Raw genomic sequence first — 57,281 nt, forward strand, 5'->3', positions numbered from 1 at the left:
CCGCGTTCGTTTACGTGGGAACGTAGGCTGTCAGCTCTCCGCCTGTGACTCAAGGACGCGGTTCATTGACCGCATACCATCAGTTGAACGGGTACTAGAGTGAATGTAGTCAGCCTCTGACGTAACCCCTGAAGCCGGACAGCTCAGAACTGTCAAGCGACATCAGGAACTGACCCCCGCATTGACTCATCCGGACTGCTACCGGGTGAGCCTGAGCCCAAGCCTCACGTAACGTGCCACCTGCTGGATCGGCCAGCCGGAGCGCACGAATGTAACGAGGCAAGTGAGCATGTCAACACGCAGGGAGTTGATCGACGCCGTCGGCGCGCGGGACCGGTTGGGTTCTAAGACCGAGCGGAGCTCGATCCTGGACGGGTTTGTGGCGATCACCGGCTATCACCGCAAGCACTGCATCCGTTTATTGTCCAGGCCGCAGACGCCACCGAACGAGCGCCGGCCCAACGTTCGATACGGCCCTGCCGTGTGCGAGGCTCTGGGAGCACTCTGGGAGGTATACGACCGCGTTTGCTCCAAACGCCTGAAGGTCATGATTCCGGCCTTGCTGCCCGCGATGCTTCGACACGGCCGGATCAGAGACGACCCGAGCTTGCATGCCCAGCTGGTCGCGGTCAGTCCGGCCACCATCGACCGGCTCCTTGCTCCGCTGCGGCTCGCTGCCAGCAAGGGCACGCGTCGGTCCGCCGGGCAAAGTTCGGCAGTCCGCCGTGCGGTACCGATCCGCACCTTCGGTGACTGGAACGATCCCGCACCGGGTTACCTGGAAGTCGACTTCGTCGCGCATTGTGGACCTCAGCTCGCGGGCACGTTCGTTCAAACACTGGTGCTGACCGACGTTGCCATTGGCTGGACGGAGTGCGTGCCGGTGCTGACGCGCGACAGCACCCTCGTCATCGACGCGATCGACAGGGCTCGGGTCCTGTCCCCGTTCCCGATGCGCGGCGTGGACTTCGACAACGACAGCGTCTTCATGAACGAGCGGGTCGTCGATTGGTGTCGTGCCCAAGGTCTTGAGGCAACGAGAGCGCGCGCCTGCCGCAAGAACGATCGTAATAGTCCGCTCGAGGCCGTCGTTGACTTTCGAGAGGGTCAGGGCGTTACGTCGACGATGTGCTGGAGCAGAGCGAACGCCACTCGCCAGGCGCGGCCGTCGCAATGAACGGTCACTGTGCGTTGGTTGATGCGAACGATCTCTCCGACGTGCCGCTTCAGATTCTGGTCCGCGAAGCTGACGCGTTGTCCCACGTGGAAGTCCTCTTTGCGGTGAACCTCAGGCGGCGGCTTCAGTGACGTCGAGTTCGCCTGCGCACTTTGAGCGGCCACTGGAGCGGCCGCCTGCTCATCGTTGAGCACGATCGCCGCATAGGACACGTTGATGCGGTGCTGGCTCGGTTCATCGAGCAGCGTGACCTGCCGGTCCTTCATCGACACGATGCGCGCTTGCCTTCTGCCCATTCCCAGTACTGCACCAACTGGCCCATGTGCAACTGAGAACGAGCTTGCACGATGCGCCGCGGATCGGCAATCAGTTGTTCGATGACCCAGCTGAGCTAGTACAGCTCGGAACTGGTCGCCATAGGGAGATCTTCAATCAGCTTGACGCGCATGGGGGCAAATTGTGCCCGCCGCGATTGGGCGCGACGCTCAGGCCGCAAGCTTCAGTGCCCGCTCACTGTGGGTCATCGTCGCGGCCACCGCCCAGGGCAACAGGTCGTCGATGCGCGTTATCGGGTGGTCGGCGATGCGCTCGAGCACATGGCGCAGGTAGGCCTGCGGATCCATGCCGTTGAGCCGGGCCGTGGCAATGAGTGTGTAGATCACCGCAGCGCTGTGCCCGCCGGTGTCGCAGCCCAGATGCAGGAAGTTCTTGCGCCCGATCGCAACGCCTCGCAGCGCGCGCTCTGCTGCATTGTTGTGTGCCTCGATCCGGCCGTCGTCCACGAAGCGCGTGAGCGCCGTCCAGTTGCCCAGCGAGTAGCCGATCGCCAGTGCCATGGGCGACTTCGCCGAGACCTGCGACAGCGTTGCGCTCAACCACGCCTTCAGATCGTCCAGCATTGGACCTGTTCGCTACTGACGAACACGCATTCGTTCGTGCGGTGGCTTGCCTCGGATCTCGGCTTCGACCTTGAAGACCTTGCCGATGCGCTGCAGTGCCTCATGAGCCAGCGTCCCGCCGAGCTTGTGTTGGCGCTCGTGGATGTCCCACACCTTGCGTCGGGCATGGCTCCATGCATGCCGCCTCCACGATCTGCCTGTCTTCATACAGCGGGTGGTAGCCAGCGAAGGCGTCTGCTTGCAGGATGCCCTTGAAGTGCCGCAGGTGGCGTACTGGATGCTCGCCCTTGCGATCGGCCGAGTACTGGAACCACACCGCCGCTGGCGCCGTGTCGCCGCTGGAGCGATCGTCTCTGACGTAAACCCATAAGCGTCCCGTGCGAGCCTTGGCCCCCGCGCCGCCGAGAACGCGGATCGGTGTGTCGTCTGCGTGGATCTTGTCGGCCGCCAACACGTAGCGTCCGATGGCGTCGGCCAGTGGGCTCAGCAGGCGTGCCGCCTGACCCACCCAGTCCGCCAGGGTCGAACGCTGCAGTTCTATGCCTTCACAGGCATAGATCTGGCACAACCGGTATAGGTGCGTGTGGTCGCAATACTTGCTCACCAGCACGTGCGCAAGCAGGCCAGTGCCGGCCATGCCCCGATCGATGGGGCGGCTCGGCGCTGGCGCCTGCGTGATCGTGCTGCAGGTCGCGCAGGCGAGCTTGGGGCGAACGTGGCGCACGACATGGAAGCTGCCGGGCTCGTAGTCGAGAACTTCCGAGACGTCCTGGCCGATCTCGCGAAGACCGCGGCCACAGGCGTTGCAGTTGCAACCGCGCTGCGGCACGTGCATCACGGTGCGCCGCGGCAGGTGGTCTGGCAGATCCCGCACGCCGGTGCGCTGTCGCGCCTGGCGCTTCTTGCGACCCTGCTCGATCGACGTGACATTAGAGTCCTGTTGCTCGCCATCGGCGGCGTTCCCCACCGGCGTCGTTGCCGACTGTGCGAGCTGACCGCCCACGAGCTCAAGCTGGGCGTGTTCAAGCTGCTCGCTGGAGGCCGTACTTCATTCGCCGCAGATACGCCACCTCGACCTTGAGCTTCTCGACAGTGAGCAGCGCGATCTTCAGAGCCTCCTTCGAACGCTCCACTTCGCCACTGAGCATGGCGTTGGTGGCGAGCGATTCTTGCGAGGTCATCGAGGTGACTGTGCTCGCTGCCGTCGCCTCTCACAACGGTAGTTGCTCTGTCAACGACGGGCAATGCCGGCTACGCTGCTGCGCGCGGCTGCCAGGTGCGCTCGGGTCGGCGCCAGTCGATCCCTTCGAGCAGCATCGATAGCTGTGCGGCGCTCAGCGAGATGGCACCGCCCTCGGCCTGAGGCCACACGAATCGCCCACGCTCCAAACGCTTTGCAAACAGGCACATGCCGTCGCCGTCACTCCACAAGAGTTTGACCAGATCGCCCCGGCGGCCACGGAAGACGAAGACATGGCCAGAGTGCGGGTCCTCGGCGAGAGCTGTCTGCACCTTCGCAGCCAGCGTGTCCATGCCGCAGCGCATGTCCGTCACACCGGCAGCCAGCCAGACCCGTGGACGCCTATGAAGACCAGGTACGCAACTGGCTCCAACGGCAACCGGGAATGACGGCCGTCGAAATCCTCAAGCGGCTGCGAGAACTGGCGCCAGCAGGAACGTTCACGGACAAACACCTGAGAACGGTGCAGCGTGCTCTCTCAGCATGGCGTGCAGACGCAATTCGTCGGTGGATCGATCAATGCCGCCTTGAAACCGAAGTAAGTGTGCCTCCGCGGATTGAGGCTGCTGCGCTCTGAAGGGGGGCCAGGCGCTGCGCGCCTGGAACAGATCATTAAAAAAAACCAACTCGGCATGACCGGCCGTGGACAACGCTTCGCGTTGCCCACCGCCTGCGCCTGTGCTGAACACATGATCGCTGAAGGAAGCAACGACACCGCGCTTCATGCGCTCGGTAACATTGCGCCGTGAGGCAACATGGGAGTCAGTTTCTCGTGTCGCCTGACAAGAACTACAGGCAGGCCGCTTCTTCAAGTTGCACTGACCTCCTCTTGACGATCTCGCTCGGGGTCAGGTGGCCGAGTGAGCTGTGCGGATGATGTGGTTGTAATCGTCCTGCCAAGCCTTCAATTTCTCGCAGGCATCGTGCAGCGTGACAAGCTCATTGACGTTCAGGAATTCGTCGCGCAGCCGCCCGTTGAATGATTCGATCAGGCCATTGTCGGTGGGTTTGCCAGGTCGCGTGTAGTCGAGCTTGACTCCCCCGCGGTATGCCCAATCGTCCAAGGCTTTGGACGTGAACTCGGTGCCGTTGTCGACTGCGATCGCACGCGGCAACCCACGGGTTGCCGCGGCCGCGTCCAGGGCCTTGCCAACGCACCGGCCGGTGAGGCGGAAGTTGGCCTCCAGGCACGCACTCTAGCGACTCCACTAATCGATCACGGCGAGGATGCGAAAGGCCCGTCCGTCGGCCATCTGGTCGTGAACAAAATCCATGCTCCAGTGCTGGTTCGGGCCGGTCGGCGTCTGCGGTTTGCCGCGCAACTGTGCGATCCGCTTGCGACGCTTGACCTTGATTCGCAACTGCAGTCCTTCGAGGCGATACAGCTGGTATACGCACTTCTTGCCCACCTACCAGCCCTCGCGCTTGAGCATCACCAGCACGCGCAAATATCCGAACCGAGGCCGACTCATTGAAATGTTCCGGATGCGCTGCCGCAGGACGCTCTGGTCGCGTGCGGTGCTCTTGGCGTACCGGGACGAGCGTTGCAGCAACGCCAGGCCGCACGAGCGCTGCACGCTCACCTTGAAGCGCTCCTGCATCAAGGCTGCCAGCTCGCGCCGCTTGGAAGCCTTCAGAGCATTTTTCGTACGACCGCGTGCAGCATCTGCTTGTCCAGCGTCGATGCGCCGGAGTCGAGCGTTCTTGTCCTCGAGTTGCTTGAGCTTGCGCAGCTCGCTCACGCCGAGGTCCGCGTACTTCTTCTTCCAGGTGTAGAACGTGGCTTCCGAGATGCCTATCTGCCGACACACAGCCACCACCGGCGTGCCGCTGTCGGCCAGCCGCAGCGCGTAGGTGATTTGCTCCTCGGTGAATCTGGACTTCTTCATCGCTTCTCCTTGCCCTCGCAGGGGCGATGAGAAGCGACCGTACCTCCACTTTTGACCTGTATGGGTTCTTTCGGGGGAACGTCAGGGCTATATGGACCTCTACAACGACACAATCATAGTGTGATGGAGATAGTTCGGAGTTCAGATTAGTTGAAGCCGTACGTTTGAACAAGGCGATCGAATCTACTGGCAACGTTTTTAATGATGGCTTCTGCTTCCCGCGGACCGGCCCACATAGGCTCAGCGCCGGCCGTGTCAATCGCTTGCAGTACAGCCGGACGCTGGGCAGCCTGACGCAGGGCCGAGGAGATGCCTGCAACAATTGCTGACGGTGTGTCCTTCGCCACGAGCAAGAACCACCAAACTTGGTACTCGTAATCGGTCAGCCCCACCTCACTAGTGGTCGGCACATTTGGGAACTGTTTCACGCGTCGCGGACCGGCAATCGCCATCATCTTCAGGTTCGCTGTTTGCGTTGCAGCAGTTGGGAGCGCCAAAAACCCGAATGAAAGATTCCCGCCGACCAAGTCGACAGTTACCTGCGGAGAAGCACGGTAATTTACCGTGATCAGATTTGGTAGATTCGCTGCCGCGGCAAAATGGCGACTACCAAGCTTGGTTAAGTTTCCGGCGCCACCCATGGAGCAAGGCTGGGAAGATCGTTTGCACGTTTCGATCATTTCCTGCAACGAGGCGCCTGCCTGTGTTTTGGAAGCGACGACAACTACTGGGGATTGTGCGAACGCGCCCACCGGAGTCAGCTTAGTGGCAGGGTCAGCTCCTTTAAGGCCAGGAATGTGCTTAGTAAGCACCATGGAGGTTACCTGCAGCAGGACGGTACGGCCATTTGGCTCGGACTGTGCCACCCGATTCATGCCAATGAGTCCCTCCGCGCCGCCGACGTTCTCCACAATCACTGGCTGACCCCAAGCTTGTGACAACTCTAGAGCGAGCGGGCGGCCGAGCGCATCCGCGCCTCCGCCTGCACCGTACGGAATCACGATCGTAACCGGACCGTTCGGCTGCCAGCTCTGCGCATGTGTACCTGAGGCGCTAATTAGCATCAGAGCATAAATAGCCCGGAATAATGCGGCTTGCAGATTCATAAAGGCTCCTTGAGGGAATATGGTGGTAACTTGATTCGCGCAACTTCTAGTCCATGGACAACCGGCGGCCTGTGTCTGCGGCCTGCTGGATCACGTCCAATCGCCGGTGCCAATCCAACGCGTGCGCAAAGTCATTCAAAGTAGGCTTGCTGTTCCGGACTGAATCAAGCAGATGCAAGTAACTGTGCGCCAAGTAGCGCGCCGGCCCTTCGATCTTTTCCAGTCCGGACGCGTACCGCTTTGGGATGGTCAATTCTCGCAATGAACTCTCACCGCGGCGCGCTGCGTGAATAGACAGTTGTGCGCGATGAATATTTGCGGGGCCTGGATTGGAAAGCATCAGATCTCCGTCTGTGCCGTTTATTTCCATACGGGAGCCTTCGGTTGCAGTGCTGACACCTCCTCGCATGGTGAAGGAGAAAACAGCGCCGTTTTTAAGGGTCCCGGCTAAGACAACGTGGTCCGGGGAGGTCTTTTGAATAGTTTCTCCGGTTTCCCGGATACGAGTCGTGGGATGCTGATTCGCAATTACAGCACTCACTTCACGGAGATCACCTACACAATGGAAAATTGCTTCTAGCGATTGTGCTGCTGCAATACGCAATATGGTTGCACCGTTTCGAACGTCAGTCGTGTAGATATTCTTTGCTTTTTCGTGATGGCCAAAAATATCCTGCGTGACCTTCACTGACACGGACACGGGGCGGCCTATCATGCCTTCAGCGATGAGGTCACGGGCGTAGGCCATAGCTTCGTTGAATCGGCCCTGCATCCCGATCATGTGCCTGACGCCGCACGAACGTGTCTCATCCAGGATTTGTGCGGCGGTAGCCGTTGAGCCACCTAACGGCCACTCGCAATACACATGCTTTCTCGCACCGAGTGCTGCAGTCACGAGCTCGCGGTGCAGCGGTGTTTTCACTGAGACCACCACAAGATCGACGTTTGGATCTTCCGCCATTTTTCGGGGATCGGAGTAAGCCCGCTCCACCCCGAAGTGCCGAGCCACTGCCGCTGCAGTCTCTGGCTGACTTGTACAGAGCGCAGTGAGTTCGAAATCATCGGATAGTTGGCGCAGCGCGGGAATGTGCGCGCGGCTGCCCCAACTTCGCGCGGGGTCCACGGCCGCGCCGATGAGGCCTACTCGGATTCGGCTTTTATTAAGAGCTGGAATGGAGCTCATTGGTACTGCCTTCGTGAAGAATATTCATCCGGTTGAGGGAAAGAGCCAGGCAAGCAACACCGCCTTCGAAGCTGCGTATGCCGGGCTGCCTGATTTGGGCTGTATCGACGGGCCCGAGAGGAGATGTTGACGATCCGGCCCGATCCGGGCGACGGCAATCCAAACCATACTTGGCCTCGTGCAGTTGAATTTCCGATCCGACGGAGCGATTCGTCAGAAGGCTTCCTCTGGCAGGCTGGCACAGGTTCCGTCGAGACGTTCCACAACGTTCAGCCAGGCTTCGAACTTTGGCAGTTCGTAATGAAAGAAATAGTCGGTCGCGCCCAGGCGGCCGATGCTGGATGGCAGTTTCCCAGAGGGATCTACACGTAACGAACGATCGGCAACATCCAGCCAGATCCAGGCAAGCACCACGTGTCCGAAGGCCTGCATGTACGGCACGGCATTGGCTAGGGCTTCCTTCGGGTTTCCTGTGGCCCACGCGGCGCGCGTGGCGCTGAGGACCCGTTGCAAGGCGTCAACCAGCGCGCTGGCGTGCCCGGCAAGTGTCGCCACGGACGCCGTTCGTGCGATGGTTGCGCCCATGCGCGTCGCCACGAGTTGCATCCCCCTACCGTCCTCCATCAGCACCTTGCGCCCCAGCAGGTCGGCCGCCTGAATGCCGTGCGTACCTTCGTGAATCATGTTCAGGCGGTTGTCCCGCCAGTACTGTTCCACCGGGAAGTCGCGGGTATAGCCATACCCGCCGTGCACCTGGATAGCGAGGGAGTTCGCCTCCAGACACCATTCGCTCGGCCAGCTCTTCGCGATGGGGGTGAGCACCTCGAGCAACAGGCGAGATTCGTCTGCCGCCTCGGGATCCCCGGTGTTCTGTTCGTCGACGAGACGTGCGCAATAGAGCTCGAGCGCCAAGGCGCCTTCGCAATAGGACTTCTGCGCCAACAGCATGCGGCGCACATCGGCGTGCTCGATGATGCGCACCTGCGGTTTCGCTGCGTCCTTGCCCCCGGGTCCCACGGGCCGCCCCTGGGGCCGGCTCTTTGCGTAGTCGAGCGAAGCGTAATAGCCGGCCATGCCGAGCATGGCCGCCGCGGTGCCGACGCCGATGCGAGCCTCGTTCATCATGTGGAACATGCAATGGAGGCCTTTTCCCGGCTCGCCGACCAGGTAACCCACCGCGCCGGGCTTGCCGTCGACCGGAAATCTGCCCTCGCCGAAATTGAGCAGGGCATTCGTGGTTCCGCGCCAACCCAGCTTGTGGTTCAAGCCCGCGAGAGAGATGTCGTTCCTGCCGGCCAGCGAAACGGTCACGTCGTCGGCCCCTTCCTCTGCGTGCGGCGAAGCACCGGGTAGAGGGTCCTTCACCGCCACCAGCCATTTGGGCACGATGAACAACGAGAGCCCGCGAGTACCGGGAACCAGCTTTCCGTGCTCGTCGGGAATTTTGGCCAGCACAATGTGGACGATGTTTTCCGTCAGCTCATGGTCGCCGGCAGAGATCCACATCTTATTGCCCGTCAGCCGGTACCGCGGGCCCAGGGGATCGAGCTGGAAGTCCGGGCCGTCCGGCACCGCGCGCGTCGCCACGTCGCTGAGGCTGGAGCCCGCCTGGGGCTCCGAGAGGCACATGGTGCCCGCCCAGCGACCGGAGAACTCGTTCCTCGCGAACACCGCCTGCTGCATGCGGGTTCCGTGCACCATCAGCAGGTTCGCGTTGCCGCTCGTCAGCATGTGCGCACCGATGCTGGCCGAGGCCATCAAGAAGAAGCTGTTAGCGGCGGTCTGGACCGTGTACGGCAGCTGCATGCCGCCGATCTCGTAATCCTGCGCGGCGCCGAGCATTCCTGATTCAACGAAGGCCCTGTGCGCGTCGTGCGTAGCCTGCGGCTGAATCACCTTCTCGCCATCGAACCGAGGCTCCTGCGTGTCGACGATGCGGTTGTTCGGTGCGTACTTGTCGCGCGCGATGCGCTCGCAGGTGTCGAGCACCGCGTCGAAGGTCTCGCGCGAATGGTCAGCAAAGCGGGAGCGTTGATTGAGCTGCTCGACCTGCAGCCAGCCATAGAGGAGAAAATCAAGCGTTTCGCGCAGGCTCATGAATGGAGTCTCTGGTGAAATTCAGGATGTGAAGGCGGAGCCGGACACTTCGCCTGCCTTCTCCAACTCAAGCCGGTACTGTTGCGCGCCCGATCCAGGAACGATTTCGCCGTCACGTTCGCCGATTTCCGCGAACCGCCGGCCGACCTCTTCCGCCGCACGCGCGGTGTCGGCGATGTGGATCCCTCTCGTCATCGTCACGTGTGCGCACTCGTAGCTTCCGGCGCCGGCCAGCAGGATGGCGCGGGTCGGCGCGTCATCCGCCACGAGCGCCACCAGACCCGGACTGACTTTCTCGGGCGCAAGCGCCGCGAGAGCGCTTGGAGACAGGATGCCCTCGGTCATTCCGGTCGCCGCGGTCGGAGCGAGGCAGTTGACCCGGATGTCATGCTTCTGCCCCTCCAGGGCGAGCGTCTGCATCAGGCCGACCAGCGCCATCTTCGCAGCCGCGTAGTTGGCCTGGCCGAAGCTCCCGTACAGGCCGGACGAGGAGGTCGTGAAGACGATGCGACCGTGGTTGCGCGCGCGCATCCGGTTCCACACGGCGTGGGTGCAGTGAACTGCTCCCATGACGTGGACCTCGAGGACGAGTCGGAAGTCCGCCAAGGCCATCTTCGCAAAACTCTTGTCGCGCAGGATCCCTGCGTTGTTGACGAGGATGTCGATGTGGCCCCACTCGGCCTCAGCCCGGGCGACCATGGCCTCGACCTGCTCGGGCTGTGTCACGTCGGCGCCGTTCGCAAGTGCCTCCCCGCCAAGTCGCACGATTTCGGCGGCGACTGCGGCACCTGGAGAGGCCGCCTGGTCGGCGCCTAGATCGTTCACCACCACACGAGCGCCGTGCCTGGCCAGTTCCAGCGCATGCGCGCGGCCCAATCCGCGGCCGGCGCCGGTGACGATGGCCACCTTGTCTTGGAGTATCTGATGCATGGCTACCAAGTCTTTGAGGGGAGACGTAGAAAAGGAATCGAGCGTTGGGGCGGGCCCATGGAGCCGCTCAGGAAATGAACATGACGCAGGCGACGCCAAGTTGTCAGAGAACCTCGAACACCCCCGCCGCCCCCATCCCGCCGCCGATGCACATGGTCACGACGACTTTCTTTGCGCCGCGCCGCCTCCCTTCGATCAGAGCGTGCCCGGTCAGCCGCTGACCGCTCACGCCGTACGGATGGCCTACTGCGATCGCACCGCCGTTCACGTTGAGGCGATCGCCCGGGATACCGAGCTTGTCGCGGCAGTAGATCACCTGCACGGCGAACGCCTCGTTGAGCTCCCAAAGGTCGATGTCGTCAATCTTCAGACCCAGCCGCTTGAGCACCTTCGGAATCGCGAACACCGGACCGATGCCCATTTCGTCGGGCTCGCAGCCGGCCACAGCGAAGCCGAGAAACCGCCCCAGCGGCTTCAGGCCTTTCTTCTCGGCATAGCCCTCCTCAACCACCACGCAGGCGCCGCCGCCGTCGGAGAACTGGCTGGCATTGCCGGCCGAGATCACGCCGCCGGGAATGGCCGGGCGGATGCCGGCAATGCCTTCCTTGGTGGTGCCGGGGCGGATTCCCTCGTCGTTCTCGATCGTCACTTCCTTGGTGCGCAGGCCCATCACTGCGTCGGCCACGCCGGCGAGCACGGTGATGGGGGCGATCTCATCCTTGAACAGGCCCTTCTCGAGGGCGGCGGCGGCCCTCTGCTGGCTGGCGGCGCCGTACTCGTCCATGGCATCGCGGCCAATGTCGTAGCGCTTGGCGACCTGTTCGGCGGTCTGCAGCATGTTCCAGTAGATCTCGGGCTTGTGCTTAACCAGCCAAGGGTCCGCCAGCATGTGCTTGTTCATCTCGTTCTGCACGCACGAGATGCTCTCCACACCACCCGCAACGTAGACCTCGCCCTCGCCGGCCTGGATGCGCTGGGCAGCGAGCGCGATGGTCTGGAGGCCGGTGGAGCAGAAGCGATTGATGGTCATGCCCGAGGTGCTGACAGGCAGGCCGGCGCGCAGCGCAATCTGGCGCGCAATGTTGTTGCCGGTCGCGCCCTCTGGGTTCGAGCAGCCCATGATGACATCTTCGACCTCCGCAGGCTCAATGCCCGCGCGGGCCACGGCGTGCTGCACGGCATGGCCGCCGAGGGTGGCGCCGTGCGTCATGTTGAAGGCGCCCTTCCAGCTCTTGGCAAGGGGGGTGCGGGCGGTGGAGACAATGACAGCACGGGTCATGGTGAGTCCTTTGGAACGAGAAAATAAAAGCCGGTTGGTCAGTCAACAGCCGCTATCAGGGCTGCTCGGTATCGCCGACCAACTGGAATAAAAACCGCTTCTCCTCGACGTCACCGGCCTCAGGAGCGGCGGCGACGTTTTGAGGATGGCGATCATTGGCGGCGTCCTCAGCCGAACTGCTCGCCTTCAGCGACGAGCTTGCGCAGGAGTGGCGCGGGCTGCCAGAACGAGGCATCGTCGCGCGGGTTCTTCGCGAAACGCTTCATCGCCTCGGCCAAGTTGAAGAGCCCGACCTGGTTGGCGTAGTGCATCGGCCCGCCGCGCCAGACCGGAAAGCCGTAGCCCGTGAGATACACCATGTCGATGTCGCCGGATTTGGAAGCGATGCCGTCTTCCAGGATATGCGCGCCCTCGTTCACCAGCGAATAGACCAGGCGCTGCACGATCTCGTCATCCGAAATCTTGCGCGGGGTGATGCCCAGTTCCTTGCGGTGGTCCTCGATCATCCGGTTGACCAGCTCGGACGGGATCGCATCGCGCTTGCCGGGCTGGTAGTCGTACCACCCTGCGCCGGTCTTCTGGCCGTAGCGTCCGAGCTCGCAGAGCTTGTCGGCCGTGCGGCTGTACTTCATGTCAGGATGTTCGACGGCGCGGCGTTTGCGAATAGCCCAGCCGATGTCGTTGCCCGCCAGGTCGCCCATGCGGAACGGGCCCATCGCAAAGCCGAATTTCTCGATGGCGCGGTCGACCTGCTGCGGCGTGGCGCCTTCGTCGAGCAGGAAGCCCGCCTGGCGCGAGTACTGCTCGATCATGCGATTGCCGATGAAGCCGTCGCACACGCCGGAGACCACCGCCGTCTTCTTGATCTTCTTCGCGAGAGCCATCACGGTGGCCAGCACGTCCTTGGCCGTTTCCTTGCCACGCACGACCTCCAGCAGCTTCATGACGTTGGCAGGGCTGAAGAAGTGCAGGCCAACCACGTCCTGCGGGCGCTTGGTAGCTGCCGCGATCTTGTCCACATCCAGCGTGGAGGTGTTGGAGGCCAGGATGGCACCGGGCTTGGCGACGCGGTCGAGCGCCTGGAACACTTTTTCCTTGACGCCGAGCTCTTCGAAGACGGCTTCGATGACCAGATCGGCGTCCTTCAGGTCGCCGTAGTCGAGCGTGGTCGACAGCAGGGCCATGCGCTGCTCGTACTTGTCGGCCTTGAGCTTGCCCTTCTTGACCTGTCCCTCGTAGTTCTTGCGGATGGTGGCGAGACCGCGGTCCAGTGCCTCCTGCTTCATCTCGAGGATCTTGACCGGGATGCCTGCATTGAGGAAGTTCATCGCGATGCCGCCGCCCATGGTGCCGGCGCCGATCACGCCCACCGACTTGACGGCTCGCTGCGGGGTGTCGTCCGGCACATCGGGAATGCGGGACGCTGCCCGCTCGGCCATGAAAAGATGGCGCAGCGCGATCGATTCCGGCGTCGACATCAGTCCGACGAAGGTGCGGCGCTCCTCGGCCATGCCCTCGTCGAACTTCAACTTCGTGGCGGCATGGACGGTTTCGACGCACTTGAGCGGCGCGGGGTAGTTCTTAGCCATGCCGCCGACCATATTGCGCGCGAACTGGAAGTAGGCGTCCCCTTGCGGATGCTTGCACGGCAGGTTGCGCACCAGCGGCAGGTCGCCCTCCTTGGCGGCGACCGACCTGGCAAGCTCGACTGCTTCCTCGAACAGCGACTCGGGCGACGCGGCCAGCTTGTCGAACAGCTTCTGGCCCGGCAGCGAAGCAAGCACCTCGCTCTTGACCGTCTCGCCGCTCACGATCATGTTGAGCGCGGTCTCCACGCCCAGCACGCGCGGCAGGCGCTGGGTGCCGCCGGCCCCCGGCACCAGGCCGAGCTTGACCTCCGGCAGCGCGATGCTGGTGCCCGGCGCGGCGATGCGGTGGTGGCAGCCCAGGGCCAGTTCGAGGCCGCCGCCCATGCAAACCGAATGGATGGCTGCGACGATGGGCTTGGTGGATGCCTCGAGCGCGAGGATCACGCTCAGCAGGTTGGGTTCCTGCAGCGCCTTGGGCGTGCCGAATTCCTTGATGTCGGCGCCGCCCGAAAAGGCCTTTCCTTCGCCGGCAATCACGATCGACTTGACGGCGGCATCGTCCAGCGCCTTGGACAGGCCATCCGTGATGCCGACGCGCGTCGCGTATCCAAGGGCATTCACCGGCGGATTGGCGAGGGTGATCACGGCGACGTCGCCAAGTACTTTGTATTCAGCGGTCATGCTGCGTCTCGTTGGCTAAGAGATGTTTGAGAAAAGATTTGGACGCCGCAGCGCTGCAGGTATTTAACTACCTTGGAGAGAGAGCTTCGATCAGCGGGATGCGGTGAGTCAGAACCAGCGCGAAACTTCGGATGCCCAGAACCGCGGAATGCTTCGGGCACGCGGAATTCGAACAAACCCGCTCGTGGCACGTTGCACCACATTCCACGCCAAGGCGAAGCACCACAAGCGCATCATGGGCTCACCGGATCAGTCACCGACGATCGTGACGCCTCCATCGACGACCAAATTGTGGCCCGTGACAAAGGAAGACTCATCCGCTGCCAAGAACACGGCGGCGCCAGCGATATCTGATGGCTCACCGATTCGGCCAAGCGCCGATCCTCGGCGGAACTTGTCTGCCAGCTCCGGCGTATCCCAAAGGGGCCGCGCAAAGTCGGTTTTGATCAAACCGGGAGAGATCGCATTCACGCGTATTCCATGCGGTCCGAGTTCCTGCGCCATGTTCCGGACGATCTGCAGATCCGCCGCCTTGGTGACGTTGTAGGCACCGATCAGTTTGGAACCTCTTTGGCCACCAATGGAAGACATGACAATGATGGAGCCACTCTTTTGCTCCACCATCTGGCCGGAGACCAACTGAATCAGTCGGTGGGTTGAAAGGATGTTGGCTTCGAACAGTTTCTGAAATTGCGCATCGTCAACTTGCGCCATGGGGCCATACGCAGGGTTGCTGGCTGCATTGCAAACGAGGACATCCACCCGACCCAGCAACTCAACGGTGCGTGAAACGAGGTTGTGCAGATCGTCTTTGGAGCTGATGTTTGCGCTGATGGGGACCGCAGCCTCCCTGCCCGCGACCGTATTGATCTGTGCGGCAACCGCGCTGCACTCCTCTGACTTCCTCGACGAGATGACCACCTTGCCGCCCTGCGATGCAAAGGCGGTCGCAACCGCCTTTCCAATTCCCCGGCTGGAGCCAGTAACAATGCAGACTTTATTGTTGAGCTTGAACATGCGAGCTTTCCCGTGGTGGCTCGCTTACTGGAAACTAAAGCTCGGATACTCTTCGCACTCGGCACGCATCATATCGACGTAGTTGTTGTAGCCGCCAAGAAACGCGACCGGCACGTGCTTCTTGCCAGGAATATTAGCCCCGAGAATCCATGAATTCGCACGAGCACCCTCCGAAATTAATGTAGCATCCACCGCTTCCTGCGTCTTTTTGACCCACTCGTCTTCTGCGAGTTCGCTGACCTCCATCGCTTCAAGCTTGTTGGATTTAAGAAAACTGATCGCGCCACAGATCCAACGAATGTTGCTTTCGATAGTGGACGGGACGTTCCCGAACGTGCTGAGTGGACCGGTAATCATAAAAAAGTTGGGGAAAGCATTGGTTGCGACTCCGAACAGTGTTCGGGGACCGTCTCGCCATTTGTCAGCCAGCGAGACGCCGGACTTCCCGCGAATATCCACATTTACCAAAGCGCCCGTGAACGCATCGAAGCCGGTGGCGATGACGATGTCATCCAGTTGACACTTCGTCCCATCCTTCAATTCGATGCCGTCGGGAAGAATTCGAGTAATCTCGTTCTTGGAGATGTCCACCAGCTCAACGTTATCTCTGTTGAAGGTCTCGTAGTAGCCATGTCCCGCGGGCGGCCGTTTGGATCCGTAAGGGTAGCCTCTTGGGCACAGAAGCTCCGCAGTCTCCTTGTCCTTTACGATGCTTCTGATCTTGCCACGTATAAACTCGCTCGCGGCCTCATTAGCCTCCTTATCCACAAGAAGGTCATCGAAAGTCTCGAATAGAAAGCGGAATCCGCCTCTGCGCCATCCTTCTTCAAAAATCTCGTTACGTTCCTCCGCGGTGAAGTCTCGGTGGACCCGGCCGGTCACCTCGAAAGGCATCGCGAACGCGTGGCGGTCCACTTGTCGCCATATTTCTGGATATTTGCTCTTGATGTCGGCGAGAAAATGATCCGTAAGCGCATGATTCTGAGCTTCAACTACATAGTTAGGGGTGCGCTGAAACACGGTCAAGCGTGCGCATTCTTCTGCAAGATGAGGGGTGATTTGCACACCCGTTGCACCGGTTCCGATCAGGCCGACTCGCCGTCCATTAAAGTCCGGGCGCGTTTCGGGCCATTGCGCAGTCAGATAGTGGCGGCCCTTGAAGTCGCCGAAACCGGGCCATGGGGGTACAAAGGCGGATGACAAGATTCCCATCGCAGAGATGAGGTATTTCGCCTTATATTCTTCTCCGCGGTCAGTGACGACGGTCCAGAGCTTCTCCGACTCATCGTAGGCAGCCTTGGTGACCCTTGTTCTGAAAGTTATATGTTCCTTGAGGCTAAATCGCTCAGCAACATGACTTAGATAGCTCCTCACCTCTTTCTGCGAGGGATATCTTTCCTTCCACTTCCACTCCTGATTGAGTTCGCCCGAAAAAGAGAAGCAATAGTACCAAGCCTCGCTGTCAGTTCTGGCCCCAGGGTACTTGTTCCAATACCACGTACCTCCCACATCGGTTCCCGCCTCGAAACAGTGTGCGGAGACGTTCATCTCCTTCAGCTGCCAAAGCATGCCAAGTCCGGCGAAGCCGGCGCCGATCACCAAGGCTTCGTAGGTGTTGCCCACGTGGGACGAAGAATCTGCTACTGAATTGGGTGTCATGTTCCGCTTCCTCAATGATCGACCGGTTGGGTTCAGGGGTGACGAACGCTAGCGCGTTCAATTGCTTGTCCGTACCAAGCGCGTGCTTAGAGCGTACAAGCTTTCGAACAGAAAGTCATCATTGGGAGAAACCCTCGCTCCCTCGCGCGAGTGTTGAAAATCAAGTTGCTTTCTCACTGGGTGAGCGGCGCACGGATGGGTTGGTTCACGACACCAACGTTGCCGATAGGACGGGCCAGGGCCAGTACCCCCGCGGGTTAATCCGTATGTCCTGCACGTTGACAACTCGGTCGATCCGGCGAACACTAAGCGATCGCTCAGGCCGTTCAAGCAAATGAATGCCTGCCGCGCACCAATGTCACGTGCAAAACGCCGGCAGCTCTTTGACGGCGCTCTTCAAGAGGCTCAGATATGTCCCGTCAACTTTCCCGGCGCAGTGCCATTCAGAACATCGGGTTCGGTTTGGCGACGGCGGCCGCTCCAGCTCTTTGGGCTCGCAACTCCGTAGCCCAGGAGGCGTACCCATCCGGGAGGGCGGTCACGATAATTTCACCCTTTGGCTCTTCCGTCGATATGTTCGGACGTCTGGTGGCCGAGCAACTCTCGAAGCGTTTGGGCGCCGCTTTCGTCGTGGAGCAAAAGCTCGGCGCCGGCGGCACGATTGCAACGAGCTACTTGAGTCGGCAAAAGCCCGACGGCCACACGCTCGGCATCGGCGTCAATTCGACACTCAGCATCGCCCCGCACATCTACAAGAACTTGAGCTATCGGCCGCAGGATCTGACCTTCCTGGGCGCGCTGATGTCTTCCCAGTCAGTGCTGATGGTGGCACCGGACAAAGGGACCAAAACCTTGCGGGACCTGGTTGAACTATCCAGGAAACGGTCCCTGAACTACGGCTCCCCCGGCGTGGGAAGCGGCATGCACCTCAGCATCGAGCGATTGAATGCCGCGGCGGGCATCTCGAACGCTGTCCACGTCCCATTCAAGAGCACCGAAGCACTCACCATGGCCCTCGTCGCCGGGGACATCGATTGCTACATGAGCGTTACCTCTGTCAGTACAGCGCTGATCAAGTCCGGAAGATTGGCCGCCGTAGCAGTCAGTGGCGATACCCGAAATCCGGACCTGCCGAACGTGCCCACATTCGCGGAAGTCGGACTGAGCGGTCTGGACCTCCCCAACTTCTACGGGCTGATCGCTCCACCCGGCTTGCCAAAAGAAATCGAGGCGCGTCTCGTCAGCACCCTCCAGGCGATCGGCGAAGACCCCGACTTCCGCGCTGCAGTCACACGCACCGGCAATCTCCCGATCTCGCTCATCGGCAATGGCTTCAAGGACGCTGTCTATGCGGACTTTGCACGACAAGCAGCCCTCACCAAGAAGCTCGGCATCGAGCCCCAGTAGCCGGCAGCGATACCCAACGCAGACGGCCCTTCGACGGCGCGTATCCGTCAGCCCGACGACATCCGCGGCCGAACAGCGTCCGAATTTCCACACTGAAGAGTTTTTGATGAAGATCACACCCCTTGCGTCTGCGCTCGGTGCCCAAGTGCACGGCCTCGACCTGTCGAGGCGACTCGAGAACGAACAGGTCGCGGAGATTCACGAAGCATGGCTGCGGCATCAGGTCCTGCTGTTTCGCGGACAGCAACTCACGCCGCAAGAGCTGATCGAATTCAGCGCAAGGTTCGCGCCACTGGCCACGCACGACAACTACCCGGGCGAACTGCGACACGCGGACCATTCGGAATTGCTTGTCGTGAAGTCGAGGAAAGTGCGCGGCGAGCGCGTGGTCTTCGGTCAGCAATGGCACTCGGACCTCTCCTACACGACCCGTCCATCACTGGGATCCAGCCTTTACTGCCTCAAGTTGCCGCCGGTTGGGGGCGACACGCTATTTGCGAACATGTACCTGGCATGGGAGACGTTGTCACCGACTCTCCAGCAAATTCTCGAACCGCTGGAGGCCGTTCATGATTTGACCAACGGCGGCGACTACCTGAAAGCGTCCCGAGACCGAGTGGAAGCCGCGCTGAAGCGGATTCCGCCCGTGCTGCAGCCGGTTTGCCGGGTTCACCCGGAAACGGGCCGCAAGGCATTGTTCGTGAGCGAATGGATGTGTCCGCGTTTCGATGGGATGAGCAGGGAAGAGAGCAAGGGATTACTTGAATATCTGTTCAAACATGCAACTCGCCCGGAGTTCTCCCTTCGGCAGAAGTGGCGCGTCGGTGATCTTCTGATGTGGGACAACCGCTGCACGGTTCACATGGCGCTTGCAGACTACCCCGCAGACGCCGAGCGGGAACTGCTCCGAACGTCCATGGTGGGCGCACCCTCGGGGCGCCTACTGGACGAGCCCCAGCTTGCCTGAGATCCTGGTCAGTTTGTGTCTGATTAACGCACGTCACCTAGTTGAAATGGAAGTAGCAGATGAACAGCGCAACCACGCCCCGCACCGCAGTTGTCACTGGGGGTGCAGGCTATCTTGGCCTCGGAATCGCGCGCCAGCTCTTGCGGCAAGGGAGGCGGGTGGTACTTGTCGATCTGCGCGAAGCGGCACTGAACGAGGCTGCAAGTGAGCTCGCGAATGAGGACGTGTTGCCACTGGTCGTGGACCTGCGGGAAAAGAACAGCGCGGACCTCATTGCCAGTGCCGTCCGTCATCACGGGTGGGCACCACCCACGATCCTCGTCAACAACGCAGGCGTCTCCCCCCGGCGCGACGGTGAGACCAGCGACGTCACGAAGGTCTCTCTTGAAGATTGGGACCTGTCTTTCTGGATCAACGTGACGATCCCCATGTTGTTGTCTCAGAAATTCGTCCCCGACATGGTCTCGCAAGGCTGGGGGCGGATCGTCAACATCTCCTCTCGGGCGGGCCGCTACAACCCCAATCAGGCGGGCCCGGCGTACGCAGCATCGAAGGCGGCGATGCTTGGGCTGACACGCTCCATTGCGAACGACTTTCCTCGCTCTGGGATCACCTGCAACACCATCGCACCCGGCATATTCAGATCGCTACTCACGCAGCAAATAAGTACCGAAGTCTTCGACTCGATCGTTGCGAAGACTCCCATGGGTCGCTCAGGTTCAGCAGACGAGCTTGGCGCCGCCGTAGCGTTCTTCACTTCGGACGATGCGAGTTTCGTGACGGGTGCGTGCCTGGACGTCAATGGCGGTCACACCATGAGCTGAAGCCAATTCCGCCGGTACTGCGCTGTGGGATTGCCGCTCGCAGCGACTACGTCGCCGATCCCCGCCTCCGGAAGAGGCCATCTTCGTCTCCACTTCTAGTCACTCACCTGCGAGATTTTCATGAGCCAACATCCCTCCAGACGTTCCGTCCTGTGCACTATTTCAGCGTTCGGCATCGGAGGCATCGCCCCCCTCCGCGCGGCCGCACAAGAAACCTATCCCGCGCGTCCAGTGACCATCGTCACTCCGTTCGGAGCCGTCGTTGACTCACATGCCCGATACCTTGCGCAGGAATTCAGCAAACGCCTCGGCGGAACATTCCTGGTTGAACAGAAGTTTGGCGCTGGCGGCACCATCGGGATCAATCACGTGGCAAAGGCCAAGCCTGACGGCTATACGCTTGGAGTGCCGGGATCCGGAACCCTAACATCCGGCGTCAACTTGCGACAACCACCATACGATCCCGCCGCCTTCACCTTTCTCGGCATCATCCAGACTTGGAATAACTTTCTGCTGACCGGTGCAAACAGCGGAATCAACTCGATCGCCGATCTTGTGTCCGCTGCACGCGAGAAGCCCGGACAGCTCGCCTTCGGCTCAAGCGGGCAAGGATCCACTTTGCATCTGACGGCAGAAATGTTCTGTCAGGCTACGGGCATCAAGATGATCCACGTCCCCTATAAGGACTATGCTCACGTATTCCCCGCCCTGATGAATGGAGATCTGACTTTCATCTTCAATTCGGTCCAAGGTGCTCAAGAACTCGTGAAGGCGGGGAAAATGAAAGCGCTTGCGTACACGGGAAGCCGGCGAGTGACTCACTTTCCGAATGTTCCGACACTAGCCGAGCAGGGCGTTGCCAACGTGTTTGCTCCGCCCAGCTTTTCGGCTCTTGTCGGCCCGCCTCAGATGCCACCCGCGATCACCAACCGACTCATTGACGCAATGCGGGACATTGCCGCCAGCCCGTCCTATCTGGCGAGCATCAGCGGAACTGGCATCGACCCAGAAGGCATATTTGGCGACGACCTCAAGAAATATCTGGCCGAAGAGCGCGGTGCTTGGGGCAACGTGATCAAGAAGCTTGGCATCAAGATCGAAAGCTAAGGGACACCGGCAAATCAGGCCCGCTGAGGCCATGAAGCAGCCTGGACTGACCTGAGCCCTTCGACGATGAAGGCGCGAAAGTGCGATTATTCTCGAAGAGATGGAGCGCGTGGTTGCGTCCTGTGCTTTGCCACCGCTGGAATGCCACAAACTTGGAGATTAAGCAGAGCAAGAAGGGCAACCACTCCCTGATTGAAACTTCAAACTCCCCCGCCTGTAGACGCTCAAATTCCTCCAGGCGAGACATGAGTTGCTTTATTGATCTGTCACGCTTGGGCGGCGATCGCCAGGCGTGCTGCGGCTTCCTTCAGCCGGTGGCTCTTGCCTTCGAACTCGAGCATGACGGCACGATGCATCAACCTGTCGAGGATGGTGGTTTCCATGGTCGCGTCGCCGAGGTATTTGCCCCAGTCCTGCACGATGCGGTTGGAGGTCACGACGATGCTGCCGCGGCGCTTGTTGCGCTGGTGTACGACGGTCCGGAGCAATTCGGCGGCGGCATCGGAGATGCGCCGTGCGAGGAAGAGGTCGTCGAGCACAAGCAGGTCGGATTCGACATAGTTGCGCATCAACGCCGTCTGCTCCTTGGGGCTCGCCAGTGGAAGCGGGCGAAGTCGGTGTCGGCCTCGACGTAGCGAACCTCATGGCCTTGCAGGGTGGCTTGGGTAGGCGACGGCCTTGACCACGTGCGACTTCCCGGTGCCGGGCTTGCCGATGATCAGCGCGTTGGCGCCGTCGGCGATGACCTCCGGCGTGTGCAACTCGAAGCAATGCCTGACGAGGCAGCTTCGGGTTGAAGCGCCAGTCGAAGTCGCTCAGCGTGGGTCGTTCATCGAGACATGACTGCTTGAAGCGTCGCTCGGTCAGGCGCGAGTGGCGCCGGTCGAGCTCGTCCTGCAGCAATCCTGCAAGCGTCTCCAGCAGCGGCTGCTGCGAGGACTGCGCCTGCATGACGCGGGCGTTCAGGGTTGCGGCGATGCCGGACAGGCGCAGTTCGCGCAGCGTGCGTTCGATCTCAGTGAGGGGCATGCGCAGTACCTCCAGGGCAAGACGATGCGTGAAGAGTACTCGGCGTTCTTGTATGCGCGAACGCCGGGCTTTCATCTCACGGAAGTCAAGACGGCAAGGCCCCGCAACTTGCATCACCAGGAGAATGCCCAGTCTCCCAGGCGCCTAGGTCGGTAGCAGTTCGCTCGGCGCGATGCGTAGCGGCGCCGGCTGCTTGGTCCCTACCACTCAAATCATCTGACGAGTAGCCACCATCTGCTCATGTGCCCAGTGCGCCGCATGTCGCCAACTGCCGAGCGAGTCACTACGCCCTCCTTCAGCCGCCTTGCCTCTTAGCGCAGCGCCCTGCTGCTTGCCGCCAGGTTGTTTGCGCATCTATTGCGTTGTTTTCGCATTTAATGACTTGTTTGCGCATTTATTTACCTAGAACAAAATGCAAGCGCTGGTAACGAGCAGGGGTATACCCGCACAGAAATATCCCCAAACCTTGCCTACATTGCTTGTATGCAAGATCTCCTTCGTCTTGCATGCAACCATCACGGAGACAAGGATGCCCCGTTTCGCCAAATCACTTTTCGGTCAGGTGGTCATCGCGCTGGTACTCGGCGTGGTGGCAGGCCTGTTTTTCCCCGACTTCGCCGTCAAGCTCAAGCCCTTGGGCGACGGCTTCATCAAACTGATCAAGATGATCATCCCCGTGCTGGTCTTCTGCGTGGTGGTGCATGGCATCGCCGGTGCAGGGGACCTCAAGCGCGTGGGGCGGGTCGGCGTCAAGGCGCTGATCTACTTCGAGGTGCTGACCACCATCGCACTCGCCATGGGCCTGGTGCTGGCCTTCGTGTTCAAGCCCGGCGTGGGCATGAACGTGGACCCCGGCACGCTGGACTCGGCGGCCATGAGCGCCTACGCCTCCAACGCCGACAAGCTCACCAGCGGCGGCACGGTCGATTTCCTCATGAAGCTGATACCGACCACGGTGGTCAACGCTTTCGCCACCGGCGACGTGCTGCAGGTGCTGCTGTTCGCAGTGCTGTTCGGCTGCGCGCTGGCGCTGCTGGGCGACCTCGGCAAGCCGGTGGCCACGGTGGTGGACTCGCTCTCGCTGGTGCTCTTCAAGATCATGGGCATCATCATCAAGCTGGCGCCGCTGGGCGTGCTGGGCGCCATCGCCTTCACGGTCGGCAAGTACGGTGTGGGCTCGCTCAAGCAGCTGGGCATGCTGGTGGTGCTGTTCTACGCCTCGGTGCTGGTCTTCGTGTTCGTGGTGCTGGGTTTCGTGATGAAGCTCTCGGGCTTCAGCCTGATCAAGCTGCTGCGCTACCTGCGCGAGGAGCTGACCATCGTCTTTGCGACCACCTCGTCGGACAGCGTGCTGCCGCAGATCATGGCCAAGCTGCGCCACATGGGCATCCGCGACTCGACGGTGGGGCTGGTAATCCCGACCGGCTATTCCTTCAACCTGGACGCCTTCTCGATCTACATCACGCTGGCGGCCGTGTTCATCGCGCAGGCGACCAACACGCCGATCTCGATGTCGGACCTGCTCACCATCCTCGCGATCGCGCTGGTGACCTCGAAGGGCGCGCACGGCGTGCCGGGCTCGGCGATCGTGGTGCTGGCCGCCACCCTGCATGCGATTCCCGCCATTCCCGCGATCGGGCTGGTGCTGGTGCTCTCGGTGGACTGGTTCATGGGCATCGCACGCGCGCTCGGCAACCTGATCGGCAACTGCGTGGCCACCGTCGCCATCGCGGCCTGGGAAGGCGACATCGACCGCGAACGCGCCCATGCGGTGCTCAATGGCACCCACTCGCCGGAAGACGAGCCGCTGGCCGAGCCTGGATCGCCGGTCGCTGCCGCCCACGTTGCGCAGGCCGCTCATCCGGCACACTGAGGATCTGTTAAACCCTGGCGCTATATGACCGACGTCACTCCCACCACCATCGCCGCGCGCGTGGTCGAGGCCATCCTCGCCCAGAAGCTCGCGCCCGGCGAGCGCCTCGGCGAGCAGCAGCTGGCAGAGAACTTCGGCGTCAGCCGCACCATGGTGCGAGAGGCGCTGATGCAGCTGCAGGCCCGCGGCTTCGTCGAGGTGCAGTCGCGCCGCGGCTGGTACGTGGTGGAGCCCTCGGCCGAGGAGGCGCGCGACGCCTTCGCGGCGCGCCGCATCATCGAGGCCGGCATCCTGGCCGAATCGGGGCGGCCGCTGTCGAAGGTGATCCGCAAGCTGCGCGAGCACATTGCCGACGAGAAGCGCGCCATCGCCGGCGCCGACGCCGCCACCCGCGCCTTCCTGCTGGCCGACTTCCATGTCTGCCTGGCCGACCAGATGGGCCACCGGCTGCTGTGCGACGTGCTGCGCGACCTCACGGCGCGCACCACGCTGGCGGCCACCCTCTTCCAGTCCACGCACGAAGCTGGGCAGTCCTGTTCCGAGCATGCGGCCATCGTGGCCGCGCTCGAGGCCGGCGAGATGAAGCGCGCGCGCCAGCTGATGCTGGACCACATCGGCAACGTCGAGGAGGCACTGGAGGCCGAGGTGGCCGACAGCCCCGGCGCCGACGAGCGCCTGCGCGCCACCTTGGCGCCCGTCGCGCTGCCTCGGGCTTCCCGCTGACAGCCCGATGCCACCGGGCTCGGCTACAGTCGCCGGGCCATGAATTCACCTGATCTGCAGCGCACGGTCTTCCTTTTGTTGCTGGCGGCCGTCACGGCTGCCTTCTTCTGGATCCTGATGCCCTTCTTCGGGGCGGTGCTCTGGGCTGTCGCGCTGGCCATCCTGTTCAATCCGCTCTACAAACGGCTGCTGAAGAAAATGCCGAAGCGGCGCAACCTCGCGGCGCTGGCCACGCTCGCGATCTGCCTGGTGATCGTGATCATCCCGGTGGCGATGGTGACGGTCTCGCTGGTGCAGGAAGCCTCGCTGGTGACGCAGCGCATCCGCACCGGCGAGATCAACTTCGGGCGCTACGTGCAGCAGATCATCGGGGTGATGCCGCGATGGCTGAGCGGCCTGCTGGACCGCTTCGGCCTCGGCAATGTGGAAGCGATGCTGGCGCGGATCGGCCAGAGCGCAGCCCAGACCGGCCAATTGATCGCCACGCAGGCGCTCAACATCGGGCAGAACACCTTCGATTTCCTGGTGAGCTTCGCGCTGATGCTCTACATGCTCTATTTCTTCGTGCGCGACGGCGCGGCGTTGTCGAAGAAAGTGCGCGAGGCGCTGCCGATCGCGCGGCCGCACACGCATTACCTCCTCAACAAATTCACGACCGTGATCCGCGCCACCATCAAGGGCAACGTGGCGGTGGCCGCCGTGCAGGGGGCGCTCGGCGGCCTCGCGTTCTGGGTGCTGGGCGTGCAGGGCGCGCTGCTGTGGGCGGTGCTGATGGCCTTCCTCTCGCTGCTGCCGGCGGTGGGCGCGGCGCTGATCTGGCTGCCGGTGGCGATCTACTTCCTGGCCACCGGCCACATCTGGGAAGGTGTCGCGCTGATCGTCTTCGGCGTGGTGGTGATCGGGCTGGTCGACAACGTCCTGCGCCCCATTCTGGTGGGCAAGGACACGCAGATGCCCGACTACATCGTGCTGATGTCCACCGTGGGCGGCATGGCGCTGTTCGGCGTGAACGGCTTCGTGATCGGGCCGGTGGTGGCGGCGCTGTTCATGGCCACATGGGATCTGTTCGCCTCGTCGAACGAGGAAGCCGAGCGGCCGCCGGGCTAGAAGGCAGGCATTTCCGCTGCGCTTCGCGCGCGCCGTTCGCATTTCGCGCGGCGATTTTGCATCTCGTCGCATCGCACTTGGCAGCACAGCCTGCCTGCGCGATCGTCGGGCCTCCACTTCACGAAGAGGCCCTCATGCACAAGCTTTCCCTCGCTGCCGCCGCCGCCCTGCTCGCCCCGCTGGGCGCTCTGGCGGCTGATCTTCATCTCAGCGTCGTCGACGGTCCCGCCGCGACGACACCGCTGTACGTCGCGCTCTTCGACAGCGCCCCGAACTACGACAGCAACAAGACGCTGGCCGCGCAGATCGTGCAGATGAACAACGGCACGGCCAGGCTCTCCTTCCCCGGCCTGGCACCCGGGCGCTACGCGCTGCGCGTGTTCGCCGACGAGAACGGCAACGGCAAGCTCGACACCAACCTGATGGGCATGCCCACCGAGCGCTACGGCTTTTCCAACGACGCCAAGGGCAACCGTGCGGCGCCCGGCTTCGACGCCGCGGCGCTCCAGGTCGATGCCAATGTGCAGACCGTGATCCACCTGCGCTGAGGAGCCCTCCATGCAACGACGCGAACTCCTGCGCCTGCTGGCCACGGCCGGCGCGACGCCCCTTCTCGCTCCCCTGCTCGCCCGGGCGAGCGAGGACGCCAGCTGGCAGGCCGAATTCGAGGCCTCCGACGCCCCCTGGAAGCTGGGCTTCGCCACGCCGCCCGGCGACCTCCCGCTCGCGCCCGCCCAGGTGCGCGGGCGCTTTCCCGACGCGGTGGCCGGCACGCTCTACCGCATCGGCCCGGCCGGCCATGACCTGGGCGGCGAGCGCTACCACCACTGGTTCGATGGCGACGGCATGGTGCAGCAACTGGTCATCGAGGGCCGGCAGGTGCACCACCAGGGCCGCTATGTCGCCACGTCCAAGCGCGTCGCTGAAGTGCGCGCCGGCCGGCGGCTGACCGAGGCCTTCGGCACCGTGCCGCCGGGCGTCGAGCCGCCCACCTCGGCCGACAGCATCAACGTCGCCAACACCAGCGTGCTGCCGCTGCAGGGCGAGGTGCTCGCGCTGTGGGAAGGCGGCTCGGCCACGCGCATCGACGCGCGCACGCTCGCCACGCTGGGCCTGAAGACCTGGCGCCCCGACCTCGCGGGCATGCCCTTCTCCGCCCATCCCAAGGTGGACCCGGACGGCACGGTGTGGAATTTCGGCGTGGGCGGCAGCCAGGGCCTGCTGGCGCTCTACGAGATCGCGCCCGAAGGCCAGCTGCGCCGCGCGGCCGTGGTGCCGGTGGCCGACCTGCCGATGGTCCACGACTTCGCCGTGACCGAGCGGCACCTGGTCTTCCTGATGCCGCCGCTGGTCTACGACGGCGCGCGCAAGCAGCAGCCCGGCACGAGCTTCCTCGACGCGCACGTGTGGCGGCCCGAGCTGGGCATGCGCGCCCTCGTCGTCGACAAGAAGGACTGGAACAAGCGCCAGCTGCTCACGCTGCCGGCCGGCTTCCTCTTCCATGTGGGCAACGCGTGGGAAGAGGCCACGCCGAAGGGCGCGCGCATCCATATCGACTACGTGCGCTCGGAGGATGCGAGCTCGGTCTTCACCACCAACCGCGAGCTGATGCGCGGGCGCCGCGTGACCAGCCCCGAACCCCACCTGACCGTGGCCACGCTGGACCTCGGCACCGGCCGCGCCACGCAGTACGCCCTGGACCTTGCCGCCGAGTTCCCGCGCATCGACCCGCGCCGCGTCGGCCTGCGCCACCGCAGCGTAGTGCATGCGACGCAGCTCATGAAGGAGCGCCCGGGCTTCGGCGCGATCGCGCGCACGGATGTCGAAACCGGCCGCTCGCAGCGTTTCGTCTATGGAGCGCAGGCGATGGTGGAGGAGCATGTGTTCGTGCCAGACGGGCGGCGGCCGGGGTGGATCCTGGGCACGGTGCTCGACCTGGCGCGGGGGAAGACGGTGCTGTCGTGCTTCGCGGCCGACGACCTGAAAGCCGGGCCGGTGGCGCAGGCCATCCTGCCGCGTGCCTTGCCGTCGGGATTGCACGGGGCGTTCGTGCCGGTCTAGCGAACTTATTTAGAGACTTTGAGGCCTGAAGTCTCCCGAAGATACGTTAAGCGTTACTCCTGAGCACTCGGATTGACATCGGTTGAACTTTCTCCTGTCTATGCTGCTGTGACTGGGCTGGCTACGATCCGCGCCACCAATGAAATGGATGCAGTGGCGGGATGTATTTGCCACCGCACTCCCTTTCATTGAATCGCGCCGCTGCGTGCCCAGGGCATGCAGCGAGAAGATCAATTCACCAGGATTTCCATGGCAAGCCGTCAACGGCGCGCACGCATGCGCGCTGCACTTTCAACCTCGTCCGCTCAGCGTCAGAGCAGCACCGCGCGTCCCAGGCGACCCGTAGCTTTCACCGTCATCTGGCGAGCCTGCGCTGTCCTTCAGGCATCCCTGGTGGCGTTCTCCGCTGCGCATGCGGAGACACGATGCATTCCTGTTGGGGAGGTTGATGGCGAGGGCGAAGGGGCATGTGAGTTCGCAATCGAGAGCGATCAGCTTGCGATGCTGGCGCGGTTTGGATTGCCACTTCGTTTCACGGTGAGCATCGGGCACGACTGATCGACGATCGCCGGGCCTGCCCAGCGCCTTTCGTTCCAGCCTAGGGGAAGTTCTTAGGTCTTTGGGCCTACCCATATTGGTAGACGACGCTTCGAAATGCGCGCTGTATAACTCCTAAGTTCTCCTTTCTAGGGATCGTTGGGAGGGATATGCCGAACACCTCGCCGCCATTTCCGCGTGCTTCGGGTTTCAGGTGGATCGCCCTGTGGGCCCCGCTGGTGATCACCGCGTGCGGCGGTGGAGGCGATGGCGGCACGGCTTCGGGGGTCACCGGCACTGGGGCCAGCGCGACCAGCACCGGCACCGACACCTCCGCCCCCGCCCCGGGGACGGCTGGAGGCGGGATGGCCCCCGCTGTCGCCACCACCGCCACCGGCACCGGCACCGCCGAAGCCTCGGCACCCGCTGCCGCCACCACCGACGCCGAAGCCAAGACCTCGCCCGTGATGTCACGCAAGGCCGTCAAGACGCCCGCGGACATCGCCCGGCAGCGCGAACTGGAACGGGACCGCCCGGCCCCGATCGACCGCGGCCCCGGGATCTCCGGCCAGCCCGCCGCCGCCGAGGCTGCGGCGGCCGCCGCGGTGGCAGTGAATACCGGCGGCGAGTGGGCGGCGCCCATCAGCTGGCCGATCAATGCCATCCATGCCGTGCTGACGCCCGACGGCAAGGTCATGAGCTACGGCACCGACCCGAGCGGCGCCCAGGGCGCCCAGCTCTACTACGACGTCTGGACCCCGACCACCAACGCCCACAGCCTGCTGCAGCACACCGTGCGCACCGACCTCTTCTGCACCGCCCAGACCGTGCTGCCGTCCGGGCAGGTGCTGCTGGCCGGGGGAGACACCCGCGGGATCACGCCGAACCAGGTCAACGGCGGCGTGGCCGACGTCAACTTCTACGACCCCGTCTCCTCCACCATCACGGCCGGGCCGCCGATGGCCTATGCGCGCTGGTACGGCAGCGCGGTGCCCCTGGCCGACGGCCGGGCGCTGATGCTGGCGGGCATCGACGGCGGCGGCGCCGGCTCCGGCGTGCCCGAGATCTACACACCGGGCCAGGGCTGGAATACGCTGGGGGCCATTCCCAACTGGCCGGGCGACTGGTTCTACCCTCGCGCGGTGCTGGCCCCCAACGGCCGGGTGGTGGTGGCCAGCAGCAACCAGCTGTTCAGCATCAACACCGAGGCGCCCACCCTCGGGCCGGTCGGCACGATGCCGAAGTTCCTCAACTGGGTGCTGCCCTGGGCCATGTTCGACCGCGGCAAGATGCTGATGGTGGCCGACGACGGCAGCGCGGTGGTGGTCGACATCAACGGCCGCACGCCGGTCGTGAACACCGTCGCGGGCCCCGGGCCCAATCGCGAATGGGGCACGGCCACCGTGCTGGCCGACGGCAAGGTGCTGGTCACCGGCGGCTCGGCCCAGGAGAACGAGCTGGTCGGCACCGCCTTCACGGCCCTCATCTGGAATCCCGCCACGGGGCAGTGGACCACCGGCAACGAGGCGCAGAAAGCGCGCCTGTACCACTCCACGGCCATGCTGCTGCCCGATGCCACGGTGCTGTCGGTCGGCGGCGGCTCGCCGGGACCGGTGGTCAACCTCAATGCCGAGATCTATTCGCCGCCTTACCTCTTCAACGCCAGCGGCCAGCGTGCGCCGCGTCCGATCATCAACACGGCGCCGGCCCAGCTCACCCTCGGCACCAACTTCCAGATCAGCGTGGCCTCGCCGCTGGCGATCCAGCGCATCACGCTGGTGCGTACCGGCTCGGTGACGCATTCGACCGACTTCGGGCAGCGCTTTCTCGACCTGCCTTTCACACAGGCCGGCTCGACGGTCAACGTCACCCTCAACGAGAGCCCGAACATCCTGCCCGCCGGCTACTACATGCTGTTCGCGATCGACAGTGCGGGTGTGCCTTCCATCGCGAAGATCCTGAAGGTGCAGGGCAGCTGGACGAAAGTAGGCGACCAGGGACACACCTTCACCCTGCCGGCCCCCACCGTCGTGCAGTTCGGTAACGGCGGGAACTGGACGCAGAAGACGGTCACCGGCAACGTGAGCTGCAGGAGCGAGTTCTTCGGCATGAATCCGGCGCCGAACGCCGCCAAGACCTGCCATGTGCTGGCGCCCAAGGCCGGTGGCGTGACGCCGGGAGGCCAGGTGACGAGCGCCGACCGCACCGTGGCCGCGCAGGGCGCCGCCTTCAACATGACGAGCGCAACGGTGGTGAGCTACGGCGTCGATTGGCGCTGGGTCGACAAGGTCGTGACCGGCGCCGGCACCTGCAACACGTCCTTCTTCGGCGGCACCGATCCTGCGCCGGGCGTGACCAAGTCCTGCGTGGCGGACACGGGGACGGCTGCACCTGCACCTGCGCCTGCGCCTGCGCCTGCGCCTGCACCCGCACCGGCACCGGCACCCGCGCCTGCGCCCGCGCCCGCGCCCGCGCCACCGCCGTCCGGAGCGACGCTGGCCACCGAAGGCGGCACCTTCACGGTGTCCAGCCCGACCCTGGTGGCTTACGGCGCCGACACGCGCTGGGTGCAGAAGACGGTCAACGGCACGGTGCCCTGCACCAACGCGTTCTTCGGCACTGACCCGGCGCCCTTCGTGGTGAAGTCCTGCAGGCTCGTGACCGCATCGCCACCTCCGCCACCACCGCCTGCGCCTGCACCTGCACCTGCACCTGCCCCTGCACCTGCACCTGCCCCCGCACCTGCACCTGCACCTGCCCCCGCACCTGCACCTGCACCTGCACCTGCACCTGCACCTGCACCTGCACCTGCACCTGCACCCGCACCTGCGCCCGCACCCGCACCCGCGCCCGCACCCGCGCCCGCACCTGCGCCCGCACCCGCGCCCGCGCCGTCCGGAGCGACGCTGGCCACCGAAGGCGGCACCTTCACGGTGTCGAGCCCGACCCTGGTGGCGTATGGCGCCGATACGCGCTGGGTGCAGAAGACGGTCAACGGCACGGTGCCCTGCACCAACGCGTTCTTCGGCACTGACCCGGCGCCCTTCGTGGTGAAGTCCTGCAGGCTCGTGACCGCATCGCCACCTCCGCCACCACCGCCTGCGCCTGCGCCTGCGCCTGCGCCTGCGCCTGCACCTGCACCTGCACCAGCACCTGCACCAGCACCAGCACCAGCACCAGCACCAGCACCAGCACCAGCACCAGCACCAGCACCAGCACCGGCACCAGCTCCAGCTCCAGCTCCCGCACCTGCGCCGCCCCCCTCCGGCGCATTCCTCGCCAACGAGGGCCAAAGCTTCACCGTGTCGGCACCGACCGTGGTGAGGTACGGCGCCGACACGCGCTGGGTGCAGAAGACGGTCAACGGCACGGTGCCCTGCACCAATGCCTTCTTCGGCACCGACCCGGCGCCTTTCGTCGTCAAGTCGTGCCGCGTCGCCTGAGGCAAGGCTTCAGACTCCGAAGCGCGCGCCCTGCGTCAGCCGCAGGGCGCGCTCTCCATCAGACATCCGGGACGGCACGCGGCACTGGGTCGAAGTAGATGAACTGGTTCGCCATCGGCAAAGCCAGGTTCGAGTAAGAGAAAGACAAGCTAATGTCCAGCGAGCGCACCTGGTGCCACCAGCCCAGCGGCAGGAACACCGTCTCGCCCGGCCAGACCACGACCTCGAGCACGCGCACGCCCTCGAACAGGGGAAACTGCCTCAGGTCGACCGCATCCAGGTCGATGGGGCTGAAGACGCCATTCGTGTTGTACAGGCGCTGCCCCTGCAGCGGCGAGATCAGGCGCCAGCGCTTGCGCCCGACGACCTGCGTGTGGAACAGCATCAGCGTGTCGTGGTGCAAGGGGGTCACGGTGCCTCCGGGCCCGAACCAGAACGAGGAACGCTCGGCCAGCTCCGCGCGAACGCAGCACGGCGGCAGGCTGCCGATGTCGTCGAGCAGAGGCGCGAAGTCGGGCCGCCGCAAGGCTTCGTTGTTGGCGGTGAGGTAGTAGTCGTTGGTGTCGCCGCCGGCCACCACCTGGTCGACGAAATCGCCCAGGCGGACGCTCCGCCGGTGCAAGGCCTTGTCTTCCTCGTAGCGAGGATTCGACTGGCGCTCGGCCTGGATCTCGACATCGAGATGGCCGAAGCGTTCTTTCAGATCGTCCGGCGACCAGCGCCGCATCGCCGGCCAGTCCCGTGTGTGGCCGGTGAGCACCAGGGGCCGGCAACCCCGCACGTAGCGTTCGATGAATTCGTCCTCGCTGACCGACACGCGCTTGTCCACGATGCCGTACATCGGGTCGATCTCCCACAGCAGCTGCAGGTTGGCCAGCGTGGACTCGAGCTTGCGCAGCTGCTGCGCCCGGCCTTCGGCGGCGATGTAGACCGCGTTGCCGGGCACCTGTTCGATCAACTCCGCGCTGACTTGCGCGTCGAGGCCGGCAGCGGTCATGGTCGCCAGCACCGATTCGGGCGTGCAGCCGCGCAGCAGCTGCTCGGTGACCCAGCGCAGCCACTCGGGCGTCAGTGCTGCGCCCGCAGGCGCCGGTGGTGCTTTTTCGGCCTGGCTCGCGGGCGGGCGTGGCGGAGCAGGCGGCTTGGGTGGCTTCATGCGGAGATCTCCTGCGTTCTCGGGCATGTGCATTGTGTGCCGAGCCAAGCCGTCTGCGCAGCGTGAACGACCCGCGGACGCGGGGTCATTCACACCCTGTGAGGCCCTGCCTCAGACGTCGAAGCGCACGCCCTGCGCCAGCGGCAGCGAGCGCGAGTAGTTGATGGTGTTGGTGGCGCGCCGCATGTAGTTGCGCCACGCGTCCGAGCCCGACTCGCGCCCGCCGCCGGTTTCCTTCTCGCCGCCGAAGGCGCCGCCGATCTCGGCGCCCGAGGTGCCGATGTTGACGTTGGCAATGCCGCAGTCCGACCCGGCCGCCGAGAGGAACTGTTCAGTCTCGCGCAGGTCGTTGCCGAACACCGCCGACGAAAGGCCCTGCGGCACGTCGTTGTGCATCGCGATCGCGTCCTCGAAGCGCTCGTAGCCCATCACGTAGAGGATGGGCGCGAAGGTCTCGTGCCGCACGGTGGCCGTCTGCGACGGCATCTCGACGATGGCCGGGCGCACGTAGTACGCATCGGGCCAGGCCTCGGCGAGGGCGCGCTCGCCGCCGTGGACCTCGCCGCCCTCTTGCGCCGCCGCGCCCAGCGCCGACTGCATGGCCTCGAAGGCCGCACGGTCGATCAGCGGGCCCACCAGCGTGCCGGGTTCGCGCGGATCGCCGATGGGGAGCTTCTCGTAGGCCTTGCGCAGGCGGGCCACAAGGGTCTCACGCACGCTCTCGTGCACGATCAGCCGGCGGGTGGTGGTGCAGCGCTGTCCCGCGGTGCCGGCAGCGGCGAACAGGATGCCGCGCACCGCGAGGTCGAGGTCGGCCGAGGGCGTGACCACCACCGCGTTGTTGCCGCCCAGCTCCAGCAGGCAGCGGCCGAAACGCTGCGCCACCCGCGGGCCCACCTCGCGCCCCATGCGCGTGCTGCCGGTGGCCGACACCAGCGCGACGCGCGCGTCGTCGACGATCGCCTCGCCGATGTCGCGCAGGCCGATCGCCACGCACGACAGCCCGGCCGGCGCCTCCGCGCCGAAGCGCCGCGCCGCACGCTCGAACAGGGCCTGGCAGGCCAGCGCGGTGAGCGGCGTCTTCTCCGACGGCTTCCACACCACCGAGTCGCCACAGACGATGGCCAGCGCGAAGTTCCACGACCACACCGCGGCCGGGAAGTTGAAGGCGCTGATGACGCCGACCACGCCCAGCGGATGCCAGCTCTCCATCATGCGATGGCCCGGGCGCTCCGAGGCGATGGTCAGGCCGTGCAGCTGGCGCGACAGGCCGACCGCGAAGTCGCAGATGTCGATCATCTCCTGCACCTCGCCCAGGCCTTCGGTGAGGATCTTGCCGGCCTCGAGCGAGACCAGCGCGCCGAGGGCCTCCTTCTCGGCGCGCAGCTCCTCGCCCAACAGGCGGATCAGCTCGCCGCGCCGCGGCGCGGGCACGCTGCGCCAGGCCAGGAAGGCGGATTGCGCCTCGCCGACCATGCGCGAGACGTCGTCGGCCGTGTGTACCGGGAGCTGGGCCAGCGCGCTGCCGTCGATGGGCGAGCGCACGGCCAGCGGACCGCCGCGCAGCGCCTCGGCGGGTACGCCCAGGCGTTCGAGCAGGCTCTGGGTCTGGGTGGCGGGAGGGGTCATGTCGGGTCCTTGTGTCTCAATCCGTTGTGCGTCATTTTTCGATCGTCTTGTTCCAGCGCGCGTTCCAGCCGGGGCGGTTCGCGTTGATGCTTTCCCAGTCGACCGTGACTGCATTCTTCATCCACTCGTTGACCTTCGCGACCTGTGCGCCGGCATCGCCGCTGGCCGGCGTCTTCGGATTGGTCGGCAGTTGGCTGCCGTACTGCAGCGCCGCGGCCTGCGCCTGCGGACTGAGCAGGAACTCGGCCAGCTTCTGCGCCAGCTCGGGCTCGCTGTTGTTGGCGATCACGCACTGGCCGACGGTGAGCACCACCGAGCCTTCCTTGGGCTGCGCGTACTCGACCGGGATGCCCTTCTCCTTGAGGGCCGCCACCGCGGTGGGCGTGAGCGGGAAGATCGCGGCCTCGCCGGTCTGCACCATCTCCGACAGCTTGGCCGAGCTCGGGATGTACTCGAGCACGTTGGGCCCGATGGTCTTGGCCCAGGCGTTGAAGCCGGGGTCGACGTTCTTGTCGTTGCCGCCCTGGATGCGGTTGAACATCAAAAAGCCGTGCAGGCCGAAGGAGGAAGAAGGCATCGACTGGAACACCACCTTGCCCTTGTACTTCGGGTCGGCCAGGTCCATCCACGAAGTGGGTGCGGCCCAGCCCTTGTCGGTGAACATCTTCTTGTTGTAGGCCAGCCCGGTCATGCCCAGGCTCACGCCGCTGGCCATGTCGCCCTTGAAGCGGGCCGCGGGATAGAGCGCGTCGAGCGCTGCGCTGGGGCGCTGCTTCTCGCACAGGCCCATGCCGATGGCGCGGTACATGATGCCGTCGTCGAGGAACATCACGTGCATCTGCGGCTTGTCCTTGTTGGCCTGCGCCTTGGCCAGGATGTCCGAGGAGGTGCCCGGCACCACCACCACCTTGGCGCCGGTCTGCTTCTCGAACTCGGGGAAGACGTACTGGGTGTACGTTTTCTCGAAGGTGCCACCGTTCATGCCGATGTAGAGCGTCTTGGACTGGGCGAAGGCGGTGCCTGCGGCGAGCAGGGCCGCGAGCGCGGCGGCGAGGGAGATGGGGCGGTTCATGGGAACTTCCTTTCAGCGTGCGACGGAGATGGGTTGGGGACGGGGTGAAGGGTTCGGCGCATTCGCGGGCACCGCTTCGGCTGCGCGCTCGAAGCGGTCGACCGCGAAGGCCTCGATCGGCGTGCTGCTGCGGCCGTGGCAGGCCAGCTCGGCCAGCACCTCGCCGGCGGCGGGGCCGATCTGGAAGCCGGCGCCGGCAAAGCCGAAGCCGTGGATCAGGCCCGGCCTGCGCGGGCTCTCGCCCAGCACCGGCTGGCGGTCGGGCAGGTAGCCCTCGGTGCCGCTCCAGGTGCGGATGATGTGGGCATGGCGCAGCGCGGGCAGCAGCTCGATGGCCTGGCGGCTGATGCCGTCGATGGAGTCGCGCTCCACGCGCGCGCGCTCGTCGTCGAGCGCGAAGCCGGCGCCGCCGCCCATCACGACGTTGCCGCGCGCCACCTGCCGGCAGTAGATGCCGCCGCCTTCGACGCCCAGGCTCCAGTCCATGAAGACCGGCAGCGGCTCGGTCACGGCCATCGCCGGATGGCCGGCGCGCAGCGGCAGCGCGTCGCCGAACTGCGCGGCCAGCGGGCCGGCCCAGGCGCCGGCGCAGTTGAGCAGCACCGGCGCGCGCACTTCCAGGCCCGCCGCGATGCTCCGCAGCACGAAGCGCTGGCCGTCGTGGGCCGCCTCGTCCAAACGCGTGCGCTCCAGCACCTGCGCGCCGGCGCGCTCTGCGGCGCGCGCGAAGGCCGGCGACACCAGGCGCGGGTTGGCCTGGCCGTCCTCCGGGCAGAAGGAGCCGCCCAGGGCCTTCGCGCCCAGCCACGAAGAGCGCTCGCGCAAGCGCGCGCCGCTGATCATCTCGAGGCCGAGGTCGAAGTCGCGTGTCTGCGCGCGGTAGTGCTCCAGCGCGGCGAGGTCGGCCTCGCTGCGCGCGATCTTGAAATGGCCCGAACGAACGTACTCGCCGTCGGTGCCGATGGTCCTCGCCAGCTCGCCCCAGATGCGGTGCGCGCGCTGCGCGAGCGGCAGCTGGCTGATCGGCCGCCCCTGCCGGCGCACGCCGCCGAAGTTCACGCCGCTGGAACGCGAGCCGCACAGGTCGCGCTCCAGCAGCACCACCTGCCGGCCCATGCGGCGCAGCGCCAGCGCCGCGGAGGCGCCGACGATGCCGCCGCCGACGATGGCCACGTCGCAGTCGATGCGCCGCGTCATGAAGGCAGGCCCTCCTGCGCGGCGGCCAGCTGCATCGGGATGGGCTTGATGGGTGCCTGGCCGCGCAGCCGCCCGACCTGCGGCAGTTGCTGGCCGCTGGCATGCGCCAACAGCTCGGCCGCTGCCACGCCGCACATGCGGCCCTGGCAGCGGCCCATGCCCACGCGGCACAGGGCCTTCAGGCGGTTGATCTCCTCGGCGCCCGCCTCGCGCACAGTCTGGCGCAAGGTCCCGGCCGTGACGTTCTCGCAGCGGCAGACCACCAGCTCGTCCGGCGCGTGCGCAGCCCAGTCCTGCGGGAAGGGAAAGGCCCGCTCCAGGCCCGCGCGAAAGTCCGCGATGCGCGCGAGCTTGCGCTCGAGCGCCTGCGCGCGCGAGGCATCGATCGGCATGCCGCGGTCCTGCAGCAGCGCCAGCGCGGCGCGCTCGCCGGCCCATTCGGCGGCATCGGCGCCCAGGATGCCGGCGCCGTCGCCCGCCAGGTAGACGCCGGCCACGCTGCTGCGCCCGGCGGCGTCGCGCTCGGGCAGGTGCGCGCGGTGCAGCGGCGCGTAGGCGAAGCGGCAGCCGAGCAGGTCCGCCAGCTGCGTCTCGGAGCGCAAGGCGTAGCCGAAGCCCACGGCGTCGGCCTCGAGCGTGTGTTCGGCGCGGCCGTCGTGCCAGGCCACGCCTTCGACCCGATCCGTGCCGAGCACGCGCAGCGGCCGCACGCCGCCGTGCAGCGCGACGCCATGGGCGCGCAGCCAGGCCACGTAGTAGAGGCCCTTGAGCAGCACGGCCGGCTGCGTGACCATGGCCGGCAATGCGGCGCACTGGTCTGCGAAGCGCGCGGTGTCGAGCACGGCCGCGACCCGCGCGCCGGCCTTGGCGTACTGGTAGCCGACCAGGTAGAGCAAGGGCCCGGTGCCCATGAACACCACGCGCTGGCCGATCGCACAGGCCTGGAACTTCAGCGCCACCTGCGCGCCGCCCAGCGTGTAGACGCCGGGCAGCGTCCAGCCCGGAACCGGCAGCACGCGGTCGGTCGCGCCGGTGGCGACGATCAACCCGTCGAAGGCCACGCGGCGGGTGCGCTGGGTGGGCCCGTGCAGCACGTCGAGCCGGTTGTCCTGCACGTTCCACACGAGGCTGTCGCCCTGGTGCTCGACCTGCCCGCGCAGCGCGTCGAAGGCCTGGTGCAACGCGTCGGCGCGCCCGGCCTCGAAGCCGTACAGCGTGCGGCTGCTGCGGCCGAACTGCGGCGGCTGGCGGCGGTAGACCTGGCCGCCGGCGCGCGCGGCCTCGTCGATGACGACCGGCCGCAGGCCATGGGCCACCAGCGTCTGCGCGGCGCGGACGCCGGCCGGGCCGGCGCCGACGATGACCGGCGGGGGTGCTTCCCGCGTCATGCCTGCCCCTCCCGCTCGGATGGGTGCATTGCTCCCTCCCCTTCCGGGGGAGGGAGCAAGACCGCGTCGCGCACGACCACCACCTCGGTGACCAGGCTCATGCCGGCCTGCACGAAGGTCGAGCAGGCCCGCAGTCGCCCACCCTCCCCCGTCTGCACCCAGCAGTCCTGGCAGGCGCCCATCATGCAGAAGCCGGCGCGCGGCGCGCCGCTGAACTCGTTGCGGCGCAGCTGGCCGGCGTGGGTCAGCACGGCGGTGAGCACGGTGTCACCCGCCAGCGCGGTGCAGGCCACGCCGTCGAGCGTGAAGGGGATCGGGGCGCGGGCCGTCTCGGCCACGCGGTGCAGCAGCGGCGCAGCCGCCGGGGTTTGACTGATCGATGTCATGCGCGCCCCACCAGCACGCGGTCCAGCCCGTACACGCGGTCGAGCAGCAGCATCGCGGCAGCCGTGACGGCGATCATCAAGGCCGAGACGGCGGCCATCAGCGGGTCGATGGATTCCGTCGCGTACATGTACATGCGCACCGGCAGCGTCACCGTCGAGGGCGCGGTGACGAAGATGGACATCGTGACCTCGTCGAAGCTGTTGATGAAGCCCAGCATCCAGCCGCCGGTGACGCCCGGCAGGATCATCGGCAGCGTGATGCGCCGGAACACCGTGGCCTGGCTGGCGCCGAGCGAGAGTGCGGCCTGCTCGGCGCTGCGGTCGAAGCCCACCAGCGCCGCCAGCACCAGCCGCAGCGTGTAGGGCGTGACGATCACCGTGTGCGCCAGCACCAGCCAGCCGAAGCTGCCGGTGCCGCCGACCAGCGCGAACATGCGCAGCATGGCCACGCCCAGCACCAGGTGCGGAATGATCAGCGGCGAAAGGAACAGCGCGTTGAGGAAGTCCCGCCCCGGAAAGCGATGACGCGTGATCGCGATGGCCGCCGGCACCGCGAGCACCGTGGCCAGCGTGGCCGAGCACAGCGCCAGCCGCAGGCTGTTCCAGAACGAGGACACGAAGTCCGAATGCGCGAACACCGCGCGGAACCAGCGCAGCGAGAACTCGGTGGTCGGGATGGTGAGCGTGTTGTGCGGCGTGAAGGCCACCACGCACACCACCAGCAGCGGTGCCAGCATGAAGCCGATGACGAGCGCGTTGAACGCGAGGGCGATGGGTCCGTTGTTGCGCACAGGCCCTACCCCAGCGCTTTCTTGTAGCGGCCTTCGACCATGCGGTTGAGGCTGAGCATGACGACCAGGTTGGCCGCCAGCAGCACCAGCGCCACGGTGGCGCCGAGCGGCCAGTTGAGCTCGTGCAGGTACTCGTCGTAGACCACCGTGGCGACCATCTTCAGCCGCCGGCCGCCGAGCAGGCCCGGGATGGCGAAGGAGCTCGCGCTCAGGCCGAACACGATCAGGCTGCCGGAGAGCACGCCCGGCATCACCTGCGGCAGCACCACGCGCCGCAGCGTGGTGAAGGGCGAGGCGCCGAGCGAGAGCGCCGCGTTCTCCACGCCGGCGTCGAGCTTCTGCAGCGAGGTCCACACGGCGATGACCATGAAGGGCATCATCACGTGCACCAGCGCCACCACCACGGCGATCTCGGTGTAGAGCATCTTCACCGGGCCGATGCCGAGGGCGCGCAGGAGCCCGTTGACCAGCCCCTCGGGGCCCAGCAGCATGCTCCAGCCGAAGGCCCGCACCACCACCGAGACCAGGAGCGGCGCCAACACCACCAGCAGCAGCACGGCGCGCCACGGGTTGCGCATGCGGCTGAGCACATAGGCCTCGGGCGCACCGACGGCCACGCAGATCAGCGTGACCAACATCGAGATCCAGAAGGTGCGCCAGAAGATGGCGAGGTAGTAGTCGTCGCTGAAAACGTGCGCGTAGTGCTCGAGCGTGTACTGGCCGGCCTTGACGCCCGAGGCGGCGTCGTAGACGTTGAAGGACAGCACGGCGGTCAGCAGCAACGGGGCAAGCAGCAGCGTCGCGAACAGGACGAAGGCCGGCGCGGTGAGCAGCCAGGGCACCGCGTGACGCGCGGGCGCGGATGCGGACATGGCCGAAGGCATCGGCGCGGCCGCCAGGTCGGCACTCATGCCAACGCCTCCTGCGCCGCCGGCACCTCGCCCGGCAGCAGGCGCGCGCAGTGGTCGGGCCAGTCGATCGCCGCGGCCTGGCCCACGGCCAGCGATTCGCGCCCGTCGTTCGGGCAGAGCACGGTCCAGTCGCCGGCCTCGGTCGAGAGGCGGTAGAGCCATTGGCTGCCGAGGAAGAAGCGCTCCTGCACCTCGCCGTCCATTCGGCCCTGGCCGCAGGGCCGCAGCTGCAGCTTCTCGGGGCGCACGCTGAACAGCGCGGTGGAACCGGACGAGAAGTCTGCCGGGTTGTCGACCGCGACGTCGAGGCGCAGGCCACCCAGCGCGACGCCCACGCGGGCGCCGACCTCCCCCACGCGCGCCTCCAGCAGGTTGGCCTTGCCCACGAAGGTGGAGATGAAGCGCGTGCGCGGATGCTCGTACACGCGCTGCGGCTCGTCGACCTGCGTCACCACGCCGGCCTGCATCACGACCACGCGGTCGCTCACCGACAGGGCCTCGCTCTGGTCGTGCGTGACCATCACCGTGGTGGTGCCGACCTTGCGCTGGATCTGCCGCAGCTCGAACTGCATCTCCTCGCGCAGCTTGGCGTCGAGGTTGGACAGCGGCTCGTCCAGCAGCAGCACCGGCGGCTCGATGACCAGCGCGCGCGCCAGGGCCACGCGCTGGCGCTGGCCGCCGGAGAGCTCGCGCGGATAGCGCTGCGCGTGCGCATCGAGATGCACCAGCGACAGCGCCCTGCGCACCCGCTCCTGCCGCTCGGCGCGCGGGAGTTTGCGCATCTCCAGGCCGAAGCTCACGTTGTCGGCCACCGTCATGTGCGGGAACAGCGCGTAGCTCTGGAACACGATGCCCAGCCCGCGGCTGTTGGCCTTGGCCTGCGTGATGTCGCGCCCGGCCAGCGTGATGGTGCCGCTGCTCACCGCCTCGAAGCCGGCCACCATCTGCAGCGTGGTGGTCTTGCCGCAGCCCGAGGGGCCCAGCAGCGAGACGAACTCGCCCTGCTCCACCGACAGGTTCATGGCCGAGACGGCGCAGGTGCTGCCGTAGAACTTGCTCACGTCGCGCAGGCTGAGAAATGACATGGGGCACTCCTGGTTCCGAGGCGGCGGCCGGGGGCTGGCCCGCCGCTGAAAGAGGCCGGCTGCGCTGCTTTCAGTGCCGGCCGGTGCGTTCCACTCTATTGCAACAAGCAAGCCATCTCGCGCAGGGTATTCCATTAAACGGACTTTTTCTTCGAATTATTCCGTTCAATGGAATTTCATGGCGGTATAGTGCGCAAAGGATTTCGAAGAGCAAGATCATGACCACCTCCGAGACCGCCACCGGCGCCGTGCCCCGCCTGTTCGCCCTGATCCGTGCGCTGGCGGACGCCCCATCCGAGGGCAGCCGCGTCACCCAACTGGCCAAGAGCGTCGGTTTGACGCAGGCCACGGTGCACCGGTTGCTGCAGTCGCTGATGGCCGAAGGCGTGGTCGAGCAGGACCCGCGCAGCAAGCTCTACCGCCTGGGCGTCGACTTCTTCGCGCTGGCCGCGCGCGCCGGCAATCCGGGCGACCTGCGCACCCTGTGCAGGCCCGCCCTGCTGCGCCTGTGCGGCAGCCTGGGTGACACGATCTTCCTGCTGGTGCGCAGCGGCTTCGACGCCGTGTGCCTGGACCGCAGCGAAGGCCCCTTCCCCATCCGCTCCTTCAGCGGCGACATCGGCGGGCGCATCGCGCTCGGCGTGGGCCAGGGGGCCATGGCCATCCTTGCCTTCCTGCCCGAGGCCGAGCGCGAGGAGGTGATCCGCTTCAACCTCTCGCGAGTGCGCGAGTACGGCGTCTTCGACGAGGTGTACCTGCGCACCGAGATCGAGCAGGTGCGCAAGTCGGGCTACGCCGGGCGCAACACCGGCCTGCTCGAAGGCATGGCCGGGGTCGCGGTGCCGATCCTCGACCGCGAGGGCCGGGCCGTGGCGGCCCTGAGCGTGGGCACCATCTCCGATCGCCTGAACCCCGAGCGCATGCCCACGGTGGTGTCGCTGCTCAAGCGGGAAGCCGAGGCGATCGGCCCGAAGATCCACCCCTTCGATTCGACCCTGCGGCGGCCGGCGCAGCGGCTGTCGGGCGCGGCGCCGTAGCTACCGCGCCCACCACCCTTCCCCGAACCGCCCCTGCAGGAAGGCCACGAAGCTCGACACCTTCCCCGGCACCAGCTTGGGCGACGGGAACACGGCATGGATCTCCTGCTCCGGCAGTGCATGGCCCGGCAGCACTTCCACCACCTTGCCGGCCGCCAGTGAATCACTGGCCACGTAGCGCGGCATCAGCGCGATGCCCAGCCCCTCGCGCGCCGCGGCCAGCACGGCCGAGACGTTGTTGGAGCGCAGCCGGCCGGAGACCGGCACCGTCACCGGCTCGCCCTTGGGCGTGTGCATGCGCCACACGTCGTCGCCCACCACGCTGCTGTAGATCAGCGCCACATGCGCGCTCAGGTCCTGGGCGCGCTTGGGCGTGCCGTGCTTCTTCAGGTAGCCCGGCGCCGCCACCATGACCCAAGGGTTCATGCCGAGGAAGCGCGCGCCCAGCGATGAGTCGGCCAGCTTGCCCATGCGCACCGCGACGTCGATGCCCTGGGCGATGAGGTCCACGTAGCGGTCCTCGAAGCTCAGGTCGACCTGCACCTGCGGGTGGCGCGCCATGTACTCCAGCGCCAGCGGCACCACCACGCGCCGGCCGAAGGCGACCGAGGTGCCGATGCGCAGCAGGCCCTGGGCCTGCGACTCGCGCCGCCGCACCACCTGCTCGGCCTCCTCGGCCTCGTGAACGATGGACTTGCACTTCTCGTAGTAGAGCGAGCCCGATTCGGTCAGGCTCACGCCGCGCGTGTTGCGGTTGAGCAGCCGCACCTTCAGCCGCGCCTCAGTGGCCGCGACCTGCTTGGTCACGGTGGGCTGGGTGGTGTTGAACTCGCGCGCGGCCTTGGAGAAGCTGCCGGTCTCCACCACGCGAACGAACATCTCCATTGCCAACAGTCGATCCATGCCCCGGATAGTAGTGCCCCCACCCTCGGCACTGCGTGTCCTCGCTGCCCCCCAAGGGGGCGCGCCCGTCTTGGGGCGGCCCGGCGGCGGGGACAGCCACTTATTCCACGGCGGAATAGGTTTTATGGCCCGGCGCCGCCTTCTGCCAAACGCCCCGAATTCCTAAAGTCCAGGCATTCCCAAGGAGACTTCAAATGGCAAAGATGTCCGCGGCCCAGGCCGCCGTTCTGGTGATGGAAAAAGAAGGCGTCACGCAAGCCTTCGGCGTACCCGGCGCCGCCATCAATCCGCTCTACTCGGCGCTGCGCAAGCAAGGCACCATCGGCCACATCCTGGCGCGCCACGTCGAGGGCGCCTCGCACATGGCCGAGGGCTACACCCGCGCGGTGGCCGGCAACATCGGCGTGTGCATCGGCACTTCGGGCCCGGCCGGCACCGACATGATCACCGGCCTGTACTCGGCCTGGGCCGACTCGATCCCGATCCTCTGCATCACCGGCCAGGCGCCGCGCGCCCGCCTCTACAAGGAGGACTTCCAGGCGGTGGACATCGAGTCCATCTCGAAGCCGGTCACCAAGTGGTCGGTCACGGTGCGCGAGCCGGGCCAGGTGCCGCAGGTGTTCCAGCAGGCCTTCCACCTGATGCGCTCGGGCCGCCCGGGCCCGGTGCTGATCGACCTGCCCTTCGACGTGCAGATGGCGCAGATCGAGTTCGACATCGAGACCTACCAGCCGCTCACGCCCTACAAGCCGGCCGCCAGCCGCGCGCAGATCGAGAAGGCCATTGCCATGCTGAACGCGGCCGAGCGCCCGCTGATCGTGGCCGGCGGCGGCATCATCAACGCGAACGCCAGCGACCTGCTGGTGCGCTTCGCCGAGGCCACCGGCGTGCCGGTGATCCCGACGCTGATGGGCTGGGGCACGATCCCCGACGACCATCCGCTGATGGCCGGCATGTGCGGCCTGCAGACCAGCCACCGCTACGGCAACGCCACGATGCTGGCCTCCGACTTCGTGCTGGGCATCGGCAACCGCTGGGCCAACCGCCACACCGGCTCGGTCGAGGTCTACACCAAGGGCCGCACCTTCGTTCACGTGGACATCGAGCCCACGCAGATCGGCCGCGTGTTCACGCCCGACTTCGGCATCGTCTCCGACGCCAAGGCCGCGCTCGAGCTCTTCGTCGAAGTGGCCGAGGACATGAAGGCCAAGGGCCAGCTGCCCAGCCGCCGCGACTGGGCGGGCGAGTGCCTCGAGCGCAAGAAGACCATGCTGCGCAAGACCAATTTCGACGACGTGCCGATGAAGCCGCAGCGCGTCTACCAGTGCATGAACCGCAACTTCGAGCGCGAGACCTGCTACGTCAGCACCATCGGGCTGTCGCAGATCGCGGCGGCGCAGTTCCTGCACGTCTACAACCCGCGCAACTGGATCAACTGCGGCCAGGCCGGCCCGCTGGGCTGGACCATCCCCGCGGCCCTGGGCGTGCGTGCCGCCGACCCGGCGCGCAGGATCGTCGCGCTCTCGGGCGACTACGACTTCCAGTTCATGGTCGAGGAACTGGCGGTGGGCGCGCAGTTCAAGCTGCCCTACATCCACATCGTGGTCAACAACTCCTACCTGGGCCTGATCCGCCAGGCGCAGCGCGGCTTCGAGATGGACTACTGCGTGCAGCTGGGCTTCGAGAACATCAACGCCACCGAAGAGAGCGGCGTCGAGCGCGAGTACGGCGTCGACCACCTGAAGGTGGTGGAAGGCCTGGGCTGCAAGGCGATCCGCGTCTACAAGCAGGAAGAGATCAAGCCCGCCATCGAGCGCGCCGAGAAGCTGATGGCCGAGTTCAGCGTGCCGGTGGTGATCGAGGTGATGCTCGAGCGCGTGACCAACATCGCGATGGGCACCGAGATCGACGCCATCAACGAGTTCGAGGCGCTGGCCGAGAGCCTTGCCGACGCACCCAGCTCCGTCGCCGCCGCGATGCTGGATTGATTCCGAGGAGACAAACAAGATGCCGCGTTTCGCAGCCAACCTGACGATGCTCTTCACCGAGCTGCCTTTCATGCAGCGCTTCGAGGCCGCTGCCAAGGCGGGCTTCAAGGCCGTCGAGTATCTGTTCCCCTACGCCTTCGACAAGAAGGAACTCACCGCCGCGCTGCGCGCCAACGGCCTGCAGCAGGTGCTGCACAACCTGCCCGCGGGCAACTGGGAGACGGGCGAGCGCGGCATTGCCTGCCACCCCGACCGCGTGGGCGAGTTCCGCGAGGGCGTGGGCATGGCGATCGACTACGCGACCGCGCTGGGCTGCCCCAAGCTCAACTGCCTGCTCGGCAAGCTGCCGGACGGCGTGAGCGCCGCGGAGGCGCGCAAGGTGGCCGTCGAGAACCTGCGCTTCGCCGCCAGGGAACTGCAGACCGCGGGGATCATGCTGCTGATCGAGCCGATCAACCACTTCGACATTCCCGGCTTCTTCCTGACCCGCACCGACCAGGCGCTGGCCATCATCGACGAGGTGGGTTCGACCAACCTGCTGCTGCAGTACGACATCTACCACGCACAGCGCATGGAAGGCGAGCTGGCCGCCACGATGAGCAAGAACATGGCCCGCATCGGCCACATCCAGCTGGCCGACAACCCGGGCCGCGGCGAGCCGGGCACGGGGGAAATCAACTACCCGTGGCTCTTCAAGCACATCGATGCCGCCGGCTACACCGGCTGGATCGGATGCGAGTACAAGCCGCGCGGCACCACCGTCGACGGCCTCGGGTGGCGCAGCGCCCTCACCCAGTAACGACACGAACACAGACACACAAGACAAGGAATTCATCGCATGTCCAACACGGCATCCCAGAAGATCGGTTTCATCGGCCTCGGCATCATGGGGGCACCCATGGCCGGCCACCTGCTCGACGCCGGCCACACGCTCTTCGTCAACACGCAGGGCCCGGTGCCCGAGCCCTTCACCTCGCGCGCCACCGTGTGCGGCTCGGCCGCCGAGGTGACGAAGCAGGCCGACGCGATCTTCGTCATGGTCCCCGACACGCCCGATGTGGAGAAGGTGCTGTTCGGCGAGAACGGCGTGGCCTCGGCACTGACCAAGGGGAAGACGGTGGTGGACTGCAGCTCCATCGACCCGATCGCGACCAAGGGCTTCGCCAAGCGCATCGAGGAACTGGGCTGCGGCTACGTCGACGCGCCGGTCTCGGGCGGCGAGGTGGGTGCCAAGGCGGCCAGCCTGACCATCATGTGCGGCGGCGACGAAGGCGTCTTCGGCCGCGTGCGGCCCCTGCTCGAGAAGATGGGCAAGAACGTCACGCTGGTCGGCGCTGCGGGCGACGGCCAGGTGTGCAAGGTGGCCAACCAGATCATCGTGGCGCTCAACATCGCGGCCGTCGGCGAGGCGCTGGTGTTCGCCAGCAAGGCCGGCGCCGATCCGGCCAAGGTGCGGCAGGCGCTGATGGGCGGCTTCGCCTCCTCGCGCATCCTTGAAGTGCATGGGGAACGGATGATCAAGCGCACTTTCGCGCCGGGCTTCCGCATCGCGCTGCACCAGAAGGATTTGAACCTGGCGATGCAGAGTGCGCGCGCGCTGGGCGTGGCGCTGCCGCAGACGGCCGGCGCGGCGCAGCTGATGAATGCTTGCGCGGCACTGGGGCACGGGCAGGATGATCATTCGGCGTTGGTGCTGGCGCTGGAGGCGTTGGCGCAGCATCCGGTGGCGCGCGAGGGCTGAGCGGCGCGCGGCAGGCGCGTCGTACCCGCTGCTTCCATGCGGTAGAGGCGACAATTTGCGACAAAGTTTGACCCGCCTGTAGGTCGCTGTTACACACGGCCCTTCCAAAGACCCTCAGGAAGGAAGCCGCCCCATGTACGTTCGCAGCGCCAATTACTCCTCGTCGTACTCGACAACAACGCCGGAGAAGGCGCAGGAGCCGAAAGAAACGAGGATAGAGATAGAGCAAGCGCAAGTCACAGGGGAGCGCGCCGCTTCCAAGGTGCCGCCGCTCAATATCCACAAGACCCAGCAGCAACTCCAAGCTCAGCTCGGTAGACAGCCCCCCCCTCGGCTCAATCGACACCAACTGCAATCCTTTAGCACGCTTTGGAAGAAGAACTTAGGTCTCGCCATCCAAGACATGACTAAGGACATGCAGCAAGGCATGTCCCCTGACGAGAATCGGAGAGCCAACCAGCTAAGCGAATGCGCAGAAGAGCTCGTCCGCGACGACAAGTTCGACCTCGAAACATTGGCGCTGTCGAATGAAATCGCTTGCGTTGCAATCCACCTGCAGGAAGCCGTGGCGGACCATCCGGGAAGTTCCCCCGAAGCCCAGCAGCAGCGCCGCATCGCGCTTATCGAGTTTCTCTGCAAGGTCTTCAACAACGAATTCGAGAGCGACACTGGCCGATGGGCGGCCAACTTATTCAATGTGGGCCTGCGCACCTGGCTCGCCGTCACGATAAGCACTTTCGTGCGCGACGCCGTCGCCTTCTATTTGAGCAGGTCCATTGCATCCGACGGCGAAAGCATCATCCCCCACGTCGCGGGCATTGTGGCGATTACCTTGGGTCCCGCCATGAATTTGCTCGGCGGTGTGATATCCGTTCGTGGACACGAAGCCAATGTCCCCAGTGTCGTTTCGCGCACATTGCTGGCCCTCATGCAACTCGGCGCGGTACTTGCCTGCTACGCGAAGGGCTCGGCTAACGCATTGGCTACGTCAATGTTGTCGTTCGCGCCCTATGCCATCATTCGCGATTCTCTCAATTTCATCGCTCCTGTCAGCGACAACACCACATCGCTTCGACTGGAAGGCGTGCTTGCATCAGGAATTCTCTATGCCGGACTGCAATTGGGTGGTGGCATAACAATGGCGGTGCTTCGCCCCATTCGGGCGCTGGTAGCCTCCCGCGACCCGTCGGCAACGAAACTGTACCGCGAGAGCTTTTTGCCAGCGCCCAGATCAACATTCAGGATTCGCTGGTGCATGCAGCGGTGATTGGCATATTGGAATTCCTGGACGATGTGGTAGTCGCATCCATCATGCGCTATCTGGAGAGAAAGGAATATTTTGCGAGAGCGAACCATGCCAACCTTGCAGACGAAGCCGCTCATAAGCAATACATCCTTGAGCTGACAAATTTTGCGAAAGTACTACTAAATGTTCCGGCCAAAGATCGCCAAAAATTGATCGATGAGAGAAACTTTCAATTATATCAGCGAGAAATCGAACGGCTGACGAGCTTGCCCGGCCAACTCGACGCTGTGCACGCGAACTACCTGGCGGATATTCAAGATGAGTTCAAAAAGAGGCCAGCTCTCGAGGCACTCTGGGCGCGTAATCCAAAGACCCTCACCGCCGAAGAAATGCAGTCCTTACGCGATCTCGAATATCAACTTGGCGTCTACAAGCAAAGTCGAGATCTGGAACGAGTTAGGTCGATTTCAGATAAATTAGACGATAACCAAAAGAAATTTCTGGAAGCTCTCGAAGAAGACGTTGATTTGCAAAAGAAACTATTTTGCAAATTGCTCAAAAGGCAAAAAAAACCAGGAACTCAATCCCACAGAAATGGAGAATCTAAGGTACCTTCAATACGAATTCGACGACACAATCCAGTTGAAGCCCTTGCCTCCAATGTCCTCTCTATGGTCTGATGCGCACGTACCCGATTTCACGTCTTTCGATAAGAAGATCATGAAAACATGCCGGCAGCTGCGCGCGCATCTCCCTCGGGAGACTCGCCTAGCTCTCAAGAAAGAGCTGTACGTGTATGAGTTCGTGAGAGCCTATCTCCCCCTCCCGCTCACGCCCGTTGAGCAAGCGGTTGTGGATTCGATCGGGCAGAGGGAGCGTCAGGTCAATCCAAGCGAACTCCTGGGCATGTTGGCCAAAGAAGCTGAAGAGCTAAGACTGCGAGACAGCGCGCCCCTGCGCCAAAAGCTTGGCGTTGTCTCAATAGGCACCAACTTCCTCGAGCAATTCGGCAGGAAGATGTGGCTCACCAATGCCGCACGTCTAATGCTCATCGTGTTCGTTTTGCGTGGATTGGACCTGATGAGTTCCCTGCTCGAAGGCATGGACGACTTCACGCAGATCGTGCTCGCGAACATGATCGTCGCGATGCTGGTCATGATGGCCTACCCGATGCTGTACATGATGCACAACGAAGGCATGTCGCGATCGCGGCCGGTCCAGGGGCCCGGAGCCCGGGGTGTCCTCCCTCCTCTTCGAGAAGACACGCCTGAAGCGGTTGAAAACGTCAATACGCCGAGGGGTCCAAACGCCCGGTTCGCGCAGGTCTACCGCTACGACCTCAGCGGGTCAAGCGTATCGTTCGTATCCAGCGAAAATGATCAAGACCGCGACGACACGGGCATTGAGATGTCCCGGATTCCGCGCCCCGACAACTGGTCCGAATGACTTGCCCGGCGACGTCCGCGAGCCGCCGGCAGTTCGAACGATAAGGCACGTGATCGCCCGGCTTGCGCGCGGTGCCGAGTCGGATCATCCATGCGAGCCTCGGCAAAGGCGTCTTACTTTAGATATCGGACTTCAAGCACGGCGGTCGCGACGCCCATGGCAATCGCATCCAACTCAGCGGCAATGCCGACGCGGATCTAAGCCTCAGGCGGCAGCACGATCCGCCGGCGCTTCTTGATCACGACCGGCACCGCCGATGCCGGCGGGCGGCGGAGATTCACGATCGGATCGCCGGGCCGGGTCCCCGTCGCCGCGCGCAGGGCGAACTCCACCCGGCTCTTGTTGATGACCTCGACGACATCGCCGTTGACCTGGGCATAGCTGCCGTCCGCCAACCTCGCGAGTGCGCCGATCTGCATGCCCCGCTGGACGGTGCCCAGCATGTGCATGCCCTCTCTTTCCTGGGCGAAGGCAGTCCAACGCTCACCGAGGACGATACGACAGGGTTCCTGGCTCATCGGAAGTGGGACGTGGCCTTCGCCGGAAAGGCGAGGCGGGATCTCAATAAGAACATCCCTTCATTATCCCGGCAGCGGACCCCTGCCCCGTGACAGGACTGCCGGACGGCAGCGATGCGCCATGCACGCGCGTGGCGCGCGCAGCGATCAACGGTAGCGCGCCACCGCTGCGTCTGCAGCGCGCCGACGTCGTTCATTGATCAGCATCTCCCGAGGTGCCATAACGGCTTTCCACCAATTCATATGTCTTCTCTCTCGCTTCCGCGTACCGAGCTGTACGCCAGGTATGCAGGCAGCGCTCACGCAGGTGCTCGAGCTTGCGCGGCCAAACGGCGGGAAGAAGCTTCAAGAATTCATTCGCGATCTTCTTAGGAGGAGCCCCGCCGGTAAACAGAAACAACAATGCCATCAGTTGTGAGGCTTCGCGGTTTGTTTCTCGCCAACCCCACGACGCCATCGCCAGCACGCCAGCTTGGCAGGCTTCCAAGTTCTCGACGTACGGAACCATGTCTTCGAAAGATTTCATCTTCTTCAACTCGAACATGGTGCCCTTGGAGGTGGTTCGCACCTGCTTCCACGTCTGCAGTGCATCCACAAGCGCGGCAGGGTCCAGATCAACTGGATTTTCAGCAGGCAAGGGCTGTGCGCTTGACGATACGGATGCATCGCGGCTCTCCCGCACCTGCGAAGTCTTGGAACTCGTTTCACGTGCCTTCCGCGACGCGGTCAACCGCAAACCAATTTCGTCCAGATCAAAGACCTGGACTTGCGGCGGAGGCTGGGTCGTGAAGCGATGCAAATCGGCCAGATCCGCTTGCGACATGTTGCCGGCAAATGGACGAGACCACTTCGAAGGCCGAAGGTCGACCGCGGCCCGCGGATGTGGTTCGGCGTGGGGCTCGTACGTGTCGAGGTCCTCGGGCTCGTATGCGTCGAAGTCCCCGGGCTCGTACGAACCGAAGTCCCCGGGCTCGTAAGAGTCGACACCGACCTCTTCGTCGGACGTGGTCGCTGAGTCCGGTGGAATGAGCGGCTTGCACTGTGTCTGTGGCTGCAGCGGAGGGAGGATCGGGGTGAGGGCAGTCTGGGTGGGAATCCAGAGTGCAGGCTCACCAGCTCCTGAATACCGGGTAGCTTGCCCGGATGGGCATCCGCATTGATAGGAGCGTCTCCGGCACCCCCACAGCCCAAATACACGGCCTCGTTCCTCTGAAATTGAATACCGAAGGTCGGCAGGAGTTGGTATTTGGTGTTGCTCGCCCAATGCATGGAGACCCTCGTCAATCAAGAAGAATGCCGTCATCCTGCGGCACCCGCAGCATGCGTTGCCACAGGCGATGCCGCTCGGCATGGGCATTCAGTTCTTGCCCCAGCGTGACTTGATCGAGCGCTGCACGCGGCCAGGTCTCGGACAGGAAGACCTCGCGCGTACCCGGATTCACGATGAGCGCGCACACGGCTTGCTCGTGTGCATGATGGGGCAGCACATGCGACCAGGCGTCGGTGCGCTCGGCCAGCCAGGCGACTTCCTGCATCAATCCCGGGACGCTGTAGAGAGTGACCTCCTCACGGCTTTCATCTTCCTGGAGATGGATCAGGACATCCGTGCCGACGAGCAGCGTGCGGGGTGTACGGGCCGGCTGGCCGGCCTGCGCCCCAGGGTCGGGACCCAGCAAGGATTCGATAGCGGACATGACGTGGTGAAACGACTCCGCAAGGCGGTCGTCGTCCTCTGGGGTTGTTGTTTTTGTCAGTAACCCTTGCCGACTCGCAGTTCCGCCCCGCCACTAACGGATTGCCCGCAGCACTCCTGCTACGCCTGGCATCAACGGTAGCGCGCCACCGCCCCGTCGCGGCTGCTCGTCGTCCTGCTGCGCCGGAAGAAGGCGGCCCAGTCGCTGCGCTCGCGCCCTGCGTGCAAGTCGTGCAGATCGTCGACCCGCGTGACCAGGCGCAGCGCGTCCTCGCTGGGCAGGGCCTTCGAGCTGTAGAGAAAGCGCAGTTGGCATTCGCCCATGGCGATCGCATCCCCGTTCTTCAGCGGGTGCTGCCAGATGCGCTCGCTGTTGACGAAGGTGCCGTTGAAGCTCCCCAGGTCGGTCAGCACGAAGCGATCGCCTGTCCAGTGGATGGTGGCGTGGCGCCGGCTCACGCCCAGGCTGTCGATCTGCACGTCGCACTCGAGATCGCGGCCGATCATGGTGATGGCGCCCTGGATATTGACTTGCCTGACGCTGCCGTGCCGGGCGAGGATGATGAGTCTGGACATGTTGTGTGCTCGCTGTTTGATTGGCTCTGAGTGCTTTTCGGCTCACTTCCGCCATTCCTGAAGGGCATGCAGCAAACAGGCGTATTAAATATTTCGCGCTTCTCGCGCCGCCTCGCGCATGGCGCGCGATCGCTCAAGCATTCGCGCTGGGCCAGGCCTCGTAGCGCTGCGCCTGCTGCTTCGGCCGCGCCTTCTCCTCGGCCTTGGCGGCCAGGCGCATCTCGGTCATCCAGGCCACCACGATCTGCACGTAGGCCTGGCGCCAGGCCCTCTTCGACATCGCATGGTCGACGCCCTCCATCACGCGGTGGCTCAGGGAGCGCGCGAACTTGAAGGCGGCCAGGTAGTTCTCGATCACCGGATGCGGCACGATGGTGTCGTTCTCCGATTCGACGATCAGCACGTCGCCGAAGAAGTCCTCGCAGGCCGCCAGCGCGCGATTCTTCTCGGGCTCGATGGTGGCCTGGCGGTACAGCGTGAGGTCGTCGCCGTTGAGGCGGCGCTTGGGCTGCTCCCAGTTCTCGTCGCGGTAGATGGCGGGCACGCGCAGGCCCAGCCAACGCACGGGGCGCAGCGAGCTCAGCACCGCCGCGAGGTAGCCGCCGTAGCTGCTGCCGATGACGGCGACGGCAGCGGGGTCCACCGCCGGATGACCCACCAGCGTGTCGTAGGCGGCCAGCACGTCGCGCAGGTTGTCCTCGCGCGTGACGGCCTCGCGCTGCGCTACATGGCGCGCGTGGCCGCGCAGGTCGAAGGTCAGGCAGATGCAGCCCAGGGCGGCGAGCTCGTGGGCCAGTGCGATGTCCTGCTGCTGGCTGCCGTCCCAGCCATGCACCAGCAGCACGCCGGGCACCATGGTCGAGGCCGCGACCAGCGTGCCGGCGATGTGCACGCCGTCTACGGGGATGTCGATGAGGGCATGTCGGGTGGGCATCAGGGCTCGACCACGGTGTACTTCGTGATCGGGCCGACACTGGCATCCACGCCGCTGAAGTACACGCACGCGTTGGGCGGCGGCACCACGCCGTCGCCATAGATCTCGAAGCAGGAGGCGTTGACCGCAGGGCGCTCGGGCTGCTCCTCGAACACCTCGAGCGCCGCAATCTCGGCGCCGCTTGCGCCGCCCACGCGCCACGACTGCTCCAGCACGCCGGAGCACCAGCGCCCGGCGCTGCTGGCGCCTTGCGCCACGTCGTAGTTGATGCGCGAGGCGAAGAAGCCCGGGAACGAGGCGACAACCGCACGATGCAGGCTGCGCGCCTGCTCCACCGCCAGGCGGATCTCCTCGGGGAAGCTCAGGGCGAGCAGCGCATCGAAGCCGCCGCGCGCCACGGTGAGGTCCGAGCCTCCATAGACTTTGTGGCCGTGGTTGTCGGTGGTCAGGCGCTGCCAGCCGTAGTAGCTGGCGACGGCCTGGCCCACGTGCACCTGGCCGACACTGTAGGTCACGGGCTGCTCCAGGTTCTCTTCCAGCACCAGGCCGTGCTCGGCGATCTCCGCCGCGTCCATGGCCGCGATGCATTCCTCCAGCGCCCGCCGGTCGCGCACCACTTGCTGGCCGCGACCGCCCGTGGCCCGCACCGGCTTGACGCGCACTGCGCCCTGTTCCAACAGGCGCAGGCCGGCGCGGCTCGCATCTTCGCGGGAGAAGACCGAGAAGCCCTGCAGCACCGCGTGGGCGACCTGGCCGGCGAAGCCGTGGCTCCACCCCACGGGCGCTGCGGCGGCCGGATCGATCAGCGGATGCACCAGCGCCTTGGTCAGCACGAAGGGATAGGGCACCACCCCGCCGAACAGGGCGTGATGGCTCGCGATGCCGAGCGCGCTGGGCAGCGCGTCGCCGACCAGCGTGTCGCTGGGCACGAAGTACACCGGCGTGGCGTAGCTGCGCGCGCGGTCGTACTCGCCCTCGAAGCGGGACTTCTTGAGCCGGGCCAGCCGCCAGGCGAGCTGGGCGCGGGTCGCCCGCTCGTGCTCGCTGGCGTAGGCATGGTGGTCAGCCGTCAGCGCGACCACGGTTCCTTGGAGGCCTGGCTCGGCGAGCACGGCCCCGTCACCGGCGAGCGTCTGGGCTCCGCCGGGCAGCGCGCTGAAGATGGGTGTGTCCATGCCCAATATGCTGGGTGATCGCGCAGCGGAAATCAAACTTTGGGGCCGTGCTGGCGGCGTTTTCCTACATGAGGCGGGCGGGTGGACAGGCCCGGTGCCCCCACCCCCTCAGAGCAGATCCTTCAGCTTCGCCCGCAGCCGGCTGATGGCCTGGCTGTGCAGCTGGCACACGCGCGACTGGCTGACCTCCAGGATGGCGCCGATCTCGCGCAGGTTGAGTTCCTCCTCGTAGTAGAGGTTGAGCAGCAGCCGGTCGCGCTCCGGCATCTGGCCGATGGCGTCCACCAGTTGGTGGCGGAAGCCGCTCTCCAGCAACTGCGCCAGCGGATCGTCGTCGCCGCCGCGCTCGCCGCGCGCCTCGCTGGCATGGCGGTCCAGGAACGGGCTGTCGCCCTCGCCGTCTGCCGAGAAGTCCTCGACGTAGAGCAGCTGGCAGCCCTGGATCTCCTGCAGCAGGCCTTGGTAGGCCTCCAGCGTCATCTTCAGTTCCTTGGCGATCTCGCCCTCGGTGGGCGCGCGGCCCAGGCGGTGCTCCAGCGTCTGGATCGCGCCCTCGACCTTGCGCGCCGACTGGCGCAGGCCGCGCGAGCCCCAGTCGTTGGCGCGCAGCTCGTCGAGCATGGCGCCGCGGATGCGCTGGCTGGCAAAGGTCTCGAACTGCGCGCCGCGGTTGTCCTGGTAGCGCGTCGAGGCATCGAGCAGGCCGATCATGCCGGCCTGGATCAGGTCGTCGAGCTCCACGCTGGCGGGCAGCTTGGCCAGCATCTGCAGCGCCATGCGGCGAACCATCGGCTGGTGCTGCTTCAGCAGATGGGACTTTTCAATGGTTCCCTGTGCGGTGTACACGGTCGTCCTTCTTCCTTCTCCAAGTACTTTCAGCAGGCTGCGGCGGTGTTCGTGCCCTGCGTCGCGGGCGCGGCTTGCGGCGCCAGGCTCGCGCCCGGGCGCCAGGGCCACTGGCCCATCTCGTCGGCGATGCGGCGGCAGTCCGCCGCCGCGGGGCTGGCCGGATAGGCCTCCACCACGGTGCGGCGCAGGCGCCCGGCGTCGGCCATGTGGGGCTCGGCCCGCACCCAGCCGGCGGGCTGCAGCGAGACCGCCAGGTAGCGGCTGCCGGCCTGCGCCAGGTTGTGCGCAACCTGCTGCGCCGCTCCGGGCTCGGCCACGCCGTTGACCAGGAAGCGCAGCTGCCGCAGCGCATGCGCGTAGTGCAATCGCTTGATGCCCGCGTAGGTGGCGGTGATGGAGGCCGCATGCGGCTGCATCACCAGCACCAGTTCGTCGGCCGCCTGCGCCAAGGCGGAGAGCTGGCCTTCGCCGTCGAGCACGGCATCGATCAGGATCACGTCGCCCTCCCACAGCGTGCGCGGGTCGGGGCTGCCGGCCGGCGTGCGCGGCACGGCCGGCAGCACCTGCACGCCGCAGGGCGCGCGCGCGGCGGCGCCATGCAGGGTGAGCCGGCGGTTGGCCACGTCCGCCAGCGTGCCCAGCGGTTCGACGGCCCAGGCGGCCGAGGCCGTGCCGGCGTCGGTGCCGTGCTCGTCGAGCAGCAGCACTTCCCTGCCCTGGTACGCCAAGGCCGCGCACAGGTTCATCGCCATCGTGGTGACGCCCAGCCCACGCCCCATGCTCGCGAAGGCCAGCACGCGCGTGCGCGTCTGCGCCAGCAGGCGGCGCAGACCGTCGGCTTGATCTGCCACCAACTTGCTCACTGCGCGACCTCCGCGCTGCGCGCTGCGGTATTCGTCTCGGGAGCGGCCCATCGACTCATGAGCCCAGCGCCTCCAGCAGCAGGAACAACTTGGCCACGCCTTCGTAAATCACGTTGCCGGAGGGCGTGCGGTCGGGCCGCAGGCGCCGCCCGGTCAGCTGGCCCAGCAACACGCGCGTGCGGCCCGCCCATTCCCCATGGGCATGCAGCAGCCGCCACACGGTGGTGCTGGCCTGGCCGGCGATCAGCACGCGCTTCATCATCTGCGGGTCGCCCAGCTCGCCCAGGCCGCCCACCAGCTGCAGGCCCTGGCGGATCAGGCGGAAGCAGGGCTCGGCCTCGGCGGCCCAGGCCTGCCATTGCGCGAGCTGCGTCGCATCGACCTCGCCGCCGAGGTTCGACAGCAGGTAGCCCTGCGCGAGGATCTTGCGGGTCTTCGGCTCCATCACGCGCGTCACCACGCAGCGCAGGGCCGGCAGCCCGTGCTCGCCGCGCAGCTGCACCTCGGCATGGGCCTCGGCCTGCAGCGCCGGCTTGCCCTTGAAGCGCACGGCATGTGGCTGACCGAAGGCCAGCTCCAGCCGCGCCAGCGTGCTGCCGCGGCCGGTGCTTGCATCGGCGATGGCGGTCGAGCCCGGCGCACGCGCCAGCCAGCCCAGCCCGCGGGCCTGCATGCCCCCCATGAATTCGACGGTGGGCAGGCGCGGCAGCACATGCACCACCGGCTTGCCGAAGTCCTGCTGGGCCAGCCACTGCAGCGGGCGCTGGCCGGGCTTGCGCGCGGCCTCGCCGGCCGTGCGCGCGCCGGCGGTGGAGAGCCACTGGTTGGGCGCGGCCAGCGGCCGGCCGTCGCGGTCCGACAGCAGCAGGCTGC

The 57,281-nt window shown here is 65.2% G+C and carries 49 protein-coding genes and 3 pseudogenes (1 of these 52 running past the window's edge); 20 read left to right on the forward strand and 32 right to left on the reverse strand.

Going from position 1 to position 57,281, the window contains the following annotated elements:
* Positions 1-307 precede the first annotated feature (307 nt).
* On the forward strand, positions 308-1,177 hold the full coding sequence (locus AC3A6X_RS29945) for an integrase catalytic domain-containing protein (RefSeq protein WP_487845582.1): 870 nt from the start codon (positions 308-310) through the stop codon (positions 1,175-1,177).
* Here AC3A6X_RS29945 and AC3A6X_RS29950 read toward each other — a convergent pair.
* From AC3A6X_RS29950 to tnpB, 3 genes and pseudogenes are all read right to left on the reverse strand, one after another.
* The gene (locus tag AC3A6X_RS29950) at positions 1,108-1,449 is read right to left on the reverse strand and encodes a hypothetical protein (RefSeq protein ID WP_487845583.1); all 342 of its coding nucleotides are present in this window, start codon (positions 1,447-1,449) and stop codon (positions 1,108-1,110) included. The genes AC3A6X_RS29945 and AC3A6X_RS29950 overlap by 70 nt on opposite strands.
* A 213-nt stretch (positions 1,450-1,662) precedes the next feature.
* Positions 1,663-3,224, reverse strand: a pseudogene (gene tnpC / locus AC3A6X_RS29955) (IS66 family transposase).
* Between the two features lie 103 nt (positions 3,225-3,327).
* Positions 3,328-3,642 (reverse strand): IS66 family insertion sequence element accessory protein TnpB, encoded by a 315-nt coding sequence (tnpB, locus tag AC3A6X_RS29960; RefSeq protein ID WP_487845701.1) that lies wholly within the window; start codon positions 3,640-3,642, stop codon positions 3,328-3,330.
* Between the two features lie 59 nt (positions 3,643-3,701).
* On the opposite strand from tnpB, the gene AC3A6X_RS29965 reads away from it, so the two are divergent.
* Positions 3,702-3,893: a hypothetical protein gene (locus AC3A6X_RS29965; RefSeq protein WP_487845702.1), complete on the forward strand. Its 192-nt coding sequence runs from the start codon at positions 3,702-3,704 to the stop codon at positions 3,891-3,893.
* 212 nt (positions 3,894-4,105) lie between these two features.
* On the opposite strand, the pseudogene AC3A6X_RS29970 reads toward AC3A6X_RS29965, so the two are convergent.
* The 9 genes and pseudogenes from AC3A6X_RS29970 to AC3A6X_RS30010 form a co-directional block, all read right to left on the reverse strand.
* Positions 4,106-5,205: pseudogene (locus AC3A6X_RS29970) on the reverse strand (IS3 family transposase).
* Between the two features lie 146 nt (positions 5,206-5,351).
* Entirely contained in the window at positions 5,352-6,311 is a 960-nt protein-coding gene (locus AC3A6X_RS29975; RefSeq protein ID WP_487845584.1) for a tripartite tricarboxylate transporter substrate binding protein, read from the reverse strand.
* 46 nt (positions 6,312-6,357) lie between these two features.
* Positions 6,358-7,494, reverse strand: coding sequence for a Gfo/Idh/MocA family protein (locus AC3A6X_RS29980; RefSeq protein WP_487845585.1), 1,137 nt, complete (start codon positions 7,492-7,494; stop codon positions 6,358-6,360).
* A gap of 213 nt (positions 7,495-7,707) precedes the next feature.
* Positions 7,708-9,591 (reverse strand): acyl-CoA dehydrogenase family protein, encoded by a 1,884-nt coding sequence (locus tag AC3A6X_RS29985; RefSeq protein WP_487845586.1) that lies wholly within the window; start codon positions 9,589-9,591, stop codon positions 7,708-7,710.
* A 21-nt stretch (positions 9,592-9,612) separates the two neighbouring features.
* Positions 9,613-10,521, reverse strand: coding sequence for an SDR family NAD(P)-dependent oxidoreductase (locus AC3A6X_RS29990; RefSeq protein ID WP_487845587.1), 909 nt, complete (start codon positions 10,519-10,521; stop codon positions 9,613-9,615).
* Positions 10,522-10,624: 103 nt separating this feature from the next.
* Entirely contained in the window at positions 10,625-11,800 is a 1,176-nt protein-coding gene (locus AC3A6X_RS29995; RefSeq protein WP_487845588.1) for an acetyl-CoA C-acyltransferase, read from the reverse strand.
* Positions 11,801-11,967: 167 nt separating this feature from the next.
* Entirely contained in the window at positions 11,968-14,070 is a 2,103-nt protein-coding gene (locus AC3A6X_RS30000; protein ID WP_487845589.1) for a 3-hydroxyacyl-CoA dehydrogenase NAD-binding domain-containing protein, read from the reverse strand.
* A gap of 249 nt (positions 14,071-14,319) precedes the next feature.
* On the reverse strand, positions 14,320-15,087 hold the full coding sequence (locus AC3A6X_RS30005) for an SDR family NAD(P)-dependent oxidoreductase (RefSeq protein ID WP_487845590.1): 768 nt from the start codon (positions 15,085-15,087) through the stop codon (positions 14,320-14,322).
* A 24-nt stretch (positions 15,088-15,111) separates the two neighbouring features.
* Positions 15,112-16,746 (reverse strand): flavin-containing monooxygenase, encoded by a 1,635-nt coding sequence (locus tag AC3A6X_RS30010; RefSeq protein WP_487845591.1) that lies wholly within the window; start codon positions 16,744-16,746, stop codon positions 15,112-15,114.
* A 411-nt stretch (positions 16,747-17,157) separates the two neighbouring features.
* Here AC3A6X_RS30010 and AC3A6X_RS30015 point away from each other — a divergent pair, with 411 nt between their 5' ends.
* From AC3A6X_RS30015 to AC3A6X_RS30030, 4 genes are all read left to right on the forward strand, one after another.
* Positions 17,158-18,153: a Bug family tripartite tricarboxylate transporter substrate binding protein gene (locus AC3A6X_RS30015; RefSeq protein ID WP_487845592.1), complete on the forward strand. Its 996-nt coding sequence runs from the start codon at positions 17,158-17,160 to the stop codon at positions 18,151-18,153.
* A 106-nt stretch (positions 18,154-18,259) separates the two neighbouring features.
* Entirely contained in the window at positions 18,260-19,120 is an 861-nt protein-coding gene (locus tag AC3A6X_RS30020) for a TauD/TfdA dioxygenase family protein (protein ID WP_487845593.1), read from the forward strand.
* A 59-nt stretch (positions 19,121-19,179) separates the two neighbouring features.
* Positions 19,180-19,944, forward strand: coding sequence for an SDR family NAD(P)-dependent oxidoreductase (locus AC3A6X_RS30025; RefSeq protein ID WP_487845594.1), 765 nt, complete (start codon positions 19,180-19,182; stop codon positions 19,942-19,944).
* A gap of 120 nt (positions 19,945-20,064) precedes the next feature.
* Positions 20,065-21,051 carry a Bug family tripartite tricarboxylate transporter substrate binding protein gene (locus tag AC3A6X_RS30030; RefSeq protein WP_487845595.1) on the forward strand — a complete coding sequence of 329 codons (987 nt, stop codon included), beginning with the start codon at positions 20,065-20,067 and terminating at the stop codon, positions 21,049-21,051.
* A 266-nt stretch (positions 21,052-21,317) separates the two neighbouring features.
* On the opposite strand, the pseudogene AC3A6X_RS30035 reads toward AC3A6X_RS30030, so the two are convergent.
* Positions 21,318-22,044, reverse strand: a pseudogene (locus AC3A6X_RS30035) (ATP-binding protein).
* Here AC3A6X_RS30035 and AC3A6X_RS30040 point away from each other — a divergent pair.
* From AC3A6X_RS30040 to AC3A6X_RS30070, 7 genes are all read left to right on the forward strand, one after another.
* A complete protein-coding gene (locus AC3A6X_RS30040; RefSeq protein ID WP_487845704.1) occupies positions 21,925-22,236 on the forward strand; it encodes a hypothetical protein in 312 nt (103 codons plus the stop codon). The pseudogene AC3A6X_RS30035 and the gene AC3A6X_RS30040 overlap by 120 nt on opposite strands.
* Before the next feature lie 373 nt (positions 22,237-22,609).
* On the forward strand, positions 22,610-23,953 hold the full coding sequence (locus AC3A6X_RS30045; protein WP_487845596.1) for a C4-dicarboxylate transporter DctA: 1,344 nt from the start codon (positions 22,610-22,612) through the stop codon (positions 23,951-23,953).
* Between the two features lie 24 nt (positions 23,954-23,977).
* On the forward strand, positions 23,978-24,676 hold the full coding sequence (locus AC3A6X_RS30050; protein ID WP_487845597.1) for a GntR family transcriptional regulator: 699 nt from the start codon (positions 23,978-23,980) through the stop codon (positions 24,674-24,676).
* Positions 24,677-24,715: 39 nt separating this feature from the next.
* Positions 24,716-25,783, forward strand: coding sequence for an AI-2E family transporter (locus AC3A6X_RS30055; protein WP_487845598.1), 1,068 nt, complete (start codon positions 24,716-24,718; stop codon positions 25,781-25,783).
* 134 nt (positions 25,784-25,917) lie between these two features.
* Complete coding sequence (locus AC3A6X_RS30060; RefSeq protein WP_487845599.1) at positions 25,918-26,331, forward strand: DUF2141 domain-containing protein; 414 nt, start codon at positions 25,918-25,920, stop codon at positions 26,329-26,331.
* A gap of 10 nt (positions 26,332-26,341) precedes the next feature.
* Positions 26,342-27,844: a carotenoid oxygenase family protein gene (locus tag AC3A6X_RS30065; protein WP_487845600.1), complete on the forward strand. Its 1,503-nt coding sequence runs from the start codon at positions 26,342-26,344 to the stop codon at positions 27,842-27,844.
* A gap of 902 nt (positions 27,845-28,746) precedes the next feature.
* A complete protein-coding gene (locus tag AC3A6X_RS30070; protein ID WP_487845601.1) occupies positions 28,747-31,824 on the forward strand; it encodes a galactose oxidase early set domain-containing protein in 3,078 nt (1,025 codons plus the stop codon).
* Positions 31,825-31,882: 58 nt separating this feature from the next.
* Here AC3A6X_RS30070 and AC3A6X_RS30075 read toward each other — a convergent pair whose 3' ends face one another.
* The 9 genes from AC3A6X_RS30075 to AC3A6X_RS30115 form a co-directional block, all read right to left on the reverse strand.
* Positions 31,883-32,980 carry a cupin-like domain-containing protein gene (locus tag AC3A6X_RS30075; RefSeq protein WP_487845602.1) on the reverse strand — a complete coding sequence of 366 codons (1,098 nt, stop codon included), beginning with the start codon at positions 32,978-32,980 and terminating at the stop codon, positions 31,883-31,885.
* A gap of 111 nt (positions 32,981-33,091) precedes the next feature.
* Positions 33,092-34,609 (reverse strand): L-piperidine-6-carboxylate dehydrogenase, encoded by a 1,518-nt coding sequence (gene amaB / locus AC3A6X_RS30080; RefSeq protein WP_487845603.1) that lies wholly within the window; start codon positions 34,607-34,609, stop codon positions 33,092-33,094.
* Positions 34,610-34,640: 31 nt separating this feature from the next.
* Positions 34,641-35,681, reverse strand: a complete 1,041-nt coding sequence (locus AC3A6X_RS30085) for an ABC transporter substrate-binding protein (RefSeq protein WP_487845604.1) — start codon at positions 35,679-35,681, stop codon at positions 34,641-34,643.
* 12 nt (positions 35,682-35,693) lie between these two features.
* Complete coding sequence (locus AC3A6X_RS30090; RefSeq protein WP_487845605.1) at positions 35,694-36,878, reverse strand: NAD(P)/FAD-dependent oxidoreductase; 1,185 nt, start codon at positions 36,876-36,878, stop codon at positions 35,694-35,696.
* On the reverse strand, positions 36,875-38,266 hold the full coding sequence (locus tag AC3A6X_RS30095; RefSeq protein ID WP_487845606.1) for an FAD/NAD(P)-dependent oxidoreductase: 1,392 nt from the start codon (positions 38,264-38,266) through the stop codon (positions 36,875-36,877). The genes AC3A6X_RS30090 and AC3A6X_RS30095 overlap by 4 nt, the downstream gene beginning before the upstream one ends.
* Complete coding sequence (locus tag AC3A6X_RS30100) at positions 38,263-38,652, reverse strand: (2Fe-2S)-binding protein (RefSeq protein WP_487845607.1); 390 nt, start codon at positions 38,650-38,652, stop codon at positions 38,263-38,265. Before AC3A6X_RS30100 ends, AC3A6X_RS30095 begins: the two co-directional genes overlap by 4 nt.
* Positions 38,649-39,443, reverse strand: a complete 795-nt coding sequence (locus AC3A6X_RS30105) for an ABC transporter permease (protein ID WP_487845608.1) — start codon at positions 39,441-39,443, stop codon at positions 38,649-38,651. The genes AC3A6X_RS30100 and AC3A6X_RS30105 overlap by 4 nt, the downstream gene beginning before the upstream one ends.
* A 5-nt stretch (positions 39,444-39,448) precedes the next feature.
* A complete protein-coding gene (locus AC3A6X_RS30110; RefSeq protein ID WP_487845609.1) occupies positions 39,449-40,354 on the reverse strand; it encodes an ABC transporter permease in 906 nt (301 codons plus the stop codon).
* On the reverse strand, positions 40,351-41,439 hold the full coding sequence (locus AC3A6X_RS30115; RefSeq protein ID WP_487845610.1) for an ABC transporter ATP-binding protein: 1,089 nt from the start codon (positions 41,437-41,439) through the stop codon (positions 40,351-40,353). The genes AC3A6X_RS30110 and AC3A6X_RS30115 overlap by 4 nt, the downstream gene beginning before the upstream one ends.
* Positions 41,440-41,657: 218 nt before the next feature.
* On the opposite strand from AC3A6X_RS30115, the gene AC3A6X_RS30120 reads away from it, so the two are divergent.
* On the forward strand, positions 41,658-42,476 hold the full coding sequence (locus AC3A6X_RS30120) for an IclR family transcriptional regulator (protein ID WP_487845611.1): 819 nt from the start codon (positions 41,658-41,660) through the stop codon (positions 42,474-42,476).
* Here AC3A6X_RS30120 and AC3A6X_RS30125 read toward each other — a convergent pair whose 3' ends face one another.
* Complete coding sequence (locus AC3A6X_RS30125) at positions 42,477-43,379, reverse strand: LysR family transcriptional regulator (RefSeq protein WP_487845612.1); 903 nt, start codon at positions 43,377-43,379, stop codon at positions 42,477-42,479. It abuts the gene before it with no gap.
* Between the two features lie 194 nt (positions 43,380-43,573).
* Between AC3A6X_RS30125 and gcl the strand changes: the two genes are divergently transcribed.
* From gcl to AC3A6X_RS30155, 6 genes are all read left to right on the forward strand, one after another.
* Positions 43,574-45,367, forward strand: coding sequence for a glyoxylate carboligase (gene gcl, locus AC3A6X_RS30130; RefSeq protein ID WP_487845613.1), 1,794 nt, complete (start codon positions 43,574-43,576; stop codon positions 45,365-45,367).
* 19 nt (positions 45,368-45,386) lie between these two features.
* The gene (hyi, locus tag AC3A6X_RS30135) at positions 45,387-46,166 is read left to right on the forward strand and encodes a hydroxypyruvate isomerase (protein WP_487845614.1); all 780 of its coding nucleotides are present in this window, start codon (positions 45,387-45,389) and stop codon (positions 46,164-46,166) included.
* A 39-nt stretch (positions 46,167-46,205) separates the two neighbouring features.
* On the forward strand, positions 46,206-47,108 hold the full coding sequence (locus AC3A6X_RS30140) for a 2-hydroxy-3-oxopropionate reductase (RefSeq protein WP_487845615.1): 903 nt from the start codon (positions 46,206-46,208) through the stop codon (positions 47,106-47,108).
* A gap of 133 nt (positions 47,109-47,241) precedes the next feature.
* Complete coding sequence (locus tag AC3A6X_RS30145; RefSeq protein ID WP_487845616.1) at positions 47,242-48,375, forward strand: hypothetical protein; 1,134 nt, start codon at positions 47,242-47,244, stop codon at positions 48,373-48,375.
* Entirely contained in the window at positions 48,360-49,034 is a 675-nt protein-coding gene (locus AC3A6X_RS30150) for a hypothetical protein (RefSeq protein WP_487845617.1), read from the forward strand. The genes AC3A6X_RS30145 and AC3A6X_RS30150 overlap by 16 nt, the downstream gene beginning before the upstream one ends.
* 112 nt (positions 49,035-49,146) lie before the next feature.
* On the forward strand, positions 49,147-49,800 hold the full coding sequence (locus AC3A6X_RS30155; protein WP_487845618.1) for a hypothetical protein: 654 nt from the start codon (positions 49,147-49,149) through the stop codon (positions 49,798-49,800).
* A gap of 197 nt (positions 49,801-49,997) precedes the next feature.
* Here the strand turns inward: AC3A6X_RS30155 and AC3A6X_RS30160 are convergent, their stop codons facing one another.
* The 9 genes from AC3A6X_RS30160 to flhF form a co-directional block, all read right to left on the reverse strand.
* Entirely contained in the window at positions 49,998-50,243 is a 246-nt protein-coding gene (locus tag AC3A6X_RS30160; RefSeq protein WP_487845619.1) for a hypothetical protein, read from the reverse strand.
* A 268-nt stretch (positions 50,244-50,511) separates the two neighbouring features.
* Positions 50,512-51,141, reverse strand: coding sequence for a hypothetical protein (locus AC3A6X_RS30165; protein ID WP_487845620.1), 630 nt, complete (start codon positions 51,139-51,141; stop codon positions 50,512-50,514).
* A gap of 457 nt (positions 51,142-51,598) precedes the next feature.
* Positions 51,599-52,012: a hypothetical protein gene (locus AC3A6X_RS30170; protein ID WP_487845621.1), complete on the reverse strand. Its 414-nt coding sequence runs from the start codon at positions 52,010-52,012 to the stop codon at positions 51,599-51,601.
* Between the two features lie 131 nt (positions 52,013-52,143).
* Positions 52,144-52,587 (reverse strand): FHA domain-containing protein, encoded by a 444-nt coding sequence (locus tag AC3A6X_RS30175; protein ID WP_487845622.1) that lies wholly within the window; start codon positions 52,585-52,587, stop codon positions 52,144-52,146.
* A gap of 133 nt (positions 52,588-52,720) precedes the next feature.
* Complete coding sequence (locus AC3A6X_RS30180; RefSeq protein ID WP_487845623.1) at positions 52,721-53,521, reverse strand: alpha/beta hydrolase family protein; 801 nt, start codon at positions 53,519-53,521, stop codon at positions 52,721-52,723.
* Complete coding sequence (locus AC3A6X_RS30185; RefSeq protein WP_487845624.1) at positions 53,521-54,696, reverse strand: DUF3182 family protein; 1,176 nt, start codon at positions 54,694-54,696, stop codon at positions 53,521-53,523. Before AC3A6X_RS30185 ends, AC3A6X_RS30180 begins: the two co-directional genes overlap by 1 nt.
* A 108-nt stretch (positions 54,697-54,804) precedes the next feature.
* Complete coding sequence (locus tag AC3A6X_RS30190) at positions 54,805-55,542, reverse strand: RNA polymerase sigma factor FliA (protein ID WP_487845625.1); 738 nt, start codon at positions 55,540-55,542, stop codon at positions 54,805-54,807.
* Between the two features lie 29 nt (positions 55,543-55,571).
* Positions 55,572-56,408 carry a MinD/ParA family ATP-binding protein gene (locus tag AC3A6X_RS30195; RefSeq protein WP_487845626.1) on the reverse strand — a complete coding sequence of 279 codons (837 nt, stop codon included), beginning with the start codon at positions 56,406-56,408 and terminating at the stop codon, positions 55,572-55,574.
* 55 nt (positions 56,409-56,463) lie between these two features.
* Positions 56,464-57,281 carry the final stretch of a flagellar biosynthesis GTPase FlhF gene (flhF, locus tag AC3A6X_RS30200; RefSeq protein WP_487845627.1) on the reverse strand. The gene runs 1,684 nt beyond the window's last position, so 818 of the gene's 2,502 nt are visible here — the last part of the coding sequence; its start codon lies off the right edge, out of view; its stop codon occupies positions 56,464-56,466.

Source organism: Variovorax sp. Soil_C_12, assembly GCF_057657375.1.

What these genes read in the sequence shown, in the direction of transcription:
- AC3A6X_RS30125 (WP_487845612.1), bottom strand. Translation starts at nt 43,379, where the DNA reads ATGGATCGACTGTTGGCAATGGAGATGTTCGTTCGCGTGGTGGAGACC.
- AC3A6X_RS30095 (WP_487845606.1), bottom strand. Translation starts at nt 38,266, where the DNA reads ATGACGCGGGAAGCACCCCCGCCGGTCATCGTCGGCGCCGGCCCGGCC.
- AC3A6X_RS30145 (WP_487845616.1), top strand. Translation starts at nt 47,242, where the DNA reads ATGTACGTTCGCAGCGCCAATTACTCCTCGTCGTACTCGACAACAACG.
- AC3A6X_RS29975 (WP_487845584.1), bottom strand. Translation starts at nt 6,311, where the DNA reads ATGAATCTGCAAGCCGCATTATTCCGGGCTATTTATGCTCTGATGCTA.
- AC3A6X_RS30050 (WP_487845597.1), top strand. Translation starts at nt 23,978, where the DNA reads ATGACCGACGTCACTCCCACCACCATCGCCGCGCGCGTGGTCGAGGCC.
- AC3A6X_RS30170 (WP_487845621.1), bottom strand. Translation starts at nt 52,012, where the DNA reads ATGTCCGCTATCGAATCCTTGCTGGGTCCCGACCCTGGGGCGCAGGCC.
- AC3A6X_RS30085 (WP_487845604.1), bottom strand. Translation starts at nt 35,681, where the DNA reads ATGAACCGCCCCATCTCCCTCGCCGCCGCGCTCGCGGCCCTGCTCGCC.
- AC3A6X_RS30065 (WP_487845600.1), top strand. Translation starts at nt 26,342, where the DNA reads ATGCAACGACGCGAACTCCTGCGCCTGCTGGCCACGGCCGGCGCGACG.
- AC3A6X_RS30140 (WP_487845615.1), top strand. Translation starts at nt 46,206, where the DNA reads ATGTCCAACACGGCATCCCAGAAGATCGGTTTCATCGGCCTCGGCATC.
- AC3A6X_RS30015 (WP_487845592.1), top strand. Translation starts at nt 17,158, where the DNA reads ATGTCCCGTCAACTTTCCCGGCGCAGTGCCATTCAGAACATCGGGTTC.
- gcl (WP_487845613.1), top strand. Translation starts at nt 43,574, where the DNA reads ATGGCAAAGATGTCCGCGGCCCAGGCCGCCGTTCTGGTGATGGAAAAA.
- AC3A6X_RS30160 (WP_487845619.1), bottom strand. Translation starts at nt 50,243, where the DNA reads ATGCTGGGCACCGTCCAGCGGGGCATGCAGATCGGCGCACTCGCGAGG.
- AC3A6X_RS30045 (WP_487845596.1), top strand. Translation starts at nt 22,610, where the DNA reads ATGCCCCGTTTCGCCAAATCACTTTTCGGTCAGGTGGTCATCGCGCTG.
- AC3A6X_RS30010 (WP_487845591.1), bottom strand. Translation starts at nt 16,746, where the DNA reads ATGACACCCAATTCAGTAGCAGATTCTTCGTCCCACGTGGGCAACACC.
- AC3A6X_RS30070 (WP_487845601.1), top strand. Translation starts at nt 28,747, where the DNA reads ATGGCCCCCGCTGTCGCCACCACCGCCACCGGCACCGGCACCGCCGAA.
- hyi (WP_487845614.1), top strand. Translation starts at nt 45,387, where the DNA reads ATGCCGCGTTTCGCAGCCAACCTGACGATGCTCTTCACCGAGCTGCCT.
- AC3A6X_RS29995 (WP_487845588.1), bottom strand. Translation starts at nt 11,800, where the DNA reads ATGACCCGTGCTGTCATTGTCTCCACCGCCCGCACCCCCCTTGCCAAG.
- AC3A6X_RS30180 (WP_487845623.1), bottom strand. Translation starts at nt 53,521, where the DNA reads ATGCCCACCCGACATGCCCTCATCGACATCCCCGTAGACGGCGTGCAC.
- AC3A6X_RS30100 (WP_487845607.1), bottom strand. Translation starts at nt 38,652, where the DNA reads ATGACATCGATCAGTCAAACCCCGGCGGCTGCGCCGCTGCTGCACCGC.
- AC3A6X_RS30020 (WP_487845593.1), top strand. Translation starts at nt 18,260, where the DNA reads ATGAAGATCACACCCCTTGCGTCTGCGCTCGGTGCCCAAGTGCACGGC.
- AC3A6X_RS30120 (WP_487845611.1), top strand. Translation starts at nt 41,658, where the DNA reads ATGACCACCTCCGAGACCGCCACCGGCGCCGTGCCCCGCCTGTTCGCC.
- AC3A6X_RS30090 (WP_487845605.1), bottom strand. Translation starts at nt 36,878, where the DNA reads ATGACGCGGCGCATCGACTGCGACGTGGCCATCGTCGGCGGCGGCATC.
- AC3A6X_RS30000 (WP_487845589.1), bottom strand. Translation starts at nt 14,070, where the DNA reads ATGACCGCTGAATACAAAGTACTTGGCGACGTCGCCGTGATCACCCTC.
- AC3A6X_RS30185 (WP_487845624.1), bottom strand. Translation starts at nt 54,696, where the DNA reads ATGGACACACCCATCTTCAGCGCGCTGCCCGGCGGAGCCCAGACGCTC.
- AC3A6X_RS29965 (WP_487845702.1), top strand. Translation starts at nt 3,702, where the DNA reads ATGACGGCCGTCGAAATCCTCAAGCGGCTGCGAGAACTGGCGCCAGCA.
- AC3A6X_RS30175 (WP_487845622.1), bottom strand. Translation starts at nt 52,587, where the DNA reads ATGTCCAGACTCATCATCCTCGCCCGGCACGGCAGCGTCAGGCAAGTC.
- AC3A6X_RS30115 (WP_487845610.1), bottom strand. Translation starts at nt 41,439, where the DNA reads ATGTCATTTCTCAGCCTGCGCGACGTGAGCAAGTTCTACGGCAGCACC.
- AC3A6X_RS30110 (WP_487845609.1), bottom strand. Translation starts at nt 40,354, where the DNA reads ATGAGTGCCGACCTGGCGGCCGCGCCGATGCCTTCGGCCATGTCCGCA.
- AC3A6X_RS30165 (WP_487845620.1), bottom strand. Translation starts at nt 51,141, where the DNA reads ATGTCGCAAGCGGATCTGGCCGATTTGCATCGCTTCACGACCCAGCCT.
- AC3A6X_RS30075 (WP_487845602.1), bottom strand. Translation starts at nt 32,980, where the DNA reads ATGAAGCCACCCAAGCCGCCTGCTCCGCCACGCCCGCCCGCGAGCCAG.
- AC3A6X_RS29980 (WP_487845585.1), bottom strand. Translation starts at nt 7,494, where the DNA reads ATGAGCTCCATTCCAGCTCTTAATAAAAGCCGAATCCGAGTAGGCCTC.
- AC3A6X_RS30025 (WP_487845594.1), top strand. Translation starts at nt 19,180, where the DNA reads ATGAACAGCGCAACCACGCCCCGCACCGCAGTTGTCACTGGGGGTGCA.
- AC3A6X_RS30030 (WP_487845595.1), top strand. Translation starts at nt 20,065, where the DNA reads ATGAGCCAACATCCCTCCAGACGTTCCGTCCTGTGCACTATTTCAGCG.
- AC3A6X_RS30055 (WP_487845598.1), top strand. Translation starts at nt 24,716, where the DNA reads ATGAATTCACCTGATCTGCAGCGCACGGTCTTCCTTTTGTTGCTGGCG.
- AC3A6X_RS29985 (WP_487845586.1), bottom strand. Translation starts at nt 9,591, where the DNA reads ATGAGCCTGCGCGAAACGCTTGATTTTCTCCTCTATGGCTGGCTGCAG.
- AC3A6X_RS30005 (WP_487845590.1), bottom strand. Translation starts at nt 15,087, where the DNA reads ATGTTCAAGCTCAACAATAAAGTCTGCATTGTTACTGGCTCCAGCCGG.
- AC3A6X_RS30060 (WP_487845599.1), top strand. Translation starts at nt 25,918, where the DNA reads ATGCACAAGCTTTCCCTCGCTGCCGCCGCCGCCCTGCTCGCCCCGCTG.
- AC3A6X_RS29990 (WP_487845587.1), bottom strand. Translation starts at nt 10,521, where the DNA reads ATGCATCAGATACTCCAAGACAAGGTGGCCATCGTCACCGGCGCCGGC.
- amaB (WP_487845603.1), bottom strand. Translation starts at nt 34,609, where the DNA reads ATGACCCCTCCCGCCACCCAGACCCAGAGCCTGCTCGAACGCCTGGGC.